The following is a 55,550-nucleotide window of genomic DNA, read 5'->3' on the forward strand; positions in this document are numbered from 1 at the left end:
GGCCTTGTTCGTCTCCGTTGGCGTTCCCAGTTCCCCGGTTTCCGCGTCCTTCTCTCTGCGGATCAGGCTGCTCTTGCCGTTGCCCCGGTCGGTGATCTGGAAGATGCGCCCGGCTGGTTTTGGCTGCGGAGCGGGCTGACATGGAATTTGCGCATGTGGCTGCGCACCGGTGCGCCCTGTTGCTGTGCCAGCGCCAGATGATCGATGGCATCGGCCCACAAGCGGTGCTGGCGCCCATCGGGCCATACCATCGGCTGCGGCCCATCAAGGCGGATGGCGGCGATATCGTCGCCGACAAAACCTGCACCGGCCTGGCAGAGTGCGGCGGCCAGGGTGGATTTACCGGCGCCGGTTGGTCCGCAGAGGGCGATGGCGCGGCCTTGCCAGGCCACCGTGGCGGCATGCAGGGCCAGCAGGCGCCGCTGATGCAGGATGGCGGCAAAGCCGGTAGACAGGATGAAGGGGGCAATATCGGCTTCACTGGCAGCGCCCTTCGGCTCCACCACGATCTCCCGGCCATCATCAGCCATCAGCCGCGCAATTCCCGGTATATCCAGGTAAAACCGCCGCCCGGTCAGGCGCCAGTTGGGACCGGTATAATCTGTAGGGGTCGGTTCGTCCGGGCAGTTTCCGAGCCGTATCACAACATCCGGCGGTGCCGTGGACGCAGCAATCGGCTGACCTCCGGGTAACGGAATACTTGTGGCCACCGACAGGCCACAGATCAGGTATTGCACCGGATTACGGGCCAGAAACGATTACGACCCGGTGCCTGGTGATGCTTCGGTGGAATGTTGATTTGGTTTGCCCTCGGTCAGGCTGTGGATGCTCTGGTCGCGGATCGCCGGCTTGGTCCAGGTTTTCAGCGCCGGCTTGCTCCAGGTCTTCTTGGTCGAGAGCTGTTCGTTATTGTCCATCTCGCCCATATCACATATCCCAAATTGTTGCCTGGTGCGGCCCCTATTGATTGTATACTGGTTGAATCCCATAAAAGTAAGAGACAAAACAGTCCAGGCCGGCTTTTTGACCCGGGCGGTTTGCTTTTTGCCGCCCCTTTGCCCATACTTGGCACGAATCTTGTTAGGTAATTCCACAGCCAGGATCGGCATGTCCAAATCCGCCAAGTTGCCGGCAGCGCGTCGCAAGGTCGCCGGCTCACGTTCTGTTGCCGCCAAGGCAGCGCCAGCCACGCGCAAATTGCCGGTGGGCGATATCGCCGTGGCGCGGCGCGTGTTGCTGACCGAGGCCAAGGGCCTGACCGTGATGGCGGCCGGGCTGAATGGCGATTTCAGCCGCGCGCTGGATGTGCTGGCCCGCGTTGGCGGCGAGGGCGGGCATGGCCGCGTCATCGTTTCCGGCATGGGCAAATCCGGCCATGTGGCGCGCAAGATCGCCGCCACCATGGCCTCCACCGGCACGCCGGCAATGTTTGTGCATCCGGGCGAGGCCAGCCATGGCGACCTGGGCATGGTGATGCCGGGCGATGCGCTGATCTGCCTGTCCAATTCCGGCGAGACCAAGGAACTGGCCGACCTGATCGCCCATGCCAAGCGTTTTGCCATTCCGCTGATCGGCATCACCGCCAAGGCGCGCTCGGCGCTGGGCCAGGCCAGCGATGTGGTGCTGGAATTGCCGCCGGTGGAAGAAGCCTGTTCCATCGGCATGGCGCCCACCACTTCCACCACCATGATGCTGGCGCTGGGCGATGCCCTGGCGGTGGCCCTGCTCGACCGCAAGGGTTTCACGCGCGAGGATTTCCACAATTTCCACCCCGGCGGCAAACTCGGCAGCCAGTTGGTGAAGGTGAAGAACCTGATGCATACCGGGCCAAGCCTGCCGCTGGTGCCGGTTGGCACCGGCATGGGCGAGGCGCTGGTGATGATGACTGGACGCAGCTTTGGCTGCATCGGCATTGTCGGCAAAAGCGGCCGCGACAAAGGCCGCCTGGTCGGCATTGTCACCGACGGCGATTTGCGGCGCCATATCGGCAACGACTTGCTGTCGCGCCAGGTGGAGCAGGTGATGACCAAGGCGCCGGCCGTGATCGGCCCCAACCTGCTGGCCGGCGAAGCGCTGCTGGAGATGAACAAGCGCCGCATCACGGCTTTTTTTGTGGTGGATGGCGGCAAGCCCATCGGCATCCTGCACATGCATGATTGCGTGCGCGCCGGATTGACCTGAGCCAGCCATGACCAGCGCCCCGCCACCGCCAGCCGATCCGCCAGGCGCTGCGCCGCAGGAAGGCATTGCTGCGCCGGAAGGCGGTGCGCCGCGCAGCAGGCTGGCGGCGGATTTTGCGCCGCGTGCGGCACAGGGCGGCGTTGGGCAATTGGGATCGCGGCGCCGCTTTGTGCGTTTCATGAAATTTGTGCTGCCGGTGGGCGCCGTGGCCCTGGTTGGCCTGATTGCGGCTTGGCCGCAATTATCCAAGCGCGACGGCCGTTTTGGTTTGACCTTCTCCAGCGTCAATACCGAGGAGATGGCGCTGGTGATGAACAACCCGCGCTATCGCGGCAGCGATAATCAGGGCCAGCCTTTTGTGATCACTGCCGACCGCGCTACCCAGGACCCGGACGATGCCAAGCAGGTGACACTGGATCGCGTGGCGGCTGATATTACGCTGAGTAGCGGCGCCTGGGTGTCGCTCAGCGCCAATAGCGGCCTGTTCAACAATGCGACGCAATTATTGACTCTGCATGGCGATATAAACGTGTATAGCGACCGTGGTTATGAATTCCATGGTATCAATGCGGAAGTGGACCTCACCACCGGGGTGATTGCCAGCGACGACAAGGTGTGGGGCCATGCCGCTTTGGGCAGTATCCGCGCCAACGGCATGCGGGTGTATGATCGCGGCAAGGCCATCGTGTTCATCAATGGCGTCAAGACCACGCTCTATCCGCGCGGCGCGGCGGGGTGAAGATCGGAATGATGATGATGCAGAGACATATCGCCCCCGCTCGGTTCACCATGGCATTCTGGCTTGCCCTGGCCGCCATGCTGTGGACCGGCACCGTGCTGGCCCAGGTCAATCTCGGCGCCCGGCGCGGCAGCAACACATCCAACCAGCCGATTGAAATTGCTGCCGATAACCTGGAAGTGTTGCAGGAACGCCAGCTTGCCATCTTTCGCGGTAATGTGGATGTGGCGCAGGGTGAGATGCGGCTCCGCGCCGATGAACTGCATGTGTTCTACCGCGATCGTAATGCCGGCCAGGCCCAGGCGGCACAGCCGCAGCGCCCGGCGGCACAGCGCCCGGCAGCGCCCGCCGTGCCATCGGCCGGCGGCCCGGATATGGGCGCGATCAGCCGTATTGAGGCCAAGGGCAAGGTGTTCATCTCCTCGGCCGATGAAAAGGCCCAGGGCGACTATGCTGATTACAATGTCGACAAGAAGGTGATTGTGCTGCAAGGCAATGTGGTGTTGACGCAGAAGGATAACGTGCTGCGTTGCGCCAAGGTGACAATGCAGCAGGATGTGGGCCGCACGGTCTGCGATCCATTGCCGGGACAACGTGTTATTGGCGTCTTCCGCCAGGGAGGCCAGTAATGTCGGTTGAGCAGCAATCGGAGCAGGCCGCTGCCGGTGGCCCGCGCCTGGTGGTGGAAAATCAGCATCCCGGCCTGGCAGCGCATCGCCTGGGCAAAAGTTTCAAAAAGCGCCCGGTATTGCGCGATGTGTCGCTGAGTGTGCAGCGCGGCGAGGCGGTTGGCCTGCTGGGGCCGAACGGCGCCGGCAAAACCACCTGCTTCTATATCATCACCGGGCTGATTTCCGCCGATCATGGCGCCATCACGCTGGATGGTGCCGAGATCACCGGCCTGCCGATGTATCGCCGCGCCCGCCTGGGCATGGGCTATCTGCCACAGGAAGCCTCGATCTTTCGCGGCCTCACGGTGGAGCAGAATATCCGCGCCGTGCTGGAACTGGTGGAAGCCGAGCATGACAAGCGCGAGGCGATGCTGGAGGATCTGCTGGCCGAATTCTCGATCAGTCATCTGCGCCGCACGCCGGCCTTGGCGCTTTCGGGCGGCGAGCGGCGGCGCTGCGAAATCGCCCGCGCCCTGGCGACACGGCCCAGCTTCATGCTGATGGACGAACCGCTGGCCGGCATCGATCCGATTGCAGTGGGCGAAATCCGCGAGCTGGTGTCGCATCTCAAACATCGCGGCATCGGTGTGCTGATCACCGATCATAACGTGCGCGAAACCCTGGATATCATCGACCGGGCCTACATCCTGCATGATGGCAAGGTGCTGATGGAGGGTTCGCCGAAGGAAATTGTTGCCGACGAGAATGTCCGCCGGGTTTATCTCGGCGAGCGTTTCTCATGGTGAGCTGACCGATGGCTATCGGTCCCAGATTGGAAATGCGCCAGGGCCAGTCCCTGGTGATGACGCCGCAATTGCAGCAGGCGATCAAACTTTTGCAATTGTCCAATCTCGAACTTACCGCCTATGTGGAGCAGGAGCTGGAGCGTAATCCGCTGCTGGAACGCCAGGATGGCGATGGCGGCCCGGATGATGGCCGCGATGCTTTCGACGTGGCCGAAACCGGCGGTGATGCCGTGCGGCTTGATCTTGAATCGGATACCTCCATCGCGCCGGCGCTGGAGGCGATGGATGTGATGCCGGAAGGCAACGACCGTGGCGCCGATGCTGCCGGCGAGGCGATGGGCGAGGGGCTGGGGCCAAACTCCGATTCCTACATCACCGGCCGCGGCGGCGATGCGCGTTTTGAGGATGGCGAAAGTTCGCTGGAACAGACGCTGTCGGAAAACCAGTCGCTGCGCAGCCATGTTGAGGATCAATGGCGGCTGATGCCGGCCAGCCCGGCCGAGCGGCTGATAGGCCAGGCGCTGATCGATTGCCTGGATGAAGCCGGCTATCTGGCCGAGCCTTTGCCGGAAATCGCCGAGCGACTGGGCGCGCCGGAAGCGGCGGTGGAAGCCGTATTGCTCAAGTTGCAGCAGATTGACCCGACCGGCTTGTTTGCCCGCAGCCTGAAAGAATGCCTGGCACTGCAATTGCGCGAGCGTGATCGCCTCGATCCGGCCATGCAATGCCTGCTCGATCATCTGGAAATGCTGGCGCGGCGCGATATTCCCGGCCTGCTCAAGCTGTGCGGTGTTGATCAGGAAGACCTGACCGACATGATCAAGGAAGTGCGCGCACTCAATCCCAAGCCGGGCCTGATGTTTGGCGGCGAGCCGGTGCAGACGCTGATCCCGGATGTGTTTGTGCGCCGCAGCCCCGATGGCGCCTGGCTGGTGGAGCTGAATAACGACACCTTGCCGCGTGTGCTGGTCAATTCACGCTATTATGCCAGCGTGGCGCGCGGCGGCGGCGCCAAGGACAAGGGCGCCGAGGCCAAGGAACGCGACAAGGCGGCCAAGACCTATCTGTCGGAATGCCTCAATTCGGCCAATTGGCTGGTCAAGTCGCTGGATCAGCGGGCGCAGACCATCCTCAAGGTGGCGAGCGAAATTGTGCGCCAGCAGGAAGCCTTCCTGCGCCTTGGTATCAACCATCTCAAGCCACTTAATCTCAAGGCGGTGGCCGAGGTGATTGAGATGCATGAAAGCACGGTCAGCCGGGTGACATCGAACAAGACCATGGCGACGCCGCGCGGTATTTTTGAGATGAAGTATTTCTTCACCGCCTCGATCAGCGCCACCGATGGTGGCGAAAGTTTCTCGGCCGAGGCGATCCGGCATCGCATCAAGGATCTGATCGATGCCGAGAGCGCGGATGATGTGCTGTCGGATGACAAGATCGTGGAAATTCTCGCCGGCAAGGGTGTGGACATTGCGCGCCGCACTGTGGCGAAATATCGAGAAGCGATGAATATTGCTTCCTCGGTGGAGCGGCGCCGGCTGAAGAAAGCCGGCTTGCTGCCTGTCGGCTAGTATTGGGGTGCGGCAATGTCTGAGATCGACAAGCTTTTTGACAATAACCGCGGCTGGGCGATCAGCAAACTGAATGCCGATCCGGGCTTTTTTGATCGCCTGTCGCATCAGCAGAATCCGGCCTATCTGTGGATCGGCTGCGCTGATAGCCGCGTGCCGGCCAATGAAATTGTCGGCCTCGATCCAGGCGAATTATTTGTGCATCGTAATGTTGCCAATCTGGTGCAGCCGGCCGACATGAACTGCCTGGCGGTTTTGCAATATGCCATCGAGTATCTCAAAGTGCGGCATATCATTGTCACCGGCCATTATGGCTGCGGCGGTGTGCGCGCTGCCCTGTATCAGGATCAGCTTGGCCTGATCGATCACTGGCTGCGTCCGATCCGCGATACGCGTGAGAAATTCGCGACTGAGCTCGACGCCATCATTGATGAATACAAACGCCTCAATGCGCTGTGCGAAATGAATGTGCGCGAGCAGGTGACGAACCTGGCCAAGACCACCATCGTGCAGAATGCCTGGGCCAAGGGGCAGTCATTGGCACTGCATGGCTGGGTCTATGGCATCTCGAACGGCCTGGTGCGTGATCTCGGTGTCACCATGACCGGGCCGGAAACATTGCCGCCGATTCACCGCACCCGCCTGCCGGAATAGGCATTGGCCCCTTGAAATGGCGCGATTGATAGCCACATCAAATACTTAGGTGTGGTTGACAGTACCCGGCCGCTTCTCTATGGTCCGCCCCCGCATGATCGGCCGTATGGCAAGGCGGGGCAATCGTGGTAAGATTGCATTGTAACTGGCCGGCGAATTGTGGATCATGCCGTAACCGAGCGAAATCGGAACGCGAGACACCATGAAAATCCTCATATCGGGTAAGCAAGTCGATCTTGGCGAAGCTCTGCGGAGCCACGTCGAGGAGAAGCTAAACGCCGCCGTGTCGAAGTACATGGAGAACGCCATCGAGGCCAATGTGGTGTTCAGCCGCGAAGGCTCCATGTTCCGCTGCAATTGCGCGGTGCATGTGGGCAGCGGCATCGACATGCAGGCCGACGCAGACGATGCGGAGATTTATGCCAGCTTCGACCAGGCGCTGGAGAAGCTGGAAAAGCAGGTGCGGCGAGATAAGCGCAAGCGCCGCAATCATCACGCCCGCAAGCCGGAAATTGACGCTGCCGATTGATCGGCGCGTCACGGCTATCGGCGGGTAAGCCGCGGAGGCAAATTTTTCATGGAAATAAGCGAGCTATTGAGCCCTGATGGCATCGTTGCCAATCTGAAGGCCAACAGCAAGAAGCAGGCTTTGCAGGAGCTGGCGGCGCGCGCTTCGCGTCTCACCGGCCTGCATGAGCGGCAAATTTTTGACACGCTGCTGGAACGTGAGCGACTCGGCACCACCGGGGTGGGCAATGGCATCGCCATTCCGCATGGCCGGCTGGCTGGCCTGCCCAAGCTGCACGGCCTGTTCGCCCGCGTTGAGCGGCCGATTGATTTCGATTCCATCGACGAGATGCCGGTGGACCTGGTGTTCCTGCTGCTGGCGCCGGAATCGGCTGGCGCGGATCATCTCAAGGCGCTGGCCCGCGTCTCGCGCCTGCTGCGCGACAAGGCGATCTGCGAAAAGCTGCGCGGCGCCGATAGCGCCGACGCCATGTATGCCCTGCTCACCGACACGCCGGCCAGCCACGCGGCTTGAGCTATAACGTAGCCGCGCGGCCTGCCGGGTGACAGCCTGTTTAATGCAGGCTGACCGGTTCCAGTTCATGCTGGCGCGCGGCGGCAAAGGCCAGGTCACGTTCCGGCGCGATGCCGATCTGCTGCCCGCTGGCTGAGAAGATGCCGTAAGCGGCAATCCCTTCCAGGGTCTGCACCGGGCGCACATAGGCCAGGACCGGCGCGCCGAGATTGGCGAAATCCTCAGGTGTCATCACAAAAGCGGTCGGCTTTTCCGCTGCCGGATTGTTGTTGCTGGGGGAGGCCATGATATTACTCCTTTACTGCTACTGTGAACTTAGCGGTCGACGCCAATCTGGCCGTCGTCGCTGCCGTCGCCGGCATTGATCTGAATCTGGCGCACCTGCGGCTGCGGCCGGGGCCGCAGCAATTCGATATGCAGCAGGCCATTGGCCAGATGCGCGCCGGTTACCTGGATGCCATCGGCCAGCACAAAGGCGCGCTGGAATTGCCGCGCCGCGATGCCGCGATGCAGGTAGAGGCGGTCCTTGTCGTCGGCCTGGCGGCCACGGATGACAAGCTGGTTATCCTCCAGCGTGATCGTCAGATCGCTCATGGCAAAGCCGGCCACCGCCAGCGTGATGCGCAGCCCGTCTTCGCCGGTTTGTTCGATGTTATACGGGGGATAGCCTTCGCCGCCGGATTTGGCGGCGCGTTCGATCATACGTTCCATATGATCGAAGCCCAGCAGAAGCGGGCTGGAAAATACTGAAACACGGGTCATGGCGCGGACTCCTTAAGCCTAAGCGAGTGCCTTGGCGGAGCCCGCAAGCGGCACTCCGTTGCAGCTTACATGGTGCCGCTGGGCTTGCGGTTCAAGCCCCATCCCGGCAGGATGGCGCATAAGCGAAAAAGCCAGGATGCAGAGGAGGATAGGGTGATGGGCGTCAATATTGTGGCCGTGATCGGCGCCGGCGCGATGGGGCGTGGCATTGCCCAGGTCGGCATCCAGGGCGGCATGCAGGTGTTGCTGTATGATGCCGCGCCGGGGGCTGCCGCCAAGGGCGCCGAGGCGATAGCGGCACAGCTTGATGCGCTGGTGGCGAAGCAGCGCCTGGGGGCTGGCGAAGCTGGCGCCGCCAAGGCGCAGTTGCGCGTTGTGGAAAGCCTGGAGGCTTTGCAAGACGCCGATCTGGTGGTGGAAGCGATCATCGAAAATCTGGAGATCAAGCAGGCGCTGTTCCAGCAGCTTGAAACCATCGTGCGGCCGGATTGCCTGCTGGCTTCCAACACCTCGTCACTGCGCATCGCCAGCATTGCGCGCGGCTGCCGTCAGCGCGAGCGCGTTGCGGGTTTGCATTTTTTCAATCCGGTGCCGCTGATGAAGCTGGTGGAGGTGATCCGCGCCCCGGCCACCTCGGATGCTGCCGTGGCGGCGCTGGTCAAGGTGGGCGAGCGCATGGGCCGCAGCCCGGTTGTGGTGCAGGACAGCCCGGGTTTCCTGGTCAATCTCGGTGGCCGCTGCTTCACCCAGGAAGGTCTGCGCATCGTTTCCGAAGGCGTTGCCACACCGGCCCAGGTGGATGCGGTGATGCGTGATTGCTGGGGCTTCCGCATGGGGCCGTTTGAATTGATGGACCTGACCGGCATCGATGTGAATTTCCCGGTCAGCCAGATCATTTCTGCCGGCTATTTCCAGGATCGCCGGCTGGCCACATCGCCGCTGCACCAGGCGATGATGGAAAGTGGCCAATGGGGCCGCAAGACGCGCCAGGGCTTCTATGCCTATGACGAAGCCGGCAAGGCCAATGTGCCATCGCCCGATGCGATGTCCGAATCAGCGCCGATCGACAAGGTGGCGCTGGCCGAGGATGACGACGCCCTGGCCGAATTGCTGCGCAAGATGGGTTTTGAAGTCTCGAATTTTGACGATGGCCAAAGTCCGATCCTGTGTGCCCTGCTGGGCGAGGATGTATCGAGCTATGCAGCACGGCGCGGCTTTGATCATCGCCGCCTGTTTGCGCTTGATCTCACCGGCCGGCTCGACAAGCGGCTGACGCTGATGCAGGCGCCCGGCGCGGTGTCGGCCTTGCGCGATGGCTTGGTGGCGCAGATCGCCAAAGCGGGCCGCAAGGTTTGTGCGATCAGCGACAGCCCGGGCTTTATCGGCCAGCGCATCGCCGCCATGGTGGCCAATCTGGGCTGCGAGATGGCGCAGATCCGTATTGCCGGCCCGGCCGATATCGACAAGGCGATGACACTGGGCCTGAATTATCCGCTCGGGCCGCTGGCGCTGGCCGATCATCTCGGCCCGGCTGTTGTGCACAGCATCCTGGGCCAGTTGCAGGCCATCACCGGCGACGACCGCTATCGCCCCAGCCTGTGGCTGCGCCGCCGCGCCCAGCTCGGGCTTTCAGCGCTGACAGAGGCTTGAAACAAATCGGCCAGCCCCGCGCAAGCAGGGCTGGCCGGGTGGCGGTTACTCTGCCGCAGCCTTGTTATCTACCGCTGGTTTCCAGCGCAAAACCGGCTTGCGTGCGGCCTGGGTTTCGTCCAGCCGGCGGCGCGGCGTGAGGCGCGGCGCACCCTGGAAATACTCGGTATTGCCGCCCGCCTTGGCGCGTTCGGCCAGGCCGCGCAGCACCAGGATGAAATGGTCCAGCGCGTCCTTGCTTTCGCTCTCGGTCGGCTCCACCAGCAGCGCGCCATGCACCACCAGGGGGAAATACACCGTCATCGGGTGATAACCCTCATCGATCAGCGCCTTGGCGAAATCCAGCGTGGTGATGCCGGTATCCTTCAGGAAGCTGTCGTCAAACAGCGCCTCATGCATGCAGGGGCCTTCGAAGGCCGGGCTCATCACATCGCCGCAGGTCGCCATCACATAATTCGCCGCCAGCACCGCATCCTCTGCCACGCGCTTGAGGCCGTCGCCGCCATGGCTCAGCATGTAGGCCAGGGCGCGGATGAACATGCCCATCTGGCCATGGAATGCCTTCATGCGGCCGAAACTGCGGCCGTTCATGTCTGTTTCCACCAGCCTGAAACCGCCCTGGGTCAGCATCACATAGGGCAGCGGCACAAAATCCTGCAACGCCGCCGACAGCACCACCGGGCCGGAACCCGGGCCGCCGCCGCCATGCGGGGTGGAGAATGTCTTGTGCAGGTTGATATGCATGGCGTCGATGCCCAGATCACCCGGCCGCACCTTGCCGACGATGGCGTTGAAATTGGCGCCGTCGCAATAGAAGAAACCGCCCACGCCATGGATCAGGTCGGCCACCTGCTTGATGTCGCGCTCAAACAGGCCGCAGGTATTCGGATTGGTCAGCATGATCGCCGCCACATCCGGGCCGAGCTTGGCCTTCAGCGCTTCCAGGTCAACGCGGCCATCGGCCGTGGCGGGGATCGGGTCCACTTCATAGCCGCACATCGCCGCCGTGGCCGGATTGGTGCCATGTGCCGATTCCGGCGCCAGGATGCGCTTGCGCGCATCGCCACGCGCAATCAGCGCGGCGCGGATCGCCATCAGGCCGCAGAGTTCGCCATGCGCGCCGGCTGCCGGGCTCATCGCCACGGCTGGCATGCCGGTCAGCACCTTGAGCCAGTCGGCCAGTTCGGCAATCAGTTGCAGCGCACCCTGCACGGTGCTGGTGGGCTGCAACGGATGCAGGTCGCCCAGGCCCTTGAAACGCGCCGCCTTCTCGTTGAGGCGCGGATTGTGTTTCATGGTGCAGGAGCCGAGCGGGAACACGCCCATATCGATGGCGTAATTCTTGCGGCTCAGGCGCACAAAATGCCGGATCACCTGCGGCTCGCTCAGGCCGGGCAGGCCGATGGCGCCTTTGCGGCGCAGGCCACCCAGGCGCGGTGTCACTTCGGGCGCTGCCGGCAGGTCAACGCCGCAGCGGCCTTCCTCGCCCTGTTCAAACAGCAGCGCTTCTTCATGATCCAGGCCACGATGACCGCCGATGGTGCCAAGCTGGCCGGTTTCAGTAACAGCATTCGGCGTGGTGGGGCGTCCCTGACGGTTCAGCATCACAGTACCTCCTCAAGCGCCGCCACCAGCGCATCCATATCCGCGTTGGTATTCATCTCGGTTGCCGCCAGCAGCAGCAGGTTTTCCGCTTCTGGCTCATCCGGCCACAGCCTGGAAGCCGGCACGCCGCCCAGGATGCCGCGGGCTGCCAGGGCTTCCACCACTTCCTTGGCTGGCTTGGGCAGCCGCAAGGTGAATTCGTTGAAGAAGGCATCATTCAGCAGCTTGGCGCCTTTCAGGCCGTCCAGTTTTTCGGCCAGTTGCACCGCCTTGCCATGGTTGATCTCGGCCAGCCGCACCAGCCCCACTTCGCCCAGCAGGCTGAGATGGATGGTGAAGGCCAGGGCGCAGAGGCCGGAATTGGTGCAGATATTGGAGGTCGCCTTCTCGCGCCGGATATGCTGTTCGCGGGCCGAAAGCGTCAGCACAAAGCCGCGCTTGCCATCCTGGTCCACGGTTTCGCCGCAGAGCCGGCCCGGCATCTGGCGCAGGAATTTCTCCTTGGCGGCAAACAGGCCGACATACGGCCCGCCAAAGCTGAGCGGCACGCCGATGCTCTGGCCTTCCGCCACCACGATATCGGCGCCCATTTCGCCCGGCGGCGTCAGCAGGCCGAGTGACACGACTTCGCTCACCGCCACCACCAGCAGCACACCCTTGGCCTGGCAGGCTTTGGAGAGGGCAGTGAGGTCACGCACATGGCCGAACAGCGATGGATTCTGCACCACCACACAGGCGGTGTCGCCATCGATCAGCGCGGTGAGGTCTTCATTGCCGTCCACATCCATAGGCGCGGCTGTGTAGGGCTGGTCGGTCTGGCGCATCAGCGTTTCAACCACATCGCGGTAATGCGGATGCAGGCCGCCCGACAGCACGGCCTTCTTGCGCTTGGTGACGCGCTGCGCCATCAGCACGGCTTCGCCGCAGGCGGTGGCGCCGTCATACAACGAGGCATTGGCCACATCCATGCCGGTGATCAGCGCCACCTGGGTCTGGAATTCAAACAGGTATTGCAGCGTGCCTTGGGCAATTTCCGGCTGGTAGGGCGTGTAGGAGGTGAGGAATTCGCTGCGCTGGATCAGATGGTCGGCCGCAGCCGGGATATGATGCCGGTAGGCGCCGGCGCCGAGGAAACACGGCGCATCGGCCGGCGAAAGGTTCTTCGCTGCCAGCGCCGCGATATGGCGCTCCACTTCCAGCTCGCCCTGATGCGGCGGCAGGTCGATCTCGGGATTAAGCGCCTCGGCCGGCACATCCTTGAACAAGGCATCAATGTCGCTGACACCGATAGCCGCCAGCATGGCGCGGCGGTCGGCCTCGGTCTGACCCAGATAACGCATGGAATAAACCTCAGAGCGTGGCGAGATAAGCGTCGTAGGCGGCCTGATCCATCAGCCCGTCCAGCTCGGCCGGGTTGGCAAGCTTCAGCCTGGCGAACCAGCCATCGGTCTGCGCCGCACGGTTGACCAGGGCCGGATCGTCGGCCAGCGCGGCATTGCCTTCCGTGACGGTGCCGGAAACCGGCGCGAAAACTTCGCTCGCCGCCTTCACCGATTCAACCACCGCCAGCTCGTCGCCGGCAGCCACGGCTTTGCCAGGTTCCGGCACTTCAACATAAACCACATCGCCAAGCTGGCTCTGGGCATAGTCGGAAATCCCGACCGTGCCGATATCGCCATCGACGCTGATCCATTCGTGGTCCTTGGTGTAGCGGATAACAGGCATGCTGGGTTCCTCAGGCTTTGGCGTAACGCTTGGTGATGAAGGGCAGGGTGACAATCTTGGCCGGCAGCGGCTTGCCGCGCACCAGCAGGGCAATGGCGGTGCCGGCCGTGGCATGGGCGGTTTCGACATAGCCCATTGCCACCGGGGCATCGACACTGGGGCCAAACCCGCCGGAGGTGACGATGCCGATCTTGCGGCCGGCGCTATCAAGAATCTCGGTGCCTTCGCGGGCCGGAGCGCGGCCTTCCGGCTGGATGCCGACACGTTTGCGCGCCACGCCCCCGGCCAGTTGCTGCTGCACGATTGCTGCGCCGGGATAGCCGCCCTCGGCGCGGCGGCGTTTGGAGATGGTCCAGGCCAGGCCGGCTTCAATCGGCGTGGTGCCGGTGTCGATGTCATGGCCATAGAGGCAGAGGCCGGCTTCCAGGCGTAAGCTGTCACGCGCGCCAAGGCCAATCGGTTTGACTTCCGGTTGCGCCAGCAGCCAGCGCGCAAAGGCTTCGGCTTCGCTGGCGGCCAGCGAGATTTCGCAGCCATCCTCGCCGGTATAGCCCGAGCGGGTGACAAAGCAGGCATGCGGGCCAAGCTGCATCTCGGCGCCCTGGCCGAATTGCAGCTCGCTCACTGCCGGGTTGAGCCGCGCCAGCACCGCCACCGCCTGCGGCCCCTGCAAGGCCAGCAGGGCGCGGTCGGCCAGGTATTCCACCTGGCAATCCGGCAGGCCGGCTTTCAGCAACGCAATATCCTGTTCCTTACAGGCCGCGTTCACGATCACGAACAGATCGTTGGCGCGTTTGTTCACCATCAGATCGTCCAGGATGCCGCCCTGATCGTTGGTGAAAACGGTGTAGCGCATGCGGCCGACTTCCAGCGCCACCAGATCGCCCGGCACCAGCCGTTCCAGCGATTTGGCCGGGTCGACTCCGGTGATGAGTACCTGACCCATATGAGAGACATCGAACAATCCTGCGGCGGTGCGGGTATGTTTATGCTCGGCCATGATGCCGGCAGGATACTGCACCGGCATCTCATAGCCGGCAAACGGCACCATCTTGCCGCCCAATTCCTTGTGCAGCGCGTTCAGCGGCGTGAATTTGAGATCTTCTGTTGGTGCGCCAGTGCTAGCCACGGTCCCTCGCGGATCAAGAGTCGACACAGCATCGGGCTTTCGCCCGTCTGCGCCCCCTCTGTCCGTGGACCTGAGAGATTCGCCGCCGCCGCCAGAGATCGGCGAGGTCGACTTACTCCGTCGGTGGGCAAGGTTTTCACCCGGCCGCTTTCCAGAGTTTCGCAAGTAACCCCACGGTCCTTTGGCCTGAGAGTTTCCGGGGCGGTTGCTCCTTCGGCGCATCGAACCCGAGCCTAAGCCCGGCTAATGCCTCTCCCGCAGGGGTGCTGCGAACGTTCCGAACATAGACGGCCCGGGGATGGTGTCAAACCCTTTCGCCCCCGCAGCATGAAAAGCCTGGGGAAAACCCCGGTTGACAGGGTTAACCGGGGCGCTACGCTGCTCGCACAAAACAAGTTGGCGGCACCGACTCGGCAACCGGGCGGTGCGGGAGGAAACAACAATGAATCCGTTTTTCATCGAACAGATGGCGATGTATTCCGCCTATCACCGCGACAGCCGCAACCGGGCGACGCATTTCATCGGCATCCCGGCGATTGTGTTCTCGCTGTTTGTGCCGCTGGCCTGGGTCGAGTTGGGCCAGGTGGCCGGCCTGCCGCTCACCCTGGCGGTGGTGGTGTGGGCGGTTACCGGGATGTTTTACCTCTGGCTGGATCGCCTGCTCGGCCTTGGCATGGTGATCCTCAGCCTGGGCCTGCTGGTTGCCGGCCATAACGTGGCGATGATGGGCAGCACCATCGGCTGGAGCGTGTTTGCCATTGCCTTTGTCGGCGGCTGGGTGTTCCAGCTTGTGGGGCATGTTTTTGAGGGCCGTCGCCCGGCTTTAGCCGATAATCTGCTGCAAGCCCTTATCGGCCCGATGTTCCTGGTGGCGGAAACCGCCTTTGCTGCCGGCCTCAAGCCTGAACTGCATCAGGCGGTGGAAGCGCGCTGGCAGCATTATTCCGTGGGTGCCGTGCAGGCGCGCACTGCTACCGCCAATTAGAGGTCAACATGAATCCGCGTTGGAAATGTCGGCCCGAAGGGTCGACCTGGGGCGATTTTGGCCCTGACGATCAACTTGGCCGGCTTAACCTGATCACTCCGGAGAAAACCCGCCAGGGTATTGCCGAGGTGCGCGAGGGTCTGCGCTTCTGCCTGTCGTTACCGCTGGAATATCCTGGCGGCAACCTGCTCAATCCGCGCCGTTATCCGCCGCAGCTCTTTGCCACTTCGCGCGGCGAGGTTGGCAATATGGTGCATCGCCTGTCAGCCTATGACGTGCGCCATAATGATGTGATCTGCGACGATCTGGCGTTGATCTATCTGCAATATTCCACGCAATGGGACAGCTTCGCCCATGCCGGGCAGATGTTTGATGCCGATGGCGATGGTGTGCCGGAACCGTGTTTCTACAATGGTTATCGCGGCGGCGCCGAGGTGCCGGAAGCGCTTGATCTGGGTGCTGCTGAACCGCGTGCGCTGCGTTTCGCCCAGCCCGGCGCCAAGGCTCTGGGGATCGAAACTTTTGCCCGCCATGGCATCCAGGGCCGCGCCGTGCTGGTCAATCTATTCGATGATGTGGGCGAAAAGCGCGACTGGGTGGGTTATGACCGGCTGATGCGGCTGATGCAGGCCCAGGGCGCCGAGATCGAGCCGGGCGACATGCTGTGTTTCTACACCGGCTTTGGCGACACGATCCTGAGCATGAACCGGCAGCCGGATCGCCAGCGGCTGGAAAATTCCAATGCCGTGATTGATGGCCGCGATGCCAAACTGTTGAACTGGATCAGCGATAGCGGCGTGGCGGCGCTGATTGCCGATAATTACGCCGTGGAAGGATTACCGGCGCGCGATGGTGGGTCCGACCAGCATGCCGCCTTGCCGCTGCATGAACATTGCCTGTTCAAGCTTGGCGTGCCGCTGGGCGAAATCTGGTATCTCTCCGAACTGGCGGCCTGGCTGAAAGCCAATCGCCGCAGCCGTTTTCTGCTCACTGCGCCGCCGTTGCGACTTACCGGTGCAGTGGGGTCGCCGGTCACACCGATAGCAACCGTGTGAGCAGAATATCACGCGATATTGTTCGTATTCTAACATTCAATCGCTAGGGGATTTTGCGCCCGCTCACTAGCATTTGCCATAGCGGCAGATGAGGGAGACGCGCATGGCCTGGTTCCGCAATCTCAGCCTTTTGAGCAAATTGCTCAGTGTGGTGGCGATATTGATCGGCACTGCCGCCTTCATGGGTTTTGAAGGTGTTCAAGGCCTGCGCATGATGGAGCAATCCGTGATGCGGATCGATGCCGCCTCGATGCGGCTGGAACATGCCGGGCGTGGCACCGCCAATCTGGTGCAATTCGTGCGTATGGCCGAAGCCATGACCCGGCCTTTGGAGCCGGCTTTGCGCGAGCGCGTGGCAGCGGTGGCGGCCGACGAAATGAAACGTTTCCAGAGCCGCATGGAGCGATTGCAGCCGCTGCTGGATACCGACGAGGATTTTCTCGATTTCCAGGCCATGCAGGCGGCCATCAATGCCTATAACTCGGCCTATCGCCAGGCCCAGGCCGATGCGATGAAAGGCGATTACGCCGCAGCGGAAAAAGCCATCGTGGCGATTGCCGGTGAATTCAATACGGCGCGGCAGAAACTGCGCAATATCGAGGACCGCTATACAAAACAGCTGGATCAGGAGCAGAAAGGGGCCATTGCAGCGGCACGCGAAACCAGCCAGCAACTGATCCTGATTGCAGTTTTTGGCTGTCTTGCCGGCCTGGCGCTGGCACTGGCCATTCTTCTTCTGGGGGTGACGCGGCCCTTGCTGCGCATGATCGAGGCGATGCAGCATCTGGCTGCTGGCCGGCTGGATGCCACGGTGCCGGAATTGCGCCAGACCGACGAGATCGGCCGTATCGGCTCGGCCTTGGCGGTGTTCAAGCGCAACGCAGTGGAGAAGCAGCGTGTTGAGGCTGAGATCGAAGCGCAGCGGCAAGTGGCAGAGCAGCAGCGGGCAGCGCGTGAGGCGCGCGAGCGCCAGGCCGCCGCCGAAGTGGCCGAGCTATGCCGCCGCATCACGGCCGGCGATCTTTCAACACGGCTCGATGAAAGCGACAAGGAGGGATTCCTGCTGGTGCTGAGCCAGGAACTGAACCGCCTGTCCGGCACACTTGGCACCGTCACCGGTGGCTTGGCCAGCGTGATGCAGGTGATGGCGCAGGGCGATCTGACACGCCAGGTGGAGGGCGATTATCAGGGCGTATTTGCCACGTTGAAACAAAGCGCCAATAGCATGGCGGCGCGGTTACGCGATTTTGCCGGCCGGCTGCTCACCACGGCGGAGGCTGTGCATGGCGCTTCGGCGGAAATTTCCACCGGCAGCCAGGATCTGGCCGGCCGCACCGAAAGCCAGGCTGCCAGTATCGAAGAGACTGCCGCTTCGATGCACGAGATTACCGCCACAGTGCGGCAGAATGCCGATAATGCGCAGATGGCGAGCCAGCTTTCGCAGGCAGCCAGCGATACGGCCCAGGCCGGCGGCCGCATCACCGCTGATGCAGTGCAGGCCGTGACGCGGATTGAGGAAAGTGCGCGGCGGATTTCCGATATTGTGGCGCTGATTGATGAGATTGCCTTCCAGACGAATCTCTTGGCCCTGAATGCCAGCGTGGAAGCGGCCCGCGCAGGCGAAGCTGGCAAGGGCTTTGCGGTTGTGGCGCAGGAAGTGCGCGCCCTGGCGCAGCGCAGCGCCAATGCGTCCAAGGATATCAAGGCGCTGATTTCCGAATCGAACAGTCAGGTCAAGGCCGGCGCCGGGCTGGTCAACCGCGCTGGCCAATCGCTGGTGGAGATTGTCGCGGCGATAAAGAAAGTGTCGGATATCGTGGCTGAGATTGCCGCAGCCAGCCGCGAGCAGACCACCGGTCTGGATCAGATCAACACCGCCGTAGCCAGTATGGATGAGATGACCCAGCGCAATGCGGCGCTGGTGGAGGAAACCACGGCCGCGGCGCAATCACTTGCCACCCAGGCCGGCGAATTGGCCAATCTGGTCCGCTTCTTCAAAACCTGAACCACATCCCGTATCCTTTCGTCTGTAAACAACGAAAGGACAAGGGATGAACGGGGCGGAAAGTCTGGTGCGGACACTGGTGGCGAGCGATGTGGATATCTGCTTCGCCAATCCCGGCACGTCGGAAATGCATTTTGTCGCCGCGCTGGATCATGTGCCGGGCATCCGCTGTGTGCTTGGCCTAGCCGAAGGCGTGGTCACCGGCGCCGCCGATGGTTATGCCCGCATTGCCGGCAAGCCTGCCGCCACGCTGTTGCATCTTGGCCCCGGCCTGGCCAATGGCCTGTCCAATATCCACAATGCGCGCAAGGCCAATTCGCCGATGGTCAATGTGATCGGTGAACATGCCACTTATCATCTGCAATATGACGCACCGCTGACCGCCGATATCGAAGGTCTGGCGCGGCCGCTATCGCATTGGATCGGCTATGCCCGTTCGGCCGGCGACGTGGCGCGGCTCGGCGCCGAAGCGGTGGCGGCGGCGCGCAGCAATGCCGGCCAGATTGCCGCGCTGATCCTGCCGGCTGATACTGCCTGGGATGCCGCGCCGGCCGGTGCTGCGGCCAGAATCGAACCGCCCGCGCGGCCCAAGGTGGATGAAGCAGCGATCCGTGCCGGTGCGGCGGCGCTTAAGCGTGGCGGTGCCAATGCCATGCTGCTGCTCGGCGGCGCGGCGCTGTATGGCCGTGCGCTGCGCCTTGCGGGTCGTATCCAGGCTGCCACCGGCTGCCGGCTTTCCGGCCAGGGCGCCAATGCGCGGATTGAGCGCGGGCCAGACCTGCCGGATGTGGGCCGCATTCCGTTTGTGGTCGATCAGGCGGTGGCCTATCTCAAGCCGGTGGCTGAACTGGTGTTGCTCGGCGCGCGCAATCCGGTGGCCTTCTTTGCCTATCCGGGCAAGCCCAGCCTGCTGGCGGCGGCCGATTGCACCCTTACTGAAGTGGCGGTCATCGAGGCCGATCTGGAGGATGCGCTGGAGCGCCTGGCCGATGCCCTGGCGGCGCCCAAGGACTTCACATTGCCGCCCAAGCCTGCCCTGCCGGCGATGCCAAGCGGCGGCGTGACACTGGATGGCATTGCCGCCGTGGTTGCGCGGCTGCTGCCGGACAACGCCATCCTGGCCGATGAATCGGTCACCTCCGGGCGTGGCATTTTCGGCGCCCTGGCTGGCGGTGTGCGGCATGACTGGCTGCAAAATATGGGCGGTTCCATCGGCTATTCGATGCCGGTGGCGGTGGGCGCCGCGCTGGCGGCGCCGGATCGCAAGGTGGTGTCGCTGACCGGCGATGGCAGCGCGTTTTACACCTTGCAGGCGCTGTGGAGCATGGCGCGGGAAAATCTCAACATCACCGCCGTGGTGTTTGCCAACCGGCGCTACGCCATCCTGCGCAATGAATTATCGAATGTCGGCGCCGCCAATCCGGGGCCGCGCGCCATCGATATGCTGACACTGGATCGGCCCAACCCGGATTGGGTCAAGCTGGCGGAAGGCCATGGTGTGGCGGCAGAGCGGGCGGTGGACCTGGATGGTTTTGCCGCCGCGCTTGGCCGCGCTCTTGCCGAGCGCGGCCCCAGGCTGATCGAGCTGGTTTTCTAGGCGACTTTGAGTGCCTGCAACACCGGCAGGCGGCGCAGGAACAGCTTGGCATCTTCCAGCAATTGGGCGACGTTTTCATTTTCGCCCTGCAAGGTCTTGCCATCCTTCACCACGCGCTGGCCGATGGCGGTCATCATGCCCCAGGCGGCCTTGGCCAGCGAGGTGGCATCCGGGGTTTTATTGCCCTTGGCTTCGTTGATGGCGGCCACAAACATCTGTTGCAGGCGCGGCATGCTGACCCCCGCGCCGATCACCGGCGAGGCCAGGCAGAGCACTTCGCTATGCTCCTTCGCCCGGGCCAGCAAGGCGGCATTGAAGCGCGCCGCTGCCGGTGTCATAGCGGCTTCCTCCTCGGCGCTGACTGCCGCAGAGGCATGGCCGGCGCCGATCAGCACGGTGACGGCCTGGATGATCTGCATTGGATTGACATTCTTGGCCGCCAGCACCGGCACCAGTTCGGCCAGCGTTTTGGCGCGGTAGTTTTCCGCTGCCAAAGCCTCGATCATCGGCGTGTAGACGCCTGGGCTGAGATTGACCTCGCCCACCGGCGCGGTCAGTTTCAGCGGGATGTCGTCGGCCGGGCTGATCAGGGCGATGCGGCTCTGCATCAGCAGGTTGGTGCGTTCCGGGGCGCTCATGGTGCGCGGGCCGCGCACAAAGATGTCGCGCCGGAACATCTGGTTCACCACATAGTCGCGGGTGCTTTCGCGCAGCAGCGGATGGGTGATGCCGGCCAGCATGTTGCGCGCCGCATCGCTCATATTGATATTGTCGATATGGTCGAGCAGGTTGGCCGAGGCTGCCAGGCTGAGTTTGGCGGCTTCCAGCTGCTGCGCAGCTTCGGCGAAATACATCGGCCGCCAATCGGCGTTGAAATACTCATGCGCCAGATAATTGACCGGCTTGTCCTTGAGGCCCTTGAGCCGCTCGCGGGCGCCGGAAACCTGCCGGAAATAGCCGGCGCCGGCGGTATCCACCGCCTCGCCGAAAGCAATCGCATTCTGGATGCGCTTCTGGATGCCCTGGTCGCCGCTGCCGGCCATATCCTCGTGCATCTTCATCAATTCGCGGATCGGCATCATTGCCGACCAGCCCGGCAGGGTGTTGTACGACATATACACAACACCGCCGACTGCCAGATGTTTGCGCATGATCTCGACAATGGCGGCGCGGTTGGTATCTGACACCCAGCTCCAGATGCCATGCAGCACAATAACGTCGAATTTCGGCAGGTCGTTGCGCTCGGCCAGTTCGGCAAAGCCGGCATCCAGCAGGGTGGCGCCGTTGCCGCCGGCCAGGGCCAGTGCCTGGGCGCCGGCAGCCTGACTCGGATTGAAATCTGTGCCCCAGAAATTGCCCTGGTTGGTGGCGGCATGCATGTTCACCGACACACCCTGGCCAAAGCCCAGTTCCAGGTAGTTCACCGGGCCGGGTGCTGGCGGCGCGATTCCACGCAGCAGCAGGGCGAGTCGCAGATGCGCCGGGGCCAATTCACGATAATAGCCATAGGTATAGTCGATTTCCGCTACATATCCGGCGGTCCAGTTCGGCTGCACGGGTCTCTCCTGGTAAAAATGTTTCGGTGCCATTAATAGCAGAAAAGCTCTCTGAATTCTTAATTACCGGGTATTTTCTGGTTATCCTGGCCCTGGGAAAAGCGGCTTTTTCGCCAATGGTAGGGGCGGTAACAGGGCCGTTGACAGGGGCAAGGTGGCTTTGTATGGTCCGCCCGCTTTTCCGCGCCGGGGCGGTTCGCCGCGTCGGCTTTTTCATTGCCCGCTCTGGGTTTCGGTGCATCGGCACTGGCGCCTGGGGATAGAGATCAAGGTTCGTGTCATGAAGGTCATCAATTCGCTCAAGTCGGCCAAGACCCGCCATCGCGATTGCCGCGTGGTGCGCCGCAAGGGCCGCGTCTATGTGATCAACAAGACCAATCCGCGCTTCAAGGCCCGCCAGGGCTAAAAGCCAGCTGGGTTAATAACCGGCTGGGCTAATAGCCGGGCGCCCGACTTCGGTCGGGCTGGTGCTGCCATTAACGGCCTGGGCGACTCCGTCGCCCGGGCCGTTTGGCGTTTCTGGCGGCTTGACGAACCGGTGTTATGCCGGTTATTTGTCAGCTTGTCTGACAAATATGAGGCGAGATGCTGGCCGCTGGTCGGGAAGAGCAAGCCGCTGAAAACCTGCCGCGCCCGCTCGGGCTGGCTGGCGAATTGGCGCGCCGGCTGCAAGCCACGATCAGGGATGGCGCGCTGGCGCCCGGCGACAAGCTGCCGACCGAGAAGCAACTGGCCGAACAATATGGCGTCAGCCGCGCCGTGGTGCGCGAAGCTATCGCCCGGCTGAAATCCGAAGGCTATGTCGCCAGCCGCCAGGGGGCAGGGGCCTTTGTGGTGGCCCGCCCGGGCCAGACCAGTTTCCGCATGACACCCGGCGACCTGCGCCATGCCTTTGAATTGCGCGGCGCCATCGAAGTGGCAGCGGCCGAACTGGCGGCACGGCGTTGCCAGCCGCAGGATTTGGTGGCGATCCGCGCTGCCTTTGCCGCCATGCAGGCAGCCCTGGCCGCGCCGGGCGCCGAGGCGGCGCAAAGCGGCGTGGTGTCCGACGATGCCTTTCATGCCGCCATTGCTGCCGCCACGCATAACCCGCTGATCCAGCGTTTCCTGGATTTCCTGGCGCACCAGTTTTCCGAAACCCGGCAACTGACCTGGGCCGGCCTGCCGCTCAAGCCCGGCAATGCCGCCGCCGCCCAGGCCGAACATGCCGCCCTGCTGGCGGCGCTGGAAGCCGCCGACCCAATTGCCGCCGCTGCCGCCGCCCGCGCCCATGTGGCCGGTGCAGCGGCGCGGTTCGGCCTGCTGCAAGAGGATACCGTGCCATGCTGATGCCCGCTCCAGATCCCGCCATCCTGGCGCAGCGCGCCGAGTTGATCGCCGATCTGCGTCGCATCGTGCCGGGCGAGGGCGTGATCGCCGATGAACGCAGCCTGCGTGCCTATGAATGCGATGGCCTGACCGCTTATCGCCAATTGCCGATGGTGGCGGTGCTGCCCAGCAATGTCGAGCAGGTCGCCGCCGTGTTGAAATTGTGCCACGAGCGTGGCGTGAATGTTGTGCCGCGTGGCGCCGGCACCTCGCTTTCCGGCGGCGCCCTGCCGCTGGCCGATGGCGTGCTGCTGGGCATGGGCAAGTTTAACAAGGTGTTGGAAATCGATTGGGACAATCGCTGCGCCGTGGTGCAGCCCGGTGTCACCAATCTGGGCATCACCCGCGCGGTGGAGCATCGCGGTTTCTATTACGCGCCGGATCCTTCCAGCCAGATTGCCTGCACCATTGGCGGCAATGTGGCGGAGAATTCCGGCGGTGTGCATAGCCTGAAATACGGCCTCACCACCAATAATATCCTGGGTGTGCAACTGGCGCTGATCACCGGCGAGGTGATCCGGCTCGGCGGCAAACATCTGGAAGCTGAGGGCTATGATCTGCTCGGTGTGGTCTGCGGTTCGGAAGGCCTGCTGGGTGTGGTGACGGAAGTGACCGTGCGTATCCTGCCCAAACCAACCAGCCAGCGTGCCGTGCTGGCCGGCTTTGCCACTTCGGAAGCGGCGGGCGATTGCGTGGCCAAGGTGATTGCGACCGGTATCATCCCGGGCGGCATGGAGATGATGGACCGGCCGGCAATCCACGCCGCCGAGGATTTTGTTCAGGCCGGCTATCCGCGCGATGTGGAAGCCTTGCTGATTATCGAACTGGATGGCCCGCCGGCCGAGGTGGATGATCTGCTTGGCCGGGTCGGCACCATCGCGCGCGATTGCGGCGCGGTGTCGCTGCGGGTTTCCGAAAGCGAGGAGGAGCGGCTGCGCTTCTGGGCCGGGCGCAAGGCGGCGTTTCCGGCTGTGGGCCGCATCTCGCCGGATTATCTCTGCATGGATGGCACCATCCCGCGCAAGAAGCTGCCTGAAGTGCTGACCCGCATGGGCCAGCTTTCGGAGAAACATGGCCTGCGTGTCGCCAATGTGTTTCATGCCGGCGATGGCAATCTGCATCCACTGATTTTGTATGATGCCAATAATCCCGGCGAATTACAGAAGGCGGAAGAATTCGGCGCCGATATCCTGCGGCTTTGTGTCGAAGTGGGCGGCGTGCTGACCGGCGAACATGGTGTGGGCGTGGAAAAGCGCGACCTGATGCCGGCGATGTTCAACGAAGCCGATCTGGCACAGCAGGAGCGGGTCAAATGCGCCTTCGATCCGGATCACCGGCTTAATCCCGGCAAGGTTTTCCCCACCCTGCATCGCTGCGCCGATCTGGGCGCCATGCATGTCAGCCGGGGCAAGCTGGCCTTCCCCGATATTCCACGGTTCTGATCATGAGCGATATTTTCCTGCCCCAAACCGCCGAGGATGTGCGCCAGGCCATTGCCTGGGCCGCCGCCGAAAACCAGCCGCTGGCCGTGCAGGGCAATGGCAGCAAGGCGCGGCTCGGCCGCCCGGTGCAGGCCGCACATCTGCTTGATCTCAGCCGCCTCAGCGGTGTGCTGGAATATGAGCCGGCCGAACTGGTGCTGACTGCGCGGCCGGCCACGCTGATTGCGGATATCGAAACCCTGCTTGGCGAGCAGCGTCAGATCCTGGCATTTGAGCCGCCGGATTTTGGCCCGCTCTGGGGCATGCCGCCGGGGCGCGGCACGCTGGGCGGCGCCATCGGTGCCAATCTGGCCGGGCCGCGCCGTTTCAAAATCGGCGCCATGCGCGATCATCTGCTGGGGTTCCAGGCTGTCACCGGGCGCGGCGAATTGGTCAAGAACGGCGCCAAGGTGGTGAAGAATGTCACCGGCTACGATCTGTCCAAGCTGCTCTGCGGCGCTTTCGGCACCCTGGCCGCCATCGTCGAAGCCAATGTGAAAGTGCTGCCGGCGCCAGAAAAAACCCGCACCATCCTGGTTTATGGCCTGAGTGATGCCGCGGCGGTCCAGGCTTTGGCCGAAGCGGCGCAATCGCCGCATGAAGTTTCCGGCCTGGCACATCTGCCGGCCGATATGGCGGCACGTTCCGGAGTGGGCCGCATCGCGGCGGCGGGCCAGGCGGTCACGCTGGTGCGGGTGGAAGGCACCGATGTGTCGGTGCTGGCGCGCTGCGCCGCGTTACATGATCTGCTGGGCCGGCATGGCGCGCTGGATGAATTGCATTCGCTCAATTCGGCCTGGGCCTGGCGTGAAATCCGCGATGCCAGCCTGCTGGCTTTGCCGCTGGAGCGCGTGTTGTGGCGTATCTCGGTGGCGCCGATGCAAGGCCCGGCTTTGGTGGCCAGCCTGCGCCACAGCCTGCCCGGCCTGGCGGCGTTTTATGACTGGGCCGGCGGCCTGATCTGGCTGGCGCTGCCGCCCAGCGAAGATGCTGGCGCCGGCTTGGTGCGCCAGGCGGTGGCAGCCAGCGGCGGCGGCCATGCCACCTTGTTCCGTGCCGAGGATGCCCTGCGCGCCGCCCTGCCGGTATTTCAGCCGCAGGAAGCGGCGCTGGCCGCGCTCAGCCTGCGGGTGAAACAGAGTTTCGATCCTAAACACATCCTCAATCCGGGCCGCATGGAGGCGGGTGTCTGATGCAAACCAGCTTCACCCTGGCGCAGCTTGCCGATCCGGATATTGCCGAAGCCAACACCATCCTGCGCAAATGTGTGCATTGCGGCTTCTGCACCGCCACTTGCCCCACCTATGCCCTGCTGGGCGACGAGCGCGACAGCCCGCGCGGCCGCATCTATCTGATCAAGCAGATGCTGGAAGGCGGCGAGGCGGCGACGGAAGAAACCGTGCGCCATGTGGATCGCTGCCTGTCCTGCCTGTCCTGCATGACCACCTGCCCGAGCAGCGTGCATTACATGCATCTGGTGGATCATGCCCGCGCCCATATCGAACAGACCTATCAGCGCTCGCTGGGTGATAGGCTGTTGCGCAGCCTGCTGGCCTGGCTGTTGCCCTATCCCGGCCGCTTCCGCTGGGCCTTGCGCGGCGCCATGCTGGCGCGGCCCTTTGCCGGGCTGCTGCCGGCCAAGCTGCGCGGCATGGTGCAGATGGCGCCGAAGCGGCTGCCGGCCGCGTCAAGCGTGGATTTGCCGCAGGTGTTCAAGGCTGAAGGCGCGCGCAAGAAGCGCGTGGCCCTGCTCACCGGCTGCGCCCAGCAGGTGCTTGATCCGGCAATCAACGAGGCCACCATTCGGCTGTTGACCCGGCTGGGCTGCGATGTGGTGGTGGCCCCGGGCAGCGGCTGCTGCGGTGCGCTGGAGCATCATATGGGCCGCGAGGCCGCCGCCCATGCCAAGGCGCAGGCCAATATCGCCGCCTGGATCAACGAGGCCGATGGCGAGGGGCTGGATGCCATTGTGGTCAATGCCTCGGGCTGCGGTACCAATCTGAAGGATTATGGCTTCATGCTGCGCAACGATGCCGCCTGGGCCGAGCGCGCGGCGCGGGTTTCGGCATTGGCCAGGGATATCAGCGAAGTGCTGCTGGATCTGGAGATCAAGCCCGATGGCAGCGCCCCGGCATTGAAGCTGGCCTATCACAGCGCCTGTTCCTTGCAGCATGGCCAGAAGATCACCCAGGCGCCGAAGCAGTTGCTGCAACGCGCCGGCTTCACGGTGAGCGATGTGCCGGAAGGCCATCTCTGTTGCGGCTCTGCCGGCACCTACAATCTGCTGCAACCCGAATTGGCAACCCAGTTGCGCGATCGCAAGGCGGCAAATATCCGCTCCGTGGGCGCCGATGCCGTGGCGGCGGGCAATATCGGCTGCCTGGTGCAGATTGCGGGGGGGCTGGAAGCCGGCGGGAAGGCCTTGCCGGTGCTGCATACCGTGCAATGGCTGGATTGGGCCACCGGCGGGCCAAAGCCCGCCGGATTTTAGAGTGGCGGGCCAAAGCCCGCCGGACTGTAACGGCCTTATTTCTTGGTTTCAGCATAGGCCCGGCATTGCTGCTCGGCCTGCATGCGCTGATGCGAGGTCATGGTCTGGCCCACTTTGAGGCCGCGCATGATGTCGCTCATGCATTCCTGCACCAGTTCGGCATGGGATTTTTTCTCGGCCGGCTTGCCGGCCTGGGCCAGAAGGGGCGCCGGCAGCAGGGGCAGCAGCAGGGTCAGGGTGAAAAATAGTCGGCGCATGGTTTTATCCTGGGGATTGGGCTCTTTTGGGCCGGATTATAGCCGGTCATTACCAGAGGATGAAGTTACCATACGGATATGATCAATTAATCCGGCACTGGCCTGATGGCAGAGCTGTAACACCAGATCGAATCCATCCTGCTTGCCGTAATACGGGTCTGGCATCTCGCGCAGCGGTTGATCGGGGGCAAATTCCAGGTAAAGCCGCAGCTTATCCCGCAATCCCGGCGGGCACAGCCGCTGCATCGCGTGCAGGTGGCCGTGGTCCATCGCCAGCAGCAGGTCAAAGCGCTGGAAATCGGCGGCAACAAGCTGGCGGGCGCGCAGGTTGCCGATCTCGATGCCGCCGGCCCGGGCGGTGCGGATGCTGCGCGGATCGGGCGGGTCGCCGATATGGTAGTCATGCGTGCCGGCGGAATCGACCTGCACGCTGGTGTGCAAAGCCTGCTGGTGCAGATGATGCCGCAGCACCGCTTCGGCGGTGGGTGAGCGGCAGATATTCCCGGTGCAGATCATCAATATGTGCATGAGACCATTTTGCCGTCGCCCGAGGCTACCGCAAGCCTCCCTTGCGGCGGTAAAATGCCGCCATGCGAGACGAGACTGCCCTGCTTTTTGCCAATGAGGCTTTTTATACCGCCTTCACCGACCGTGATATGGCGGCGATGGCCGATTTATGGGCCAAGGACCAGCCGATTGGCTGCATTCATCCCGGCTGGCCGCCGCTTTTTGGCCGCGAGGCGGTGCTGGATAGCTGGGAGCGTATCCTGGCCAATCCGGCGGCGCCCGAGGTGGAAACCGCCGGTGCCGAAGCCGTGTGCTGGGGCGATGTGGGCATTGTGGTGTGTTACGAGAAGGTGGACGACACCTATCTGGTGGCCACCAATACCTTTGTGCGCGAAGGCAAAACCTGGAAACTGGCTTATCATCAGGCCGGCCCGGTGACCACGCCGCCGCCCGGCGCTGCCAGCAATGACGACGATGGCGACGAGGATGAGGAGGACGAGGAAGTCCTGCTCGCCGAGGCCGGCGATGATGATGATTTGGAAGACGACGATGATGACGACGATGATGACGGCGACGACCAGCCGCCGTCGCGTTCGATTCATTAGTCTTTAGGTCTGACCAGCCATTCCAGCCTAGTTGCCGCGCCGGGTTCGCGGCCCAGCCGCGTCAGCAGATAGGCCAGCGGGCCTTTGAGCTGCTGATCCAGCCGCCAGGGTGGATTGAGCAGTAGCAGGCCGGAGCCATTGAGCCGGTCGGGCGCCGTGGCAGCGCGGATGAGCAATTCCACCCGCAGGCTGGGCGGCAGCCCGTCACGCGCCAGCGCCTTGGCCCAGGCATCAACACTGCCCGCATCCTTGATCGGATACCACAGCGCGATCTGGCCCACCGGCCAGCGCCGATGCGCTGCCAGTAGGGCGCGGCCGATCCGCTCAAATTCATCACGCTGCTCATAGGCCGGATCAATCAGCGCCAGGCCACGCCGGGGCGTCGGCGGCAGCAGGCCGCGTAGGGCCTCGTAGGCATCGCGCCGGTGAATGCCGATGCGGGCATCACCGCCGATATTGATGCGCAGTGTTTCGTTATCTTCCGGGTGCAGTTCCACCAGCGCCAGGCGGTCGGCTTCGCGCAATGCCTGCTGCATCAGCCAGGGCGAGCCGGGATAATGCCGCAGCCCGGCGCCGCCGAGTTCGAGGGCCGGATTAAGCTGCTTCAGCGCCGCCCAGTAAAGCGGCAGGGCAGTTGCTGCCTGCGGATCGGCCAGCACGGCGCCGATGCCGAGCCGGTATTCACCGCCGCGCTGAGTGGCATCGGCTGCCAGATCGTAAAGCCCGATACCGGCATGGCTGTCGAGCAGATGAAACGGTGCCGGCTTGGCGCGCAGGGCTTCCAGCAGGTGCAGCAGCACCACATGTTTCAGTACATCGCCATGGTTGCCGACATGATAGGCGTGACGGTAATTCATGCCGGGGGTTTTACCCGGCGGGCGACAATTTCGCCAGTTGCGCCTCGATGGCTTTCAGCACCTTGGCTTCAGTGGGCTTGGTCATGGTGGAGAACCAGTCCACCGCCCGGCCTTCGCCATCAATCAGGTATTTGTGGAAATTCCAGCGCGGCCGGGCCACCTCGCCAAGCTCGGCATGCAGCCATTTATACAGTGGGTGCGCCTTGTCGCCCACCACCACCTGCTTGTCGGCCAACGGGAAATCCACGTCGAAATTCACTTCGCAGAATTCCTTGATCTGGCTGGCGGTGCCCGGTTCCTGGCCGCCAAAATCATCCGATGGCACTCCCAGCACCACCAGGCCGCGCTCGCGATACTGGCGCCACACGGCTTGCAGGTCAGTGTATTGCGGGGTGAAGCCGCATTGCGAGGCGGTATTCACCAGCAGCACCACCTTGCCCTTGAATTGCTTCAGCGGCAGCTTTGTGCCGTCGATGGCGGGCAGTTCAAAATCATGCATCGTCATGCCGGTTTTTGCCTTGGCTGGAAAGGGCAGGGAGGCCAGGGTGAGCAGCCCGAGGCCGGCTTGCAGCAGGTGGCGGCGCAGGAAGGCCATGACTTTGTCCATTGTCTGAATTCTTAAGCCGGTGTTAACGCCGGCGCCATAGGGTTGAGCATTGCTAACTATAGCGCCGAAAGTCGCCACGGCCAGGGTTGATGCTGCCATGCCGAGCATTCCGGGTTTTCTGAGTTTCATCGCCTGTGGCCTGTTTGGCCTGATCGGCGCGGTTGGGCTATCGCGGCTGGCGCCGGAATGGCTGCCGGCACCGTTTGTTCTGCTGGTGGTGGCAATCACCGGCCTGCTTTGGGCGTTGCGCGAGCGCTATGAGCGCTTCCGGGTGCAGAATCTGCTGCTGGACGAGATCGAGCGCATGGCCAGCCGGGTGCCGATCAGCACCACCACAATAGAGGCGCCGCCGCAACCGCAATCGCAGCAGCGCGCCGAGCCGCGTCTGACCTTGCCGCCGCAGGTGCAAAGGCCGGCCGAGACAGCAGCCCAGGAACCAGCCCAGGATAACGAAACCGCCGACGATGCGGCGCTTTTTGCCGCCGTTTGCGATGCGCTGAACCATAACCGGGTGGAACTGCATGTGCAGCCGGTGGTGCGGCTGCCGATGCGCAAGCTGCGCTATGTGGAACTTTTTGCCCGCGCCCGCGATGCCGAGGGCCGCGAATTGTCGCCCGGCGCGCATCTGCCGGCTTTGGCCGCTGCCGGGCTGGCGGCCGAATTTGATGCCCTGATGCTGTTGCGCGGTGTGCAACTGGTGCGCAAGCTGGAAGCCCGCGCCCGCCATGTCGGGTTTTTCTGCAATATCTCCACTGCGGCTTTGGCCGATGCAAAAGCGTTTGAGGCTTTGCATGATTTTCTGCGCCGCGAGCGGGAACGCGCCGGCACGCTGATCCTGGAATTTTCGCATCGTGGCCTGCTCAAGCTGGATGGTGCCGGCTGGCATCGGCTGCAAAAGCTTGGCGCCCTGGGCTTTGCGCTGTCGGTGGATAGTGTGGACAGCCTTGATCTGGATATCGCCGGCCTGGCGCGGCGCGGCGTGCGCTTTGTGAAGCTGGATGCGCGCCTGCTGCTTGATCCGGTGGCAGTGCGGCGCGCGCCGGTGGCGCTGGAGGATTTGCTGGCTTTGTGCCATCGGCATGAGATCGAGCCGGTGGCGGCCAAGGTGGAAACCGAGCAGGATCTGCTGCAACTGGCCGATCTGGGCTTTGAACTGGGCCAGGGCCACCTGTTCGGAAGTCCCAAGCTGGCCAAGGCCGCTTAACTGCCCAGCAGCAAATCCGCCAATTCGCAAAAGCCGGCGCCGCCTTCCGATGGCGTGATGAATTTCGGCGGCGCGGCGATCCGCTCCAGAAATGGCCGCACATTGGCCACGCCCACCGAATACTGGAAATAGCCGAACATCGGCGCGTCATTCGGGCTGTCGCCGCTGAACACCACTTGCTCGCGCACCGCATCCAGATCGGCGCCGAAACATTCGGCGAAGAAGGCGCGGGTCATGCTCAGCTTGTCCCAGGCGCCGAACCAGCCATTGACATGAATTGAGCTGACCTTGGCAGTGGCGCCCGCCGCCTCGAACAAAGCCACGATGCGGTCGATCGCCTCGGCCGGCAGTGGCGGCACGTCCTCGCAGAAATCCACCGCCAGGTCGCATTCGCGATATTGCTGATCGGAAGCCAGCGCGCAGCCTGGCACATCACGCAGGATGGTTTCGGCCAGGGCCGCAAGCTTGCTGCGCGCCGCCTGGCGCATGGCATCATCCTGCCAGAAACGGCGCTGCATCTTCCGCGCCGCGCGGTCATAGCGCATGTAAAGCGCGCCATTTTCGCCGACAATGCCGGAGCAGGGCCAGAAGCGCGCGATCATGTCGCACCAGCCGGCCGGCCGGCCGGTGATCGGCACCACGCGGATGCCGGCGGCTTCCAGCCGCTCCAGCGCGGCATAGGCGCGGGCTTCCAGTCGGCCATGGCTGGTGAGCGTGTCGTCAATGTCGGTCAGCAGGTAACGGATCTGGCTGGCCTGGGGCTTCAGGGCGGAAAGCGGCTGCATGATGGCGTGTGGGGGGTCCGAAAGGGGGAGAGGCCGGCCCGGGAGGGGCGCTTGCCGGTATTTTGGGCAGTCAGTATAGTCGCCGCCCCGATCCGCCCCGTCAACGTATCAGCCCCGTGAAAGTGTGCCGATGACCCAGCTCGATCAGCATGGCTATTTCCTTGAAGATATGTCCGTTGGCATGTCGGCAATGTTCAGCAAAACCGTAACCGAGGCCGATATCCTGCTCTTCGCTGCCGTATCGGGCGATACCAACCCGGTGCATATCGATCAGGAATTTGCCGAAGCCAGCATGTTCAAGGGCCGCATCGCCCATGGCATGCTCTCGGCTAGCTTGCTTTCAACCGTGTTCGGCACCAAGCTGCCCGGGCCGGGCTGCATCTACCTGGCGCAGAATCTGCGCTTCAAGGCACCGGTGCGGCTGGGCGAAACCGTGAAGGCGAAAGTGACCGTGACCGAGATTGTTGAAGACAAGCGCCGCGTGAAATTCGATTGTGAATGCCGGGTCGGCAATACCGTGGTGGTGGATGGCGATGCCACGCTGATGGTCAACCGCCGCCCGCGCTGACGCTGATGCAGATCATCCAGTCTCTCACCGATCTGCCCGCCGCCTTGCGCGGCGGCGCCGTGGCGATCGGCAATTTTGATGGTGTGCATCTGGGCCATCGTGCCTTGGTGGCCCAGGCGCAGCGGCAGGCGCAGCGGCAGGCAGATGGCGCACCGGTTTTGGCTATGAGTTTCGAGCCGCATCCGCGGCGTTTTTTCATGCCAGATGCGCCGCCTTTCCGGCTTGATGGCCTGGCGCAGAAAGCCCGCCTGCTGGCCCAGGCCGGCGCCGATGCCTTGCTGGCTTTGCCCTTTGATGCCGCCTTTGCCGCGCTCGGGCCGGAGGCTTTTGTCAGCAATGTGCTGCGCCGCGATCTGGGCGCCGCACATGTGGTGGTGGGTTATGATTTCACCTTCGGCAAGGGCCGTGCCGGCGATACTGCCGCCCTGCACCGGCTCTGCGCCGATCCGCAAACCGGCGGCGGCATCGGTGTCAGCGTGGTGACCGCGCAAGGCGATGCGGCCGGCGCGTTTTCCTCCTCGCGCATCCGCGCCCTGCTGCAAGCTGGCGAGCCGGCAGCCGCCAATATATTGCTCGGCCGGCCCTGGGAGATCGAGGGCAGCGTGTTGCATGGCGACAAGCGCGGCCGCACCATCGGCTTCCCCACCGCCAATGTTGATATGGGCGATTTCCTGGTGCCGAAGCTCGGCGTCTATGCCGTGCGGACTATCCTGCCCGATGGGCAAGTCATCCCCGGCGTCGCCAATCTCGGCCTGCGCCCCACTTTCGGCAAAGACAAAGTGGCGCTGGAAGTGAACCTGTTCGATTTTGCCGGCGATCTTTACGGCCAGATCTTGCGCGTCGCCTTCATCGGCTTCATCCGCCCGGAACAGAAATTCGCCGGCCTCGACGCCCTCAAGGCGCAGATCGCCGCCGATGCAGCGGAAGCGCGCCGGATATTGGCGGGGTAGGGGCGCTCGCTCGACAGCGCCGGTCAGGGATGCTAAATCTCCGTCATGTCTAGCGAATTCGGTTATCCCTGCCCGCTGCGGCTTGCGCGAATTAGCCGCCCGGTCCTTCTGTAAGGGCCGGGTTCTTCGCCGTTTTCTGCCACATTTCCGCGTTCATAGCGCGACGCCCCGAGTGACGTCATGAGCAAAGACTATCGCGACACCGTATTCCTGCCCGCCACCGATTTTCCGATGAAGGCCGGGCTGCCGGCCAAGGAGCCGGAAATCCTGGCCCGCTGGAGCCGCAACAATCTCTACAAGCAGCTGCGCGCCGATGCCGCGGGCCGCGAAAAATTCATCCTGCATGATGGCCCGCCCTATGCCAACGGCAACCTGCATCTTGGCCATGCGCTGAACAAGATCCTGAAGGACACCATCAACCGCACGCGGCAGATGCTGGGCTTCGATGCCAATTACGTGCCGGGCTGGGATTGCCACGGCCTGCCGATCGAATGGAAGATCGAAGAGAAATACCGCGCCGCCGGCAAGAACAAGGATGACGTGCCGATCGACGAGTTCCGCAAGGAATGCCGCGATTTCGCCGATCACTGGATTGCCGTGCAGCGCGAGGAATTCAAGCGGCTGGGCGTGGTGGGCGATTGGGACAATCCCTACACCACGATGAGCTTTGCCGCGGAAGCGCAGATTGTGCGCGAGATCCAGAAATTCCTGATGAATGGCGGCCTGTTCAAAGGCTCGAAGCCGGTTTTGTGGTCAATCGTTGAACGCACCGCCCTGGCCGAAGCCGAGGTGGAGTATCAGGAACACACCTCGCATACCATCTTCGTGAAATTCCCAGTGGTGCAGCCGAGCCAGGCTGCCTTGGCCGGCGCCAGCATCGTGATCTGGACCACCACGCCCTGGACCATGCCGGCCAATCGCGCCATCGCGCTGAAGCAGGATGCGGCGTATGTGCGCCTGCGGGTTGATGCGGTGGGCGAGAAATCGCTGGCGCGGCCGGGCGATGAGGTTGTGGTGGCGGCCGAGCTGGTGGCCCAGGTGGTCAAGGCCTGCGCCATCGAGGCATATAGCGAGGTGGCGCGGCTGAGCGGCGCCGATCTGCTCGGCACGATTTGCGCCCATCCGTTGCGCGGCCAGGGTTTTGACTATGACGTGCCGGTGCTGGCCGGCGAGTTTGTCACCCTGGATGCCGGCACCGGCTTTGTGCATATCGCGCCGGGCCATGGCGCCGATGACTACGCGCTGGGCATCGCCAACGGCATCGAAGTGCCGCATACGGTGGATGAAGACGGCAGCTATTTCCCGCATGTGCCGCTCTTTGCCGGCAAGCGGGTGCTGGATGATGCCGGCAAGGAAGGCGGCGCCAATCTGGCGGTGATTGAGGCGCTGACCAATGCCGGCGGCCTGCTTGGCCGTGGCCGGCTGCGCCATCAATATCCGCATTCCTGGCGCTCGAAGGCGCCGCTGATCTTCCGCAACACGCCGCAATGGTTCATCTCCATGGCCACCAACGACCTGCGCAAAAAGGCGCTGGCGGCCATCGACGCCACGGCGTTTTACCCGCCGCAGGGCCGCAACCGGCTTTATGCCATGATTGAGCAACGGCCCGATTGGGTGATCAGCCGGCAGCGCGCCTGGGGCGTGCCGATTACGGTGTTTGAGCATAAGCAGACCGGCGAATTGCTGCGCGACGAAGCGGTGAATGAACGTATCGTGCAGGCCTGCCTCAAGGGCGGCGCCGATGCCTGGTTCACGGCCAAGCCGGCGGATTTCCTCGGGGACCAATATAATGCCGATGACTGGAAGATGGTGACCGACATCCTGGATGTCTGGTTCGATTCCGGTTCCACCCATGCCTTTGTGCTGGAGCAGCGCCCCGATCTGCAATGGCCGGCCTCGCTCTATCTCGAAGGCTCTGACCAGCATCGCGGCTGGTTCCATTCCTCGTTGCTGGAAAGCTGCGGCACACGCGGCCGCGCGCCTTATGATGCCGTGCTCACGCATGGCTTCATCCTCGACGAGAAGGGCCGCAAGATGTCCAAGTCGCTCGGCAATTCGGTCGAGCCGCAGGATGTCATCAAACAATCCGGCGCCGATATCCTGCGGCTCTGGGTTGCTTCGGCGAATTACAACGAGGATCTCTCGGTCGGGCCGAAGATCATCCAGGCCCAGGTGGATGCTTATCGCCGCTTGCGCAACACGCTGCGTTATCTGCTTGGCAATCTGGCCGGCTTTGCTGAAAGCGAGCGGCTGCCGGTGGAGCAGATGCCGGAGCTGGAACGCTGGGTGCTGCATCGCCTTACTGAGTTGAGCCAGACGGTGCGCGAAAGCTGCGAGAGCTACGATTTCCACCGCATGTATGTGGCGCTCTACAATTTCTGCGCCGTTGACCTGTCAGGTTTCTATTTTGATATCCGCAAGGATGCGCTGTATTGCGATGCGCCCGGCACCATCCGCCGCCGCGCCGCGCGCACGGTGCTGGATATCCTGTTTGACTGCCTGGCCAAGTGGCTGGCGCCGATCATCTGCTTCACCGCCGAGGAGGCCTGGCTGATCCGGCATCCGAGCGAAGATGGCAGCGTGCATCGTGAACTTTTCCCCGATCTGCCGGCGGCCTGGGCCGATGCGGCACTGGCGGCGAAGTGGGAGCGGGTGCGCAGCGTGCGTCGCGTGGTTACCGGTGCGCTGGAAATCGAACGTGCTGCCAAGCGTATCGGTTCCAGCTTGCAGGCCGCGCCGCAGGTATTTGTCACCCAGGAAGATGCTGATGCCCTGGCCGGTATCGACTTCGCGGAAATCTGCATCACTTCGGCGGTGCAGGTGCAGGTGGGCGAAGCGCCCGCCGAGGCTTTCCGGCTGGAGGATGTGAAGGGCGTTGGCGCGTTGCCGCGCAGTGCCAGCGGCATCAAATGCGAACGCTGCTGGCAGGTGCTGCCCGAAGTGGGCCATGTGCAGGGCCATGACGACCTGTGCCAGCGCTGCGCTGATGCCGTGTCGATTCTCCCGGCGGCAGGCTGAGCTTGCCCATGCTGCTGAAGCCGCGTCTGCTCGGATTGCTGCTGGCCTTGCTGATCCTGGTGGCCGACCAGGCCAGCAAGGCGCCGCTGCTTGACTTGATGGCGCAGCATCCCGGTGGCATCGAAATCACCAGTTTCTTCAACCTGGTGATGGTATGGAATCGCGGCGTCAGCTTTGGCCTGTTCAGCGATGCCGATGATAGCCGGCGCTGGATTTTAATCGCGGCGGCGGCGGCCATCACATTATGGCTGCTGGTGTGGTTGTGGCGCGGCCCCAACCGCCTGGTGGCGCTGGCGCTGGGCCTGGTGATCGGCGGCGCGCTGGGCAATATCCTGGATCGCCTGCGCTTTGGCGCGGTGGCGGATTTTTTTGATTTTCATCTTTTCGGCTGGCATTGGCCGGCCTTCAATATCGCTGATTGCGCCATCGTTGTTGGCGTTGGCCTGCTGCTGCTCGATTCATTCCTGCCGCGCCGCAACTAATGTAGAATTCAGCGTTACATTGCGCCGCTGTTGAAAAAGTGGCAAGCTTGCAACTGTAACAGGCGGCGGATTGGATGAGCGGGGCGCACGGAAATATCCTGGGCAAACAGGCTGGCGGCTGCGAATGGACGCGCCGCGCATGAGCATGCCCGGATTGGGCATACCCTGGCGCCGCCGGCTTTCCACCAAGCAGGTCAAGGTTGCCGTGTTTGCCGCGCTGGTGCTGGGCTTCATTTCCAGCATCTACCAGCTTGTGCTGGATATTCGCGGCGAGATGGCCAATCGCAATAGCGGCGTGGCCCAGGTGATGGATATGCTGACCGAGGCCGCAGCGCAGGCGGCCTATGCGCTGGACGAACAGCTTGCCGCCCGCGTGGTCAATGGCCTGCTGCTGTATGGCCCGATCCTGCGCGCCGAGGTGTATGACAATTATGGTCGCCGCATGGCGGCACAGCAGCGTGAGGAAACCGCGCCCAACTGGCTCACCCGGCTGGCCGGCTTGCAGGATGAAACCCATACCAGGCCGCTTTTTGCCAGCCGAGGCCAGGAATTGGTTGGCGAGTTGCGTGTGGTGGTGGATGCGGATCAATTCAGCCGCGATGTGCTGAACCGCATCTGGGTGGTGCTGGTCACCGGTTTTGTGCGCAACCTGATTCTCGCGCTGGTGCTGGCGGTGCTGTTTTACTACACGCTGACGCGGCCGTTGCTGGGCCTGCTCGGGCAACTGGATCAGGTGGATGCGCAGGCGCCAAGCGCACGCCGGCTGGAAGCGCCGCCGCAGCATCAGGATGATGAATTCGGCCTGCTCACCAGCCGCATCAACGGCATTCTCGGCGCCAGTGCGCGGCATCTGGATGATCGGGATCGTGAACGGCAATTGCTGCGCTCTGTGCTGGATAACCTGCCGGCGCGGGTGACAGTGAAGGATGCCGAGGGCCGCTATCTGCTGCTCAATCGCCCGGCTGAACAGCTTTTTGGCATCGATACCGGCAATGCCTATGGCAAGCATATCCAGGATGTGCCGCTGCCCGGCCTGGATGCCGCCAGCCGGCAGCATTTCATTGATGATTCGCTGGCGCATGACCGTATTCTGGCCCAGACCGGGCAAGCGGTGCTGAATTACGAAAACACCTTCACCGATCCGCAGGGGGCATCCACCACATCGCTGGTCAGCAAGGTGCCGATCCGAGATGCCGAAGGCCGCATCTTCGGCGTGTTGTCGATTGCCACCGACATCACCGAGCGCAAACGCGCCGAGCAAGCTCTGGACCAGGCCAATACGCAGTTGCGCGCCCAGGCCGACGATCTGGAGCGGCTGGCGGTCAGCCTGTCGCGTGAGCGCGAACATGCCATTGCCGCCAATCGGGCAAAGAGCGAATTCCTGGCTAATATGAGCCATGAATTGCGCACGCCGCTGAATGCCGTGATTGGTTTTGCCGAGGTGATTGTGCTGCGCATGTGGGGCGCCTCGTCCGACCGCTATTTCGACTATGCCCAGGATATTGCCATCAGTGCGCGGCATCTGCTCAATGTCATCAACGATATTCTCGATATGTCGAAGATCGAGGCCGGGCGCTACGAATTATCGCTGGAGCCGACCGATATCGGCCAGGCGGTGGAGGATTGCCTCACCATCGTGAAGGGCCGCGCCCGCGAAGGTCGCGTCACGCTGATCAATGAGATCACCAGTGATCAGTTGCCATTGCTCAACCTGGATGCGCGGGCCTTGAAGCAGGTGTTGCTCAATCTGCTGTCGAATGCGATCAAATTCACCCCGGCGGCCGGTGTGGTGCGGATTTCCTGCAAGGTTGAGGCAGATGGCAGTGTGGTGTTGCAGGTGCGCGATACCGGCATCGGCATCCGCAGTGAAGATGTTGGCCGTATCTTCGAGCCATTCTGGCAGGGTGATCCCAGCGTGCGGCGGCGCAGCGAAGGCACCGGCCTTGGTCTGGCGATCAGCCGCAAATTCATGGAACTGCATGGTGGCAGCCTGGATATCATCTCGGCGATGGGCGAGGGCACCACGGCCTTGGCACGCTTTCCGGCCCATTTGGTAAAATAATCCCGTTGCAATGCTGCCGGGGCTTGAGCCGGCGCCGCGCCGGGCGTAACGATCCGGCATGGAAACGCCCCCGCCAAGCTTATCCGCCGCCACCAAGCGCCAGCAGAGTCTGGCGCTTGCCGCCTTGATCCTGGGCGCCTTGGCCATCGCCTTCTCACCGATCTTTGTGCGGCTTTCGGAAGTAGGGCCAACCGCCACCGGCTTCTACCGCACCTTCCTGGCCTTGCCGCCGCTCTGGCTGTGGTGGTGGCTGCGCGCGCCGCGCCCCAGCACGGCAGCGGAAACCGGTGGTCTGCCGCCATTGGCGCTGATCCTGCTGCCCGGGCTGTTATTTGCTGGCGATCTGTTTTTCTGGCATCTGGCGATCAAATACACCACCGTGGCCAATGCCACGCTGCTGAGCAATTTCGCCCCGGTGATCGTCACACTCGGCGCCTGGCTGGTTCTGCGCGAACGCATTACAAGGCAGTTTCTGATTGCCATGCTGGTGGCAATCTGCGGCGCGCTGATGCTGGTTGGTTCCAGCTTCCAGCTTGGCGGCACCAATGTGTTTGGCGACATGCTGGCCTTCATCACGGCGCTGTTCTATGGCGTTTACATGATTGCCGTGGCCAAGCTGCGCGGCCGCCATGGCACCCAATCGTTGATGCTGTGGTCCACCCTGGTCAGCGCATTGGCTTTGCTGCCGGCGGCTTTGCTGATGGGCGAAGCCTTCATGCCGGCCACGTTGCAGGGCTGGTTCACGCTTTTTGGCCTGGCCTGGATCAGCCATGCGCTGGGCCAGGGCTTGATCGCCTATGCGCTGGGCCATCTGCCGGCCTCATTCTCATCGCTGGTGGTGCTGGTGCAGCCGGTGGCGGCGGCCTTCTTCGGCTGGCTCTGGCTTGGCGAGGGCCTGAGCAGCTTGCAGATCGGCGGCGGCCTGGTGGTGCTGTTCGGCATCTACCTGGCGCGCCGCGCGCAGTTGAAATGAGCTGTTATTTCGGCATGCGCTGGGCGTAATCGGCAAACCAGGCCAGGCTGGCCGGATTGCTCATGGCGCCCGGATTGGCCACCTTTTCGGGTGGTTGGCCGAGCAGGATTTTTTTCACCGGCACTTCCAGTTTCTTGCCGGAAAGTGTGCGCGGCACTTCCGCCACCTGCTGGATGTCGCTGGGGATGAAGCGGGCCGAAACCGCATCGCGGATGGCTTGGTTGATGCGCTGCTTCAGGGCATCGTCCAGCAGCAGCCCGTCGCGTAGTGCCACAAAGAGCGGCATGAAACTTTCGCGGCCAAGATATTCCAGGTCGATCACCAGGCTATCCAGGATTTCCGGCAATTCTTCCACGGCGCGATAAATTTCTGCCGTGCCGAGGCGTAGGCCGAGCCGGTTGATGGTGGCATCCGAGCGGCCATAGATGATCGAGCCGCCGCGCGGTGTGATCCTGATCCAGTCGCCATGGCGCCAGATGCCGGGATAAACATCGAAATAGCTGCCCTTGTAGCGTTCGCCATCCGGATCATTCCACAAATACAGCGGCATCGAGGGCAGCGGCTGCACACAGACCAGTTCGCCCACGTCATCCACCAGCGGTTTACCGGCTTCATCATAGGCCTGAATATCAGCACCCAGGCAGCGCACCTGCATTTCGCCGGCATAAACCGGCAGCATCACGCAGCCGGCCACAAAAGCGCCGGCAAAATCAGTGCCGCCGGAAATCGGCGACAGCCAGATATCGCCCAATTCGCGATAGATCCAGGCATAGGCATCTTCGGAAAGCGGCGAGCCGGTGGAGCCGACGCTGCGCAAGGCCGAAAGATCGGCCAGGTCGCGCGGCTTGATCCCGGCCTTGAGGCAGGAAGCATAGAAGGCGGCACCGGAGCCGAAGAAGGTCAGCTTGGCCTCGCCGGCAAAGCGCCACAGCCGGCCCCAATCCGGCCAGGCCGGGCTGCCATCGTATATCGCGATGGTGGCGCCGGTGGAAAGCCCGCCAACTTGCGCATTCCACATGATCCAGCCGGTGCTGGAATACCAGTGGAACACATCATCCGGGCCGATGTCATTGTGCAGCTGCATCATCTTCAGCATCTCAAGCACGATGCCGCCATGGCCATGCACAATCGGCTTGGGCAGGCCGGTGGTGCCGGAGGAATACACCACCCAGAGCGGATGATCGAACGGCACCGGCTCAACCTGGATTGCCGCCGGCTGGGCCAGAATCTCGGCCCAGCGCGCCACGGTCAGCTTGGCCGGCAGGTTTACGGCTTCGGCCTTGCTCGGCAGCAGGACCACATCACGCAGGCTGGGCAACGCGCCGGTGATCTCGCGCACCATGTCGCGCTTGTCCATCGGTTTGCCGTTGTAATGCACGCCTTCCACGGCAAACAACGCCACCGGCTCGATCTGCTTGAAACGATCCAGCACCGCCTGCAAACCCATATCCGGGGCGCAGATTGACCACACCGCGCCCAGCGACACGGTGGCCAGGAAAGCGATCAGGGTTTCAGGCGTGTTGGGCGCATAGGCCACCACGCGGTCGCCGCGCTGGATACCGCGCCGGCGCAGATGTGCGGCCACGGCGCCAACCTGCTGGCGCAGGTCAGCCCAGCTCAACTCGCGCATGGCTTCGGTTTCGGAAGCATACAGAATCGCCGGCCGCGCCGTGGTTTCGTGGCGCAGGATCTGGTCAACGTAATTCAGTTCGGCGCCGCTGAACCATTGTGCGCCGGGCATGCGGGCATCGGCCAGCACCTGGGCATAGGGCTTGTAGGCCTTGATCTCGAAGAAATCCCACATGCTGGCCCAGAAGGCGCGGATATCTGCCACCGACCATTGCCACAGCGCGTCGTAATCAGCGAAGTCGAGGCCACGTTCCTGCTTCAGCCAGGTCATGTAACGCTGCAACTGGCTGCGCTGGATACGCTCGGGCGTGGGAGTCCAGAGCGGCTTTTCAGACGCGGTCATGTTTTCCTCCGGGGATTCTTTTGCCGCAGCTTAACGCAACCCGCTACCAATGCACCATGGGCAGGCCAGGCACCGGAGAGTGGAAATATGGAATGCGGTCGCCAAACAAAGTGCCGATATAGGCATGGCGCAGATCGGGGCCGCCGAAAGTGACACTGGCCATCCAGGGTGTCAGGCTGCTGCGTGCCGCCATCATTTCGGCCGGCCCTGCTGTGCCGGCCTGATAGGCGGCTTCCAAAGCGGCGATGGCGGCCGGGTTGCCATCATCAAACAATGTCAGCACGTCGCGTTCCGGCGTGATCGCGATCAGGCGTTCAGCCATCACCAATGTCACCCACAGATTGCCATAGGCATCAAACGCGCAGCCATCGGGGAAGCCGGCCGGGCCAAAATCCGCCGGGCCATAGGTTTCGCGCCCGCTCAGCGAACCATCATCGCCAACCCGGAACCGCGTGATGCAACGGCCGCAGGTTTCCACCGCGTAGAGATATTCCTCCTTGGCATCCAGGCGCACTTCATTGGTGAAGCGCAGGCCATCGGCGACCACGCGCATGCCATGCTCGTCCACCAGCGCGATATAGCCATCGGCCAGGCCGGGGCGCACTGCTTCCATCCAGTTTTTGATCCGGGTTGAAACCGTCACCCACAGGCGGTTTTTGCTGTCGCGCAGCACGAAGTTCACCTTGCCAATCGGCTGGCCGTCGATGCTGTCATGCAGCACGCGGCTCTTGCCCTGGCGATCCATCACTTCCAGGCAATCGGTGCCGAAATTGGCAATCAGGATGTCGCCATTGGCGGCAAAGGCCAGGCCATTCGGCAAGGTGCCTTCGGTGAAACGCTTGGCCAGATCGCCGGTGGCGGAGAAGCGCACATCGGGCTGCTGCGCGATCAGCGTCTGGCTGCCATCCGGCGCGATGCGCATCACGCCGCCGCGCGCATCCGCCGACCATAACGTGCCATCACGCTCGGCCAGGATACATTCCGGGCGCTGCAAATCCTGCCCGGCAAATTTGAAATCGTCGCGGGTGACGCGGAAATTTTTCAGCGGGTTCATGGCTCACACCAGCAGCAGGGTCAGTTTCGGGAAGGCAGCCAGCAGGATCAGGGTGATCAGCATGATGCCGGCAAAAGGCAGTGCACCGATGAAGATGTCGCGCAGGCTGATGCGCGGATCGTTCAGGGTGGATTTGATAACAAAGACACTCAGTCCAAAAGGCGGCGTCAGCAGGCCGATCTCCACCGCCACGATGGTGATGATGCCGAACCAGATCAGGTTCATGTCAAAGCCGCTGGCAATCGGCAGCATCAGCGGTAGCACGATCAGCAAGATCGAACTGGAATCGATGAAGCAACCGAGCAGGATAACCAGCAGGATATATACTGCCAGGAAGGCCAACGGCCCAAGCCCGGCGGCGCTGATCTGCTCGACCAGGAATTGCGGCACGCCGGACAGCGCCAGCATGCGGGTGTAAAGGCTGGCGCCGATGATCAGGAAGGATACCGCAACGGTGACATGGCCGGTCTCCACCAACACCTGCCAAAGCTTCGGCCCATCCAGCTTGCGCTTGGCCAGGGCGATCAGCAGCGCGCCGGTGGCACCCACCGCGCCGGCATCGGTGGCGGTGAAAAAGCCGGCATAAAGCCCGCCCAGCACGGCGGCGATCAGGCCGGCAATCGGCAGCAGTTTGGTGGCCATCTCGGCGCCGCTCATGCGGGGCGTATCGTCATTGGCGGCGGCAGCGTTGTTGCCACCGACAAATCCCGGTGTGAAACGCGCCATCAGCATGATGCCGATGGCATAGGCCACAGCCAGCAGCAGGCCAGGCACCACGCCGGCCATGAACATACTGCCGACCGACACTTCGGCCAGGAAGCCATACAGGATCATCAGCAGGCTAGGCGGGATCAGCATGCCCAGCACGGAAGAGCCTGCCACCACACCGGTGGCGAAGCCGGACGTGTAGCCATAGCGCAGCATTTCCGGCACCGCCACGCGGGTGAATACCGCCGCCGAGGCGATGGAAATTCCGGTGATGGCGGCGAATACCGCATTGGCCGCCACAGTGGCGATGCCCAGGCCGCCGCGCAGTCGGCGCAGGCCCTGATTGGCCACTTCAAAAGCATCCTTGCCGATATCGGCAATCGACACCAGAAAACCCATCAGCACAAACAGTGGCACCACGCCGAAGATATGGCTGGCAATGGAATCATAGGTGCCGGCGCCCAGCATGCTGGCGGCCACCATCGGGCTGCCCTTGATCAGCCACACGCCGATGAAGGAGGTGAGGCCAAGCGCCACCGCCACATGCAGGCCGAGCCAGATCAGCAGCATCATGCCGGCCAAGGTCACGAAGCCGATTTCCAGGCCGGTAAATTCAAGGCCGCTCATTGCCGCGCCTCACGCAGGTCGCGCCATAGCAGCCGCAGGTATTGCAGCAGGGTAGCCATGGCGCCGATCAGGATCAGCAGCTTGATCGGCCAGGTTGGCGCGGTGAAATCGCCGATGGCGCCAACATATTCGCCGATCTCCACGGCTTCCTCGAATTGTCCCAGGCTGCCCCAGAAAACCAGGCCGAGGAAAATTGCGCCGAGCAGATGGAAAAAGCCTTGCAGCAGATAGCCGGCGCGCGGCCGGTGCGTGATCAGGCTATCCAGCAGCATGTCTGACCGGGTGATGCGGCCCACCATCAGGGCATGGCCGAGTTGCAGGAATACGATGCCGACAATCGAGAGGCTGAGCAATTCTGTGGTGCCGCGCACCGGGGCGCCGAATAATTCGCGCCCCAATATGTCGGCATCAATCAGCAACATGAGCAGAAAAATCCACAGGGTGCCGAGCGCATTCATGGCGCCGAGGAGACGGGAGAACATGCCGGGCACCCTGTCTGTGTGGCCTTATTCCTTCGACCAGTCACGCGGGAAACTGGCACCTGCCGCGCGCATCTGGGCAACGAACTCGTTCAGCACCAGGCTGCCGGGCAGGCCCTTGGCATCCAGATCCTTTGCCCAGGGCAAAGCCACATTGGGCAACACGGCGGCCCATTGCTTGCGTTCCTCGGCCGAAAGTTCACGCGGCTTGGCGCCGGCTTCCACCATCTTCTGCATCAGTGTGGTGGCGGTGGCGGCCAGGGTGGCGGCAAAGCGGGCGTCATATTCAGCGCCCACTTCATCCACGATCTTCTTGGCATCATTGGGCAGCTTGTCGTAGACCCGCTTGCTCATCACCAGCGCACCGGCAAATTGTGCGCCGTAATTCACCTTGGTGATATGCGGCGCCACTTCCACCAGCTTGGCCGGGAAAGCGCCGGTGGTGAAGGTGAGGGCGCCTTCAGTCACGCCAGTCTGGATGTCGTTGTAGTAAGTCTGCAAGGTGCCGGCCACCGCCACCGCGCCAGTATTCTTCACCCAATTGGCCGAGGGGCCAGGAGCATTGATTTTCTTGCCGTTCAGATCAGCCAGGCTGTTGATCGGCGTCTTGGTGAACAGGTGATAGCTGTCCAAGCCGGTCCCGCCAAGGAAATGCATGTTGTTTTTGCTCCAGGCGTCATTCATCGCCGGGATTTTGGCCTGCATGTTCTTGATCACCTTCGACATCACGGCCACGTCGTCGGTCATGAACGGCGCCACATAGGACACATTCTGCAACGGAAATTTCGGCGCCTCAAAAATCGTCGAGACAAAGGCCAGTTCGGCTAGGCCATCCTTGATCGCGCCGCTTTCGCTGCCCAGCTTCACCGCCGTGCCGCCCCAGGCGCGGGTCCATTCAAACTTCACCTTGCTGTTGGCAGCAGCCAGGCGCTTGTCCAGTTCCGGGATGAAGAATTCATCCGCCAGCTTCACCCAGGGAAAAATCACCGGATGGCCGGCCACTGCGGTCATCTTGATGGTTTGCGCCTGGCTCGGATGGATGCTCAGGGTCAGGGCCGCCGCGCCAAGCAGCAGGCTGATGCCGGTGGTGTTGATTTTGTTCATGTGGTTTTCCTCCCGTGGAAAATCTTGCTTTTGTTTGTGGTTAATCAGGTCGTCTTTTGCCGGTTTGCAGTTTGGCCGTGCCGTAGCAGAAGGCCACGGTATGCAGCAGATGATCGTGCAGCATCGCCACGGCCTGCTCGGCCTGGCGTGCCAGCACCAGTTCCATTAACTGGCGATGCTCTTCCAGGATGCCGAGGTCGGCTGCGGCCAGATAACTTTCCATCATGCGATGCCGATAGCGTTCGGCCTGATCGTAGAGCCTGGATTGCTCTTCCAGCAGGCGCGGCGAGCCGCAGGCGGCAATCAGTGCAACATGGAAATTCTTGTGCAGCAGGCCAAATTCGCCCAGGTCATCGGGCTGTGTGCCCTGCTGCCGCGTCACATAACGTTCCAGCCGATGATAGGCGGCAAGGATAGCGGCCTCCCAGGCATCATCGCCGCGCTGCAAGGCCAGGCGCAGGGCGGCGGTTTCAATCACCTGGCGCGCCAGCGTGATGTCATCCAGGTCTTCCCGGCTCATCGGGCTGACGCGAAAGCCGCGCTGGCTTTCGGCGGCAACAAAACCCTGCTCGGCCAGCCGCGCCAGGGCTTCGCGCAACGGGCTGGCGGAGAGGCCATAGCGCGCCTTCAGGTCGTCGATCTGTAATTTGGCGCCAGAGGGGAATTGCCCGGCGATGATATCGGCGCGCAGGCGGGCATGGGCAAATTCGGTCAGGCTGCCGGCTTCCGCCGCCAGATCGCGTATTTCCGCACGCTTGTCGCCCATTCCCATGCGTGGCATCCTCGCCATGTCGTCGGGTGGCTGTCAACGATAAAAAACAAAAATATCGACATTAAATATCCGCGTCGTTATTCTTGCCGAAAAATACCGGAGAGGAAACGCGCTCACATGGCCCGCCGCTTTGTCGATCTGTCGATCTATCTTGAAAATGATGTGCTGTCTGATCCGCCCGGCTTCGGCCCGCGCATCGACTATATCAATCACCAGCAAAGCCCGGAGGATATCGTCAAATTCTTCCCCGGCCTGAAGCAGGAAGACCTGCCCGATGCCGAAGGCTGGGCGGTGGAGAATGTGACACTCAACACCCATAACGGCACACATCTGGATGCGCCGTATCATTTCCATTCCACCATGAACAAGGGCGAGCGTGCCTGGACCATCGATGAAGTGCCGCTCGACTGGTGTTTCTCCGATGGCGTGAAGCTGGATTTCACCAAGCTGCCGGATGGTTATGTGGTGCAGCCCGAGGATGTTGAAGCCGAACTCAAGCGCATCGGCTACACGCTGAAGGAAAAGGATATCGTGCTGGTGAATACCGCCGCCGGCAAAGCTTATGGCCAGCCCAATTATGTCGCCACCGGCGCCGGCATGGGCTATCACGCCACCATCTATCTGCTGGAGCGCGGCGTGCGCGTCACCGGCACTGATGCCTGGAGCTGGGATGCGCCCTTTGTGCATACGGCAAAGAAATTCGCTGAAACCCAGGATGCCGGGCTGATTTGGGAAGGCCACAAGGCCGGGCGGCATATCGGTTATTGCCATCTGGAAAAGCTGCATAACCTGGAAGTGCTGCCGCCTTTCGGCTTCACCGTAAGCTGCTTCCCGCACAAGATTCGCGGCGCTTCGGCGGGCTGGACCCGCGCCGTGGCGATTTTTGAGGAATGAGAGCATGAAACTCTGCACCTACAGCCATCCCGGCACCGGCGCTATGCGGCCCGGCGCGCTGACCTCGGATGGCGCCATGATTGTGGATTTCGGCAATGTGTTTGCCGACATGCTGGCCTTGATCAAGGGCGGTGACGAGGCAATGGCTGCGGCGCGCGGCCTGCTGGATAATGCCGAGATGCGGGTGCCGCTGGTGGATGCCACGCTGCATGCGCCGGTGCCGGTGCCAGAGCAGATCCGCGATTCCATGCTGTTTGAAAAACACGTGCAGCAGGCAATGGAACGCATCGCCATCATGCGCAAGCCTCTGCTTGGGCCGCTGCTGGTCAAGGCCGGCATGATCAAGGTGGCGCCGACCTGGTATCAGATGCCGATCTATTACAAATCCAACCGCTTTTCAGTGATCGGCACCGGCCAGGATGTGCTATGGCCGCGCTACAGCCAGGTGATGGATTTTGAGCTGGAATTCGGCTTCTTCCTGGGCAAGGGCGGCAAGAATATCAAAGCCGCCGATGCGCGCCGGCATATCTTCGGCCTCACCATCTTCAACGATTTCTCCGCCCGCGATGCGCAAAGCGCCGAGATGCAATCGATGCTCGGGCCGTGCAAGGGCAAGGATTTTGATACCGGCAATGCAATGGGTCCGTTCCTGGTCACCATGGACGAGATCGGCGATCCCTATGCCCTGCGCATGCAGGCGCGGGTGAATGGCGAAACCTGGTGCGACAGCAATTCCAGCACCATTCATCACACGTTTGAAGCATTGCTGGAGCGCGTCTCGGCTGATGAAACGCTGCATGCCGGCGAATTCTTTGGCTCCGGCACGGTGGGCGATGGCTGCGGCCTGGAACATGGCCGCTTCCTCAAGGATGGCGATGTGGTGGAGCTTGAGGTGGAAAAGATCGGCGTGCTCAGGAATCGCGTGACGCGGCAGAAATAGCCGCGTCAGGTCAGGTTCAGGCCGCCATCCAGCAGCAGGATTTCGCCGGTCATGTAGTCGCTGGCGGCGATCATCGCCACGGCCTGGGCGATATCCTGCGGCTGTGCCGCCCGGCGCATCGGCGCGCGCTCGCGCCACAGCTTTTGCGCATCGGTCCATGCCGCCGTCAGCGGTGTATCCACCAGGCCCGGCGCGATGGCATTGACGCGGATATCCGGCGCCAGCGACAGCGCCAGCAGCTTGGTCATGTGGTTCAGCGCAGCCTTGCTTGCGGCATAGGGGATCGAAGCGCCTTTTGGCCGGATGCCGGCATGGGAACTGATATTCACCACACAGCCGGGCCGGCCGCGCTGCGCCGCCGCGCGCAAGGCGTTTTCCGCCAAGGCCACGAGGCGGAATGGCGCCACTACGTTAACCTCATGCAGTTCATGCCACACAGCCGGCGTGGCAGCGGCCAGATCGGCATGCGGGATAACGCGGCTGATGCCGGCATTGTTCACCAGCAGGTCCAGCCGGCCCCAGGCCGCCAGCGCAGTCTCCAGCAGTTTGATCCGCTCGGCATCCTGGCTCAGATCGGCCTGCACATACAGTGCATTGCCCAGTTCATGCGCCAAGGCCGCGCCGGCTTCGGCTGAACTGCGCGAATGCAGGATCACCGCATAGCCGTCCTGCGCCAGCCGCCGCGCGATGCCGGCGCCAATGCCGGAAGTCGAGCCGGTGACGAGCGCGACGGGGAGGGCGGCGTTCATATGTGCGGAACCTCAGCCTTGCGGTGGATGGCGCAAGCGCATCAGGCCGATGCTGGTCATGCTCATGATCATGTCGTCGCGCTGATTGAACACTTCGATGAGAAAGCGGCCCGAGCCGATATCGGGGCGGCTCTTGGATGGTGTTTTTTCAACACAGGTCAGGCGGGCGCGGATCGTGTCGCCCGGGCGCACCGGCTGCTTCCATAGCAGATTGTCAAAACCGGGCGAGCCGAGGCTGGCTTCCACCTCGATGGCGGAATCAACAATCAGCCGCATCACAGTGGAAGCCGTGTGCCAGCCGGAGGCAATCAGGCCGCCGAAATTGCTGTCCTTGGCGGCTTCCGGATCAATGTGAAACGGCTGCGGATCAAACTGCTCGGCAAAATGGATGATTGCTGCTTCGGTGAAAGTATGCGAGCCCGTATCGCGCGGCTGGCCGATCACCACATCCTCAAAATACTGCATCGCTCAAGCCTCCTTGGCGGCTGCAGCGGCCACATCAGGATGGCGGCGATACATGCCATTACCGCGCATGCGCAGCACCACATCGCCATGCTGGTTGCGCATCTCGTATTGTGTCTTCACCACGCCACGATCCGGCTTGGAGGTGGATGCCTTCACCGCCGTCACCACGCCGATGAGCGACAGCGTGTCGCCCGGCCGCACCGGCTTCAGCCAGCGTAATTCATCCACGCCCGGCGAACCCATGCTGGTGCTGCCCCTGATCGCATGATCCACCATCAGCCGCATCATGATGCCGGCGGTGTGCCAGCCGGAAGCGATGATGCCGCCATAGGGCGTCTTCGCCGCCGCTTCAGGGTCGATATGAAACGGCTGCGGATCATAGTCGCGGGCGAAGGCGATGATCTCCGCCTCGGTCACGGAGCGAGGTGGAAATTCGGTGGTGTCGCCCACCTTGAAATCGTCGAAATACTTCATGGGCAAGGCTCAGGCATTGAAGCGGAAATGGAACACGTCGCCATCTTGCACGATGTATTCCTTGCCTTCCAGACGCATCTTGCCGGCTTCGCGCGCACCGGCTTCGCCCCGGCCGGCAACATAATCCAGATAGGCAATGGTCTCGGCGCGGATGAAGCCTTTTTCGAAATCGGTATGGATCACGCCGGCTGCTTCCGGCGCCTTGGCGCCCTGGCGCACGGTCCAGGCGCGGGCTTCCTTGGGGCCAACGGTGAAGAAGGTGAGCAGTTCCAGCAACGCATAGCCGGCGCGGATCACCCGGGTCAGGCCGGTTTCGCTCAGGCCCAGATCGGCCAGGAAAGCCTGCTTCTCGTCTTCCGAATCAAGCTGCGCCACCTCGGCCTCGATGGCAGCCGAAATCACCACGCAGCCGGCATTCTGCTGCTTGGCCATTGCGGCCACGCGCTGCGAGAAGGCATTGCCATTGGCGGCAGCGGCTTCCTCCACATTGCAGACATACAGCACGGGCTTCGAGGTCAGCAGCATCAATTCCTTGTAGATTTTCTTCTCGTCATCGGCCGGCGTCACGGTGCGGGCGGGCCGGCCATCGCGCAACGCCACCAGGATACGCTCGATCAGCGCCAGCCGCGCCTTGGCATCTTCGTCACCCTGCTTGGCCTTCTTGGCAAAGCCGTCAACGCGCTTTTCCAGGCTGTCCAGATCGGCCAGCATCAATTCGGTTTCCACCGTCTCGGCATCGGCCACCGGATCAACGCGGCCTTCCACATGGGTGATGTCGCCATCTTCGAAGCAGCGCAGCACATGGCACACCGCATCCACCTCGCGGATATGTGCCAGGAACTGGTTGCCCAGGCCTTCGCCCTTGGAAGCGCCGCGCACCAGGCCGGCAATATCCACGAAGCTCAACTGCGTCGGGATGATCTTGGCCGAGCCGGCAATGCTGGCCAGCACATCGAGCCGATCATCCGGCACCCCCACCAGTCCGGTATTCGGCTCGATGGTGCAGAATGGGTAATTCGCCGCCTGAGCTGCGGCGGTCTGCGTCAGGGCGTTGAAAAGCGTCGACTTGCCAACATTGGGCAGACCGACGATGCCGCATTTGAAACCCATGATGCTATTCCTTTGTCTTGGTCGTTTTTGGTGGCTCGTTACGCGGCGGAGTGAGCCGCAACGCCACCTTGTTCATGAAGCCGATATCATCCTGGCGGGCCAGCGCAGGCGCGGCCTCGGCCACCGCCTCAAGCAGGGGTTCAAGCCAGGTCTGTTCGTCCTTGGCAAAATTCTGCAACACAAAGCCCAGCACACGCTCCTTGCCGGGATGGCCGATGCCAAGCCGGATGCGCCGGTAATCCGGGCCGATATGAGCATCCAGCGAGCGCAGGCCGTTATGCCCGGCATGGCCGCCGCCCAGTTTGACGCGCAGTTTACCCGGCGCCAGGTCCAGTTCGTCATGCGCCACCACGATGCTGGCCGGCGGCAACTTGTAGAAATGCGCCGCCTCGCCAACGCTGCGGCCGGAATTGTTCATATAGGTTTGCGGCTTCAGCAGCAGGGTCTTCACGCCGTCCAGCACACCTTCCGCCAGTTCGCCCTGGAAACGCTTCTTGAACGGGGCAAAACGATAACGGTCGGCAATGGCATCAATGGCCATGAAGCCGATATTGTGGCGTTGGCGCTGATGTTCGGGGCCGGGATTGCCCAGGCCGACGAGGAGCAGCATCGGGCTTTCCTGAGCGGGCAGCGGAAACAAGCGAAAAAGAGCGGAGCGGGAAAGAGGCGGGCGGCGCAGGCCAAGCTGCGCCGCCCGTCAGACTGGTGCTTACTTCTTGCCGGCCGGCTTGGCCGGGGCCTTGGCAGCGGCAGGGGCCGCCTTGCCGGCCGGAGCCTTGGCAGCCGGAGCCTTGCCAGCGGGCGCCTTGCCAGCCGCCGGAGCGGCAGCAGCGGCAGCAGCCGGCTTCTCTTCTTCGCCCTTGGTCGGCGGCGCGATGGTGGCAACAGTGAAGTCGCGATCCTGGATCACCGGCTTCAGGTTGGCATCCAGATTAAACGCGCTGATATGGATGGAATGATTGATTTCCATACCGGCCAGGCTGATCGAGATATTCTCCGGGATGTTTTCCGGATTGGCATAGAACTCGACTTCGTGGCGCACGATGTTGAGCACACCGCCCAGCTTCAGGCCGGGGCTGGCTTCCATGTCGCGGAACACCACCGGGATGAACACGCGGATACGCGACTCGGCGCTGACGCGCTGGAAGTCGACATGGATCGGCCGGTCGGTGACCGGATCGAGCTGCACGTCACGCGCCAGCACGCGCTCGGACTTGTCGCCCAGCGCAATGGTGAACAGGCGCGAGAAGAAGCTGCCCTTGTGCAGTTCCTTCATCAGTTCGCGGCCGTCGATCGAGATCAACTCCGGGGTCTTTTTGTCGCCGTAGATGACACCCGGAACACGCCCATTCAGGCGAGTAGCCCGGGCGGTCCCCTTGCCGGCCCTCTTCCTCGCCTCGGCGGCGAGATTGGTCACTTCACGCATGATAAACTCCTCATTGCGCTGCTTGGATGCGGCCGTGCCTCATTGCACGAACCGCTTCCGACGCCGGCCTCCAGGGGTGCCGCGCGCCGAAACTCTGAAAATCTTGTGCCTCAGTCGAACAGGCTCGAAACCGAGCTTTCCTCGCTGATGCGGCGCATCGCTTCGCCGATCAGCGGTGCAATCGACACCTGGCGGATATTACGCGCCAGCCGCACCGCTTCGGTGGCCAGGATGCTGTCGGTGATGACCAGGCCTTCCAGCTCGCTGGCGGTGACACGCGCCACGGCGCCGCCTGACAGCACGCCATGCGTCACATAGGCGAAAACCGATTTGGCGCCGTGCTTCTTGAGCGCCTCGGCGGCATTGCACAATGTGCCGGCGGAATCGACGATGTCGTCCACCAGAATGCAGCGCCGGCCTTCCACATCGCCGATGATATTCATCACTTCCGACACGCCGGCGCGCTCACGCCGCTTGTCGACAATGGCGAGATCGGCATCCAGCCGCTTGGCAATGTTGCGCGCCCGCACCACGCCGCCCACGTCAGGCGACACCACCATCAGGTCGTCGCCCTGCAATTGCTGCTTGATATCGGCAGTCAGCACCGGGCCGGCCATCAGGTTATCGGTTGGCAGGTCAAAGAAACCCTGGATCTGGCCGGCATGCAAATCCAGCGTCAGCACGCGGTTGGCACCGGCAGCGGTGATCAGGTTGGCCACCAGCTTGGCCGAGATCGGCGTGCGCGGGCCGGGTTTGCGGTCCTGCCGGGCATAACCGAAATACGGTATCACGGCGGTAATGCGGCGTGCCGAGGCGCGTTTCAGTGCGTCAATGCAGACCAGCAATTCCATCAGATGGTCATTCGCCGGATAGCTTGTCGATTGAATGACAAACACATCCTCGCCACGCACATTCTCGTGGATTTCAACGAACACTTCCATGTCGGAAAAGCGTCGCACGCTCGCCTTGGTCAGCGGCACGCTCAAGTATGCCGCAATGGCTTCCGCCAGCGGACGATTGGAGTTACCCGCCAATACCTTCATCGATGTGCCTGTGCTGGATTCCTGGGGGAGCAAAAATCGCGCGGACTATAGCGGCGTGAATGCCGCCTGTAAACCGCGAATTATCTCAGAAATTCAGCTATTTACTGCTTGGGTGCGGCTTTGAGGCGGGCCAGCATGTCGCGCAGGCCTTCGGCGCCGCCTTGGGCCGCCGCCTGGGCGATGCCGCCCCAGGCGCCATCCAGGCTGCCACGCGGCACCCGATTAGCCTGGGTGATGCTGCCCAGCCGCTCGCCGCTTGGGGCATACAGGCTCCAGGCCAGCGCCACCTGCTGGGCACGCGGGCCGGCATCGCTCAGCGCCACCACACATTCCACCTGATAATCTGCCTGGGCCGCATCCCGCACCGGCCGGGCCAGCCCCAGGCCAATAATCTGGTCGCCAAAGGCGCGGGCCAGCGCGGTGTTGCCGTCACCCGGTGCGCCCTGGAACGGGCGCAGGAACAGTTTGGGCAGGCTTGGATCCAGTGCCGCCTCGGCACGCTGGCTGGCATCGACCTGCTCGATCTCGTTGGCGACCCGCTGCGCCATGGCGCGGGCCAGCGCCTGGCGGGTGGCTTCCGGCGCCGCTGCCAGGGTTTCGGCATCCAGGCCCAGCGGCAGGTCGCTGCCATTCAGCGGCGGGCCGCCGAAACGGCTCAATTGCCACACCCAGATGACGCGGCCCTGCTCATCTTCGGCCAAAGCCGTCACCAGATCGGACGAGGCCGAGGAGCGCGCCAGTGCCGAGGCCGGCCAGTCGCGCTCCACCAAAGCTGCCGCCAGCCCTGCCGCCAGGCTTTGAGCCAGTTCGCCCTCGGCATTGGCCACCGGCAGCACATAGAGGCTGTGTTCGCCGGTGGGCATGGTCAGTGCAATCGGCAGGCCCTTTTCATCGGGCAGGAAAGGCTGCGGCAGCGGCTGGCAGGCGGCAACCAGCAGCAGCAAGCCGAGATGAAACGCTCTAACCCAAGACACAGCCGGCCACCAAGGCAACGAAGCAGAAGACCAGAAAGATGAATAGATGCGGCATCAGACGAGCGCGATGGCCGAGACCTGGCGGCCGTAATCCGGCTCGCCGGCCAGGGTGATGCGACGATAGCTGAAGAAACGCTCCGGCTCGGCCAGCGTATCCAGCCCGGTATCCTCAAACGCCACGCCGGCAGCGCCAAGCCTGCGCGCCAGATAGCCGGGCAGGTCAAACTGCCAATGGCCCGGGCGTTTGCCGGCGCCAAAAAAATCCGCGTTGCCGGCATCGGCGGCGGTGAATTCAACGCGGAACGGCTCGCTCACTTCATAACTCGGCTGGCGGATGGTGGGGCCGATGGCGGCACGGATACGCGCCCGGTCTGCGCCCAGCTTTTCCATCGCCGCCAAAGTGGCATCGGTGATGCCGGCCAGGGCGCCGCGCCAGCCGGCATGGCAGGCGCCGATCACACCGGCCACGGCATCGGCGAACAGCACCGGCGTGCAATCGGCCGACAGCACCCCCAGCGCGATGCCGCGCCGCCGTGTCACCAGGCCATCGGCTTTGGGCCGGCTGGCCGGATCGTAGCTGTCATCCACCACGATCACCTCGCGGCCATGCACCTGGTACAGCGATGTCAGCGCCTTGGCGCCCAGGCTGGCAGCCACAAGGCGGCGATTTTCGGCCACATGCGCCGGATCGTCGGCTGAGCCTGGGCCGCAATTCAGCGCGGCATATAGACCGGTGGAAACACCGCCGCGGCGGGTGAAAAAACCATGCCGCAGGCCGGGCAGGGCGGCGAGGGCGGGGCTGGTGACGGATTCAGGCAATAGCATTCAGAAACCGGCGGGTTTGGGCAGGGTTGGGGGCGCAAGCGCCAGG

The 55,550-nt window shown here is 62.9% G+C and carries 58 protein-coding genes and 1 riboswitch (1 of these 59 running past the window's edge); of the genes, 28 read left to right on the forward strand and 30 right to left on the reverse strand.

Annotation, left to right across the window (positions count from 1 at the left end; all coding sequences use genetic code 11):
* Window positions 1-62 precede the first annotated feature (62 nt).
* Window positions 63-530, reverse strand: a complete 468-nt coding sequence (locus KBB36_RS10660) for an AAA family ATPase (RefSeq protein WP_290980028.1) — start codon at window positions 528-530, stop codon at window positions 63-65.
* 228 nt (window positions 531-758) lie between these two features.
* Entirely contained in the window at window positions 759-1,109 is a 351-nt protein-coding gene (locus KBB36_RS10665) for a hypothetical protein (protein ID WP_290980031.1), read from the reverse strand.
* On the opposite strand from KBB36_RS10665, the gene KBB36_RS10670 reads away from it, so the two are divergent.
* From KBB36_RS10670 to ptsN, 8 genes are all read left to right on the forward strand, one after another.
* Window positions 1,108-2,181, forward strand: a complete 1,074-nt coding sequence (locus KBB36_RS10670; RefSeq protein WP_290980034.1) for a KpsF/GutQ family sugar-phosphate isomerase — start codon at window positions 1,108-1,110, stop codon at window positions 2,179-2,181. The genes KBB36_RS10665 and KBB36_RS10670 overlap by 2 nt on opposite strands.
* 7 nt (window positions 2,182-2,188) lie before the next feature.
* Entirely contained in the window at window positions 2,189-2,920 is a 732-nt protein-coding gene (gene lptC, locus KBB36_RS10675) for an LPS export ABC transporter periplasmic protein LptC (RefSeq protein WP_290980037.1), read from the forward strand.
* Window positions 2,921-2,970: 50 nt separating this feature from the next.
* Window positions 2,971-3,549: an LptA/OstA family protein gene (locus tag KBB36_RS10680; RefSeq protein ID WP_290980040.1), complete on the forward strand. Its 579-nt coding sequence runs from the start codon at window positions 2,971-2,973 to the stop codon at window positions 3,547-3,549.
* Window positions 3,549-4,337 carry an LPS export ABC transporter ATP-binding protein gene (gene lptB / locus KBB36_RS10685; protein ID WP_290980043.1) on the forward strand — a complete coding sequence of 263 codons (789 nt, stop codon included), beginning with the start codon at window positions 3,549-3,551 and terminating at the stop codon, window positions 4,335-4,337. Before KBB36_RS10680 ends, lptB begins: the two co-directional genes overlap by 1 nt.
* A gap of 8 nt (window positions 4,338-4,345) precedes the next feature.
* Window positions 4,346-5,908 carry an RNA polymerase factor sigma-54 gene (rpoN, locus tag KBB36_RS10690; RefSeq protein ID WP_290980046.1) on the forward strand — a complete coding sequence of 521 codons (1,563 nt, stop codon included), beginning with the start codon at window positions 4,346-4,348 and terminating at the stop codon, window positions 5,906-5,908.
* A gap of 15 nt (window positions 5,909-5,923) precedes the next feature.
* A complete protein-coding gene (can, locus tag KBB36_RS10695) occupies window positions 5,924-6,562 on the forward strand; it encodes a carbonate dehydratase (RefSeq protein ID WP_290980049.1) in 639 nt (212 codons plus the stop codon).
* A 202-nt stretch (window positions 6,563-6,764) separates the two neighbouring features.
* Window positions 6,765-7,091: a ribosome-associated translation inhibitor RaiA gene (raiA, locus tag KBB36_RS10700; RefSeq protein WP_290980052.1), complete on the forward strand. Its 327-nt coding sequence runs from the start codon at window positions 6,765-6,767 to the stop codon at window positions 7,089-7,091.
* Window positions 7,092-7,139: 48 nt separating this feature from the next.
* Window positions 7,140-7,604, forward strand: coding sequence for a PTS IIA-like nitrogen regulatory protein PtsN (ptsN, locus tag KBB36_RS10705; protein ID WP_290980055.1), 465 nt, complete (start codon window positions 7,140-7,142; stop codon window positions 7,602-7,604).
* Window positions 7,605-7,644: 40 nt separating this feature from the next.
* Here the strand turns inward: ptsN and KBB36_RS10710 are convergent, their stop codons facing one another.
* Both KBB36_RS10710 and KBB36_RS10715 read right to left on the reverse strand, forming a co-directional pair.
* A complete protein-coding gene (locus KBB36_RS10710) occupies window positions 7,645-7,890 on the reverse strand; it encodes a DUF1150 family protein (protein WP_290980058.1) in 246 nt (81 codons plus the stop codon).
* A 29-nt stretch (window positions 7,891-7,919) separates the two neighbouring features.
* On the reverse strand, window positions 7,920-8,366 hold the full coding sequence (locus KBB36_RS10715; RefSeq protein WP_290980061.1) for an Hsp20 family protein: 447 nt from the start codon (window positions 8,364-8,366) through the stop codon (window positions 7,920-7,922).
* Between the two features lie 156 nt (window positions 8,367-8,522).
* Between KBB36_RS10715 and KBB36_RS10720 the strand changes: the two genes are divergently transcribed.
* Window positions 8,523-10,016: a 3-hydroxyacyl-CoA dehydrogenase gene (locus tag KBB36_RS10720; RefSeq protein ID WP_290980064.1), complete on the forward strand. Its 1,494-nt coding sequence runs from the start codon at window positions 8,523-8,525 to the stop codon at window positions 10,014-10,016.
* 45 nt (window positions 10,017-10,061) lie between these two features.
* Here the strand turns inward: KBB36_RS10720 and gcvPB are convergent, their stop codons facing one another.
* The 4 genes from gcvPB to gcvT are packed head-to-tail and all read right to left on the reverse strand — an operon-like array spanning window position 10,062 to window position 14,475.
* Entirely contained in the window at window positions 10,062-11,621 is a 1,560-nt protein-coding gene (gcvPB, locus tag KBB36_RS10725) for an aminomethyl-transferring glycine dehydrogenase subunit GcvPB (protein ID WP_290980067.1), read from the reverse strand.
* Window positions 11,621-12,961 carry an aminomethyl-transferring glycine dehydrogenase subunit GcvPA gene (gene gcvPA, locus KBB36_RS10730; RefSeq protein ID WP_290980069.1) on the reverse strand — a complete coding sequence of 447 codons (1,341 nt, stop codon included), beginning with the start codon at window positions 12,959-12,961 and terminating at the stop codon, window positions 11,621-11,623. Before gcvPA ends, gcvPB begins: the two co-directional genes overlap by 1 nt.
* A 10-nt stretch (window positions 12,962-12,971) precedes the next feature.
* Window positions 12,972-13,346, reverse strand: a complete 375-nt coding sequence (gene gcvH / locus KBB36_RS10735; protein ID WP_290980071.1) for a glycine cleavage system protein GcvH — start codon at window positions 13,344-13,346, stop codon at window positions 12,972-12,974.
* A gap of 10 nt (window positions 13,347-13,356) precedes the next feature.
* A complete protein-coding gene (gcvT, locus tag KBB36_RS10740; protein WP_290980074.1) occupies window positions 13,357-14,475 on the reverse strand; it encodes a glycine cleavage system aminomethyltransferase GcvT in 1,119 nt (372 codons plus the stop codon).
* Window positions 14,476-14,639: 164 nt separating this feature from the next.
* Window positions 14,640-14,743: riboswitch (glycine riboswitch) on the reverse strand.
* A 174-nt stretch (window positions 14,744-14,917) separates the two neighbouring features.
* Here gcvT and KBB36_RS10745 point away from each other — a divergent pair.
* The 4 genes from KBB36_RS10745 (at window position 14,918) to KBB36_RS10760 (ending at window position 20,117) form a co-directional block, all read left to right on the forward strand.
* Complete coding sequence (locus KBB36_RS10745; RefSeq protein WP_290980077.1) at window positions 14,918-15,460, forward strand: Mpo1-like protein; 543 nt, start codon at window positions 14,918-14,920, stop codon at window positions 15,458-15,460.
* An 8-nt stretch (window positions 15,461-15,468) separates the two neighbouring features.
* Entirely contained in the window at window positions 15,469-16,515 is a 1,047-nt protein-coding gene (locus tag KBB36_RS10750) for a cyclase family protein (protein WP_290980080.1), read from the forward strand.
* A gap of 103 nt (window positions 16,516-16,618) precedes the next feature.
* A complete protein-coding gene (locus KBB36_RS10755) occupies window positions 16,619-18,520 on the forward strand; it encodes a methyl-accepting chemotaxis protein (RefSeq protein WP_290980083.1) in 1,902 nt (633 codons plus the stop codon).
* 46 nt (window positions 18,521-18,566) lie between these two features.
* Window positions 18,567-20,117, forward strand: a complete 1,551-nt coding sequence (locus tag KBB36_RS10760; protein WP_290980086.1) for an acetolactate synthase large subunit — start codon at window positions 18,567-18,569, stop codon at window positions 20,115-20,117.
* On the opposite strand, the gene KBB36_RS10765 is transcribed toward KBB36_RS10760, so the two are convergent.
* Entirely contained in the window at window positions 20,114-21,673 is a 1,560-nt protein-coding gene (locus KBB36_RS10765; RefSeq protein WP_290980089.1) for a class I SAM-dependent methyltransferase, read from the reverse strand. The genes KBB36_RS10760 and KBB36_RS10765 overlap by 4 nt on opposite strands.
* Before the next feature lie 280 nt (window positions 21,674-21,953).
* Here KBB36_RS10765 and ykgO point away from each other — a divergent pair, with 280 nt between their 5' ends.
* The 5 genes from ykgO (at window position 21,954) to glcF (ending at window position 27,013) form a co-directional block, all read left to right on the forward strand.
* On the forward strand, window positions 21,954-22,079 hold the full coding sequence (gene ykgO / locus KBB36_RS10770; protein ID WP_290980092.1) for a type B 50S ribosomal protein L36: 126 nt from the start codon (window positions 21,954-21,956) through the stop codon (window positions 22,077-22,079).
* A gap of 179 nt (window positions 22,080-22,258) precedes the next feature.
* Window positions 22,259-23,002 (forward strand): FCD domain-containing protein, encoded by a 744-nt coding sequence (locus KBB36_RS10775; RefSeq protein WP_290980095.1) that lies wholly within the window; start codon window positions 22,259-22,261, stop codon window positions 23,000-23,002.
* A complete protein-coding gene (locus tag KBB36_RS10780) occupies window positions 22,996-24,483 on the forward strand; it encodes an FAD-linked oxidase C-terminal domain-containing protein (RefSeq protein ID WP_290980098.1) in 1,488 nt (495 codons plus the stop codon). Before KBB36_RS10775 ends, KBB36_RS10780 begins: the two co-directional genes overlap by 7 nt.
* A gap of 2 nt (window positions 24,484-24,485) precedes the next feature.
* A complete protein-coding gene (gene glcE / locus KBB36_RS10785) occupies window positions 24,486-25,715 on the forward strand; it encodes a glycolate oxidase subunit GlcE (protein WP_290980101.1) in 1,230 nt (409 codons plus the stop codon).
* A complete protein-coding gene (gene glcF, locus KBB36_RS10790) occupies window positions 25,715-27,013 on the forward strand; it encodes a glycolate oxidase subunit GlcF (RefSeq protein ID WP_290980104.1) in 1,299 nt (432 codons plus the stop codon). The genes glcE and glcF overlap by 1 nt, the downstream gene beginning before the upstream one ends.
* Window positions 27,014-27,048: 35 nt before the next feature.
* Here glcF and KBB36_RS10795 read toward each other — a convergent pair whose 3' ends face one another.
* Window positions 27,049-27,270: a hypothetical protein gene (locus tag KBB36_RS10795; protein WP_290980107.1), complete on the reverse strand. Its 222-nt coding sequence runs from the start codon at window positions 27,268-27,270 to the stop codon at window positions 27,049-27,051.
* Between the two features lie 36 nt (window positions 27,271-27,306).
* On the reverse strand, window positions 27,307-27,798 hold the full coding sequence (locus tag KBB36_RS10800; RefSeq protein ID WP_290980110.1) for a low molecular weight protein-tyrosine-phosphatase: 492 nt from the start codon (window positions 27,796-27,798) through the stop codon (window positions 27,307-27,309).
* Between the two features lie 62 nt (window positions 27,799-27,860).
* Between KBB36_RS10800 and KBB36_RS10805 the strand changes: the two genes are divergently transcribed.
* The gene (locus tag KBB36_RS10805; RefSeq protein ID WP_290980112.1) at window positions 27,861-28,382 is read left to right on the forward strand and encodes a nuclear transport factor 2 family protein; all 522 of its coding nucleotides are present in this window, start codon (window positions 27,861-27,863) and stop codon (window positions 28,380-28,382) included.
* Here KBB36_RS10805 and rlmJ read toward each other — a convergent pair.
* Both rlmJ and KBB36_RS10815 read right to left on the reverse strand, forming a co-directional pair.
* Entirely contained in the window at window positions 28,379-29,239 is an 861-nt protein-coding gene (gene rlmJ / locus KBB36_RS10810) for a 23S rRNA (adenine(2030)-N(6))-methyltransferase RlmJ (RefSeq protein WP_290980114.1), read from the reverse strand. The two genes, KBB36_RS10805 and rlmJ, sit on opposite strands and share 4 nt — an antisense overlap.
* A gap of 10 nt (window positions 29,240-29,249) precedes the next feature.
* A complete protein-coding gene (locus KBB36_RS10815; RefSeq protein WP_290980220.1) occupies window positions 29,250-29,744 on the reverse strand; it encodes a glutathione peroxidase in 495 nt (164 codons plus the stop codon).
* A 199-nt stretch (window positions 29,745-29,943) separates the two neighbouring features.
* Here KBB36_RS10815 and KBB36_RS10820 point away from each other — a divergent pair, with 199 nt between their 5' ends.
* Complete coding sequence (locus tag KBB36_RS10820; RefSeq protein WP_290980116.1) at window positions 29,944-31,050, forward strand: EAL domain-containing protein; 1,107 nt, start codon at window positions 29,944-29,946, stop codon at window positions 31,048-31,050.
* Here the strand turns inward: KBB36_RS10820 and KBB36_RS10825 are convergent.
* Complete coding sequence (locus tag KBB36_RS10825) at window positions 31,047-31,835, reverse strand: HAD-IIB family hydrolase (protein ID WP_290980118.1); 789 nt, start codon at window positions 31,833-31,835, stop codon at window positions 31,047-31,049. The genes KBB36_RS10820 and KBB36_RS10825 overlap by 4 nt on opposite strands.
* A gap of 130 nt (window positions 31,836-31,965) precedes the next feature.
* Between KBB36_RS10825 and KBB36_RS10830 the strand changes: the two genes are divergently transcribed.
* The 6 genes from KBB36_RS10830 (at window position 31,966) to KBB36_RS10855 (ending at window position 39,888) form a co-directional block, all read left to right on the forward strand.
* Entirely contained in the window at window positions 31,966-32,403 is a 438-nt protein-coding gene (locus KBB36_RS10830) for a MaoC family dehydratase (protein WP_290980120.1), read from the forward strand.
* Window positions 32,404-32,408: 5 nt separating this feature from the next.
* Window positions 32,409-33,353, forward strand: a complete 945-nt coding sequence (locus KBB36_RS10835) for a bifunctional riboflavin kinase/FAD synthetase (RefSeq protein ID WP_290980122.1) — start codon at window positions 32,409-32,411, stop codon at window positions 33,351-33,353.
* A 180-nt stretch (window positions 33,354-33,533) separates the two neighbouring features.
* Window positions 33,534-36,371, forward strand: a complete 2,838-nt coding sequence (gene ileS, locus KBB36_RS10840) for an isoleucine--tRNA ligase (RefSeq protein WP_290980124.1) — start codon at window positions 33,534-33,536, stop codon at window positions 36,369-36,371.
* An 8-nt stretch (window positions 36,372-36,379) separates the two neighbouring features.
* Window positions 36,380-36,853, forward strand: coding sequence for a signal peptidase II (gene lspA / locus KBB36_RS10845; RefSeq protein WP_290980127.1), 474 nt, complete (start codon window positions 36,380-36,382; stop codon window positions 36,851-36,853).
* A gap of 124 nt (window positions 36,854-36,977) precedes the next feature.
* Entirely contained in the window at window positions 36,978-38,915 is a 1,938-nt protein-coding gene (locus KBB36_RS10850) for a HAMP domain-containing sensor histidine kinase (protein WP_290980130.1), read from the forward strand.
* A gap of 58 nt (window positions 38,916-38,973) precedes the next feature.
* The gene (locus KBB36_RS10855; protein ID WP_290980133.1) at window positions 38,974-39,888 is read left to right on the forward strand and encodes a DMT family transporter; all 915 of its coding nucleotides are present in this window, start codon (window positions 38,974-38,976) and stop codon (window positions 39,886-39,888) included.
* 4 nt (window positions 39,889-39,892) lie between these two features.
* Here the strand turns inward: KBB36_RS10855 and KBB36_RS10860 are convergent, their stop codons facing one another.
* From KBB36_RS10860 to KBB36_RS10885, 6 genes are read right to left on the reverse strand one after another with little or no spacing between them, the layout of a single operon-like run.
* Complete coding sequence (locus KBB36_RS10860) at window positions 39,893-41,860, reverse strand: acetoacetate--CoA ligase (protein ID WP_290980136.1); 1,968 nt, start codon at window positions 41,858-41,860, stop codon at window positions 39,893-39,895.
* Between the two features lie 43 nt (window positions 41,861-41,903).
* Entirely contained in the window at window positions 41,904-42,914 is a 1,011-nt protein-coding gene (locus KBB36_RS10865) for an SMP-30/gluconolactonase/LRE family protein (RefSeq protein ID WP_290980139.1), read from the reverse strand.
* Between the two features lie 3 nt (window positions 42,915-42,917).
* Window positions 42,918-44,249, reverse strand: a complete 1,332-nt coding sequence (locus tag KBB36_RS10870; protein ID WP_290980141.1) for a TRAP transporter large permease subunit — start codon at window positions 44,247-44,249, stop codon at window positions 42,918-42,920.
* A complete protein-coding gene (locus KBB36_RS10875) occupies window positions 44,246-44,731 on the reverse strand; it encodes a TRAP transporter small permease subunit (protein ID WP_290980144.1) in 486 nt (161 codons plus the stop codon). The genes KBB36_RS10870 and KBB36_RS10875 overlap by 4 nt, the downstream gene beginning before the upstream one ends.
* A gap of 24 nt (window positions 44,732-44,755) precedes the next feature.
* The gene (locus KBB36_RS10880; protein ID WP_290980147.1) at window positions 44,756-45,832 is read right to left on the reverse strand and encodes a C4-dicarboxylate TRAP transporter substrate-binding protein; all 1,077 of its coding nucleotides are present in this window, start codon (window positions 45,830-45,832) and stop codon (window positions 44,756-44,758) included.
* Between the two features lie 40 nt (window positions 45,833-45,872).
* Window positions 45,873-46,598 (reverse strand): FCD domain-containing protein, encoded by a 726-nt coding sequence (locus tag KBB36_RS10885; protein ID WP_290980150.1) that lies wholly within the window; start codon window positions 46,596-46,598, stop codon window positions 45,873-45,875.
* A gap of 123 nt (window positions 46,599-46,721) precedes the next feature.
* Between KBB36_RS10885 and KBB36_RS10890 the strand changes: the two genes are divergently transcribed.
* Complete coding sequence (locus tag KBB36_RS10890; protein ID WP_290980153.1) at window positions 46,722-47,498, forward strand: cyclase family protein; 777 nt, start codon at window positions 46,722-46,724, stop codon at window positions 47,496-47,498.
* Window positions 47,499-47,502: 4 nt separating this feature from the next.
* Window positions 47,503-48,438 (forward strand): fumarylacetoacetate hydrolase family protein, encoded by a 936-nt coding sequence (locus KBB36_RS10895; RefSeq protein ID WP_290980155.1) that lies wholly within the window; start codon window positions 47,503-47,505, stop codon window positions 48,436-48,438.
* Window positions 48,439-48,443: 5 nt separating this feature from the next.
* Here KBB36_RS10895 and KBB36_RS10900 read toward each other — a convergent pair whose 3' ends face one another.
* From KBB36_RS10900 to KBB36_RS10945, 10 genes are all read right to left on the reverse strand, one after another.
* Window positions 48,444-49,187: an SDR family oxidoreductase gene (locus KBB36_RS10900; protein WP_290980158.1), complete on the reverse strand. Its 744-nt coding sequence runs from the start codon at window positions 49,185-49,187 to the stop codon at window positions 48,444-48,446.
* A gap of 12 nt (window positions 49,188-49,199) precedes the next feature.
* Window positions 49,200-49,652: a MaoC family dehydratase gene (locus KBB36_RS10905; RefSeq protein WP_290980161.1), complete on the reverse strand. Its 453-nt coding sequence runs from the start codon at window positions 49,650-49,652 to the stop codon at window positions 49,200-49,202.
* A gap of 3 nt (window positions 49,653-49,655) precedes the next feature.
* A complete protein-coding gene (locus KBB36_RS10910; RefSeq protein ID WP_290980163.1) occupies window positions 49,656-50,126 on the reverse strand; it encodes a MaoC family dehydratase in 471 nt (156 codons plus the stop codon).
* 9 nt (window positions 50,127-50,135) lie between these two features.
* Complete coding sequence (gene ychF, locus KBB36_RS10915; RefSeq protein WP_290980166.1) at window positions 50,136-51,236, reverse strand: redox-regulated ATPase YchF; 1,101 nt, start codon at window positions 51,234-51,236, stop codon at window positions 50,136-50,138.
* Between the two features lie 4 nt (window positions 51,237-51,240).
* Window positions 51,241-51,846 (reverse strand): aminoacyl-tRNA hydrolase, encoded by a 606-nt coding sequence (gene pth, locus KBB36_RS10920; RefSeq protein ID WP_290980169.1) that lies wholly within the window; start codon window positions 51,844-51,846, stop codon window positions 51,241-51,243.
* A gap of 99 nt (window positions 51,847-51,945) precedes the next feature.
* Window positions 51,946-52,662 carry a 50S ribosomal protein L25/general stress protein Ctc gene (locus tag KBB36_RS10925; protein ID WP_366933183.1) on the reverse strand — a complete coding sequence of 239 codons (717 nt, stop codon included), beginning with the start codon at window positions 52,660-52,662 and terminating at the stop codon, window positions 51,946-51,948.
* Between the two features lie 110 nt (window positions 52,663-52,772).
* Window positions 52,773-53,705, reverse strand: a complete 933-nt coding sequence (locus KBB36_RS10930; RefSeq protein WP_290980171.1) for a ribose-phosphate pyrophosphokinase — start codon at window positions 53,703-53,705, stop codon at window positions 52,773-52,775.
* Window positions 53,706-53,806: 101 nt separating this feature from the next.
* Window positions 53,807-54,679, reverse strand: a complete 873-nt coding sequence (locus KBB36_RS10935; RefSeq protein ID WP_290980174.1) for a hypothetical protein — start codon at window positions 54,677-54,679, stop codon at window positions 53,807-53,809.
* Between the two features lie 54 nt (window positions 54,680-54,733).
* On the reverse strand, window positions 54,734-55,504 hold the full coding sequence (gene pgeF / locus KBB36_RS10940; RefSeq protein WP_290980177.1) for a peptidoglycan editing factor PgeF: 771 nt from the start codon (window positions 55,502-55,504) through the stop codon (window positions 54,734-54,736).
* Window positions 55,505-55,550, reverse strand: partial view of an SAM-dependent methyltransferase gene (locus KBB36_RS10945; protein WP_290980180.1) — the end only. 995 nt of this gene lie beyond the right edge of the window; only the last 46 of its 1,041 coding nucleotides appear in the window; the start codon falls outside the window, past its right edge — the gene reads right to left on this strand; it ends in the stop codon at window positions 55,505-55,507.

The sequence above is a fragment of the Ferrovibrio sp. genome (genome assembly GCF_017994015.1).
Classification (GTDB): Bacteria; Pseudomonadota; Alphaproteobacteria; order Ferrovibrionales; family Ferrovibrionaceae; genus Ferrovibrio.

Coding starts and splice junctions, on each gene's coding strand:
- KBB36_RS10660 (WP_290980028.1), bottom strand. CDS start 530: ATGGCTGATGATGGCCGGGAGATCGTGGTGGAGCCGAAGGGCGCTGCC.
- KBB36_RS10670 (WP_290980034.1), top strand. CDS start 1,108: ATGTCCAAATCCGCCAAGTTGCCGGCAGCGCGTCGCAAGGTCGCCGGC.
- KBB36_RS10665 (WP_290980031.1), bottom strand. CDS start 1,109: ATGCCGATCCTGGCTGTGGAATTACCTAACAAGATTCGTGCCAAGTAT.
- lptC (WP_290980037.1), top strand. CDS start 2,189: ATGACCAGCGCCCCGCCACCGCCAGCCGATCCGCCAGGCGCTGCGCCG.
- KBB36_RS10680 (WP_290980040.1), top strand. CDS start 2,971: ATGGCATTCTGGCTTGCCCTGGCCGCCATGCTGTGGACCGGCACCGTG.
- lptB (WP_290980043.1), top strand. CDS start 3,549: ATGTCGGTTGAGCAGCAATCGGAGCAGGCCGCTGCCGGTGGCCCGCGC.
- rpoN (WP_290980046.1), top strand. CDS start 4,346: ATGGCTATCGGTCCCAGATTGGAAATGCGCCAGGGCCAGTCCCTGGTG.
- can (WP_290980049.1), top strand. CDS start 5,924: ATGTCTGAGATCGACAAGCTTTTTGACAATAACCGCGGCTGGGCGATC.
- raiA (WP_290980052.1), top strand. CDS start 6,765: ATGAAAATCCTCATATCGGGTAAGCAAGTCGATCTTGGCGAAGCTCTG.
- ptsN (WP_290980055.1), top strand. CDS start 7,140: ATGGAAATAAGCGAGCTATTGAGCCCTGATGGCATCGTTGCCAATCTG.
- KBB36_RS10710 (WP_290980058.1), bottom strand. CDS start 7,890: ATGGCCTCCCCCAGCAACAACAATCCGGCAGCGGAAAAGCCGACCGCT.
- KBB36_RS10715 (WP_290980061.1), bottom strand. CDS start 8,366: ATGACCCGTGTTTCAGTATTTTCCAGCCCGCTTCTGCTGGGCTTCGAT.
- KBB36_RS10720 (WP_290980064.1), top strand. CDS start 8,523: ATGGGCGTCAATATTGTGGCCGTGATCGGCGCCGGCGCGATGGGGCGT.
- gcvPB (WP_290980067.1), bottom strand. CDS start 11,621: ATGCTGAACCGTCAGGGACGCCCCACCACGCCGAATGCTGTTACTGAA.
- gcvPA (WP_290980069.1), bottom strand. CDS start 12,961: ATGCGTTATCTGGGTCAGACCGAGGCCGACCGCCGCGCCATGCTGGCG.
- gcvH (WP_290980071.1), bottom strand. CDS start 13,346: ATGCCTGTTATCCGCTACACCAAGGACCACGAATGGATCAGCGTCGAT.
- KBB36_RS10745 (WP_290980077.1), top strand. CDS start 14,918: ATGAATCCGTTTTTCATCGAACAGATGGCGATGTATTCCGCCTATCAC.
- KBB36_RS10750 (WP_290980080.1), top strand. CDS start 15,469: ATGAATCCGCGTTGGAAATGTCGGCCCGAAGGGTCGACCTGGGGCGAT.
- KBB36_RS10755 (WP_290980083.1), top strand. CDS start 16,619: ATGGCCTGGTTCCGCAATCTCAGCCTTTTGAGCAAATTGCTCAGTGTG.
- KBB36_RS10760 (WP_290980086.1), top strand. CDS start 18,567: ATGAACGGGGCGGAAAGTCTGGTGCGGACACTGGTGGCGAGCGATGTG.
- ykgO (WP_290980092.1), top strand. CDS start 21,954: ATGAAGGTCATCAATTCGCTCAAGTCGGCCAAGACCCGCCATCGCGAT.
- KBB36_RS10775 (WP_290980095.1), top strand. CDS start 22,259: ATGCTGGCCGCTGGTCGGGAAGAGCAAGCCGCTGAAAACCTGCCGCGC.
- KBB36_RS10780 (WP_290980098.1), top strand. CDS start 22,996: ATGCTGATGCCCGCTCCAGATCCCGCCATCCTGGCGCAGCGCGCCGAG.
- glcE (WP_290980101.1), top strand. CDS start 24,486: ATGAGCGATATTTTCCTGCCCCAAACCGCCGAGGATGTGCGCCAGGCC.
- glcF (WP_290980104.1), top strand. CDS start 25,715: ATGCAAACCAGCTTCACCCTGGCGCAGCTTGCCGATCCGGATATTGCC.
- KBB36_RS10795 (WP_290980107.1), bottom strand. CDS start 27,270: ATGCGCCGACTATTTTTCACCCTGACCCTGCTGCTGCCCCTGCTGCCG.
- KBB36_RS10800 (WP_290980110.1), bottom strand. CDS start 27,798: ATGCACATATTGATGATCTGCACCGGGAATATCTGCCGCTCACCCACC.
- KBB36_RS10805 (WP_290980112.1), top strand. CDS start 27,861: ATGCGAGACGAGACTGCCCTGCTTTTTGCCAATGAGGCTTTTTATACC.
- rlmJ (WP_290980114.1), bottom strand. CDS start 29,239: ATGAATTACCGTCACGCCTATCATGTCGGCAACCATGGCGATGTACTG.
- KBB36_RS10815 (WP_290980220.1), bottom strand. CDS start 29,744: ATGACGATGCATGATTTTGAACTGCCCGCCATCGACGGCACAAAGCTG.
- KBB36_RS10820 (WP_290980116.1), top strand. CDS start 29,944: ATGCCGAGCATTCCGGGTTTTCTGAGTTTCATCGCCTGTGGCCTGTTT.
- KBB36_RS10825 (WP_290980118.1), bottom strand. CDS start 31,835: ATGCAGCCGCTTTCCGCCCTGAAGCCCCAGGCCAGCCAGATCCGTTAC.
- KBB36_RS10830 (WP_290980120.1), top strand. CDS start 31,966: ATGACCCAGCTCGATCAGCATGGCTATTTCCTTGAAGATATGTCCGTT.
- KBB36_RS10835 (WP_290980122.1), top strand. CDS start 32,409: ATGCAGATCATCCAGTCTCTCACCGATCTGCCCGCCGCCTTGCGCGGC.
- ileS (WP_290980124.1), top strand. CDS start 33,534: ATGAGCAAAGACTATCGCGACACCGTATTCCTGCCCGCCACCGATTTT.
- lspA (WP_290980127.1), top strand. CDS start 36,380: ATGCTGCTGAAGCCGCGTCTGCTCGGATTGCTGCTGGCCTTGCTGATC.
- KBB36_RS10850 (WP_290980130.1), top strand. CDS start 36,978: ATGGACGCGCCGCGCATGAGCATGCCCGGATTGGGCATACCCTGGCGC.
- KBB36_RS10855 (WP_290980133.1), top strand. CDS start 38,974: ATGGAAACGCCCCCGCCAAGCTTATCCGCCGCCACCAAGCGCCAGCAG.
- KBB36_RS10860 (WP_290980136.1), bottom strand. CDS start 41,860: ATGACCGCGTCTGAAAAGCCGCTCTGGACTCCCACGCCCGAGCGTATC.
- KBB36_RS10865 (WP_290980139.1), bottom strand. CDS start 42,914: ATGAACCCGCTGAAAAATTTCCGCGTCACCCGCGACGATTTCAAATTT.
- KBB36_RS10870 (WP_290980141.1), bottom strand. CDS start 44,249: ATGAGCGGCCTTGAATTTACCGGCCTGGAAATCGGCTTCGTGACCTTG.
- KBB36_RS10875 (WP_290980144.1), bottom strand. CDS start 44,731: ATGTTCTCCCGTCTCCTCGGCGCCATGAATGCGCTCGGCACCCTGTGG.
- KBB36_RS10880 (WP_290980147.1), bottom strand. CDS start 45,832: ATGAACAAAATCAACACCACCGGCATCAGCCTGCTGCTTGGCGCGGCG.
- KBB36_RS10885 (WP_290980150.1), bottom strand. CDS start 46,598: ATGGGCGACAAGCGTGCGGAAATACGCGATCTGGCGGCGGAAGCCGGC.
- KBB36_RS10890 (WP_290980153.1), top strand. CDS start 46,722: ATGGCCCGCCGCTTTGTCGATCTGTCGATCTATCTTGAAAATGATGTG.
- KBB36_RS10895 (WP_290980155.1), top strand. CDS start 47,503: ATGAAACTCTGCACCTACAGCCATCCCGGCACCGGCGCTATGCGGCCC.
- KBB36_RS10900 (WP_290980158.1), bottom strand. CDS start 49,187: ATGAACGCCGCCCTCCCCGTCGCGCTCGTCACCGGCTCGACTTCCGGC.
- KBB36_RS10905 (WP_290980161.1), bottom strand. CDS start 49,652: ATGCAGTATTTTGAGGATGTGGTGATCGGCCAGCCGCGCGATACGGGC.
- KBB36_RS10910 (WP_290980163.1), bottom strand. CDS start 50,126: ATGAAGTATTTCGACGATTTCAAGGTGGGCGACACCACCGAATTTCCA.
- ychF (WP_290980166.1), bottom strand. CDS start 51,236: ATGGGTTTCAAATGCGGCATCGTCGGTCTGCCCAATGTTGGCAAGTCG.
- pth (WP_290980169.1), bottom strand. CDS start 51,846: ATGCTGCTCCTCGTCGGCCTGGGCAATCCCGGCCCCGAACATCAGCGC.
- KBB36_RS10925 (WP_366933183.1), bottom strand. CDS start 52,662: ATGCGTGAAGTGACCAATCTCGCCGCCGAGGCGAGGAAGAGGGCCGGC.
- KBB36_RS10930 (WP_290980171.1), bottom strand. CDS start 53,705: ATGAAGGTATTGGCGGGTAACTCCAATCGTCCGCTGGCGGAAGCCATT.
- pgeF (WP_290980177.1), bottom strand. CDS start 55,504: ATGCTATTGCCTGAATCCGTCACCAGCCCCGCCCTCGCCGCCCTGCCC.